Consider the following 57,212-nt stretch of genomic DNA (forward strand, 5'->3'; position numbering starts at 1 on the left):
GCTGCTGCAAGTACGTCCATGTAAGCTCGGTCGCCGCATCCATGCGGCTCACGCCCCTGCGCAACCCACCCCGCCCGGCCACGGATGGTTTCCGTGCTGACCACGGAAGAGAAAAGGAAGAGCAGGAGCAAAGCGGGTCGCGCGCTGTGCGCGCTTCAGTAGAGCCGATTTTGCTCGACTGCGCCGCCGGCTCTATGGAGTGGAGCCCCTTCTGTTGAAGGGGCGCGCCGAAGGCGGGGGTAGAGGAGGAATGCGTGGGCAACTGCTGTAGCGCAGGCGCTACAGCAGTTGCCGGAGCATCGCTTTCAGGCGTCGCCCTTCCAGCTGGAAATAGTCGCGCTGCTCGCGCCAGTCGGGGAAGCGTTGTTCCACTTCGTGCCAGAACGCGGGCGAGTGGTTGGCCTGGATCAGGTGGCAGAGTTCGTGCACCAGCACGTACTCGAAGGCGGCGGGACGGCCCAGTACCAGTGCCAGGTCCAGCGCCATGCTGCCGTCGGGGGCCAGCGAGCCCCATTGCGAGGACATCACCTTCAACCGCAGGCGGCTGGGCGCGCGCGGCAGGCCGGGCAGGTACTTCGGCAACCAGCGGCCGACATCGGCGCGGGTCTGTGCTTCATAGAATTCGCGCAGCAGGCGGCGCAGGGTCGCATCGCCGCCACGGCTCGGCCACTGCACACAGGCACCGTGTTCGTCGATTTCCAGCCGTGCGTAGCGGCCTTCCTGCCAGCGCAGCGGCAACAACTCGCCGCGCAGCGGCAGCACCCCTTCAACGCCGGGCTGCAACGCGGCGGGCAGACCATGCCCCTGGTAGTGGCGCAGCTGCAGCCCCAGCCATTCGCGATGCAGTTCGAGGAAGCGCTCGCCCATCACCAGGCTGGCACGCGGCGGCAACGTCAGTCGTGCGCCGCGCTCATCGACGCTGAGCTTGATCCGGCGCGCGCGTGGATCACGCACGCGCAGTATCTCGATCTCGACATCCTCCAGGCGCAGGCGAACGGTATCGCGCTGCACGGTGGCGGGTGGGACCGGCGAGATCAGGCGGCGCAGCAGACGGCTCATGGTCCCAGCATAGCGCCGTGCGAGGCCGCCGGATGACCGGCGGCCGACGGCCTGCCTGTTCAGTCAGCCTTGCTGAGCTTGAAGGCTTCTTCAAGCAGCAGGAACAGGCGACGGATCTCCGCACTCTGCAGGGCGAAGCGGGCGTCGAACTCGGCACGGCGGCCGTCTTCGTCGGCATGTTCCAGCTGGTCCAGCGCGCCGTCCAGGAACTTCAGCTTGCGCACGATCAGGTCGTCGCCCAGCACGAAGGACAGGTTGTCCTCGAACACCAGGGCCAGCTTGGTGACCTGCTTGCCGGCATCCAGGTGCTTGTCGATCTCGTCGCAGCGCAGTTCCTGATGCTGGCACTTGACCACCGCGCCGCCTTCCACCGGGTCCTTCATCTCGCACTCCTCGCCCAGGCTGAAGCCGGTGGGCAGGGGCTCGCCGGCGATCCAGCCGGTCAGGATCGAACGCGGCGCGACTTCGGCGTTCAGCGGCATCGCCGGGAAGCTGCCAAGCAGGCCGCGGATGTCGGACATGAAGTATTCGCCGGTCTTGCGGCTGGAGGTGTCCACCGCCACATAGCCGTGCAGCTGGTCGATGAAGGCATCGTTGCGCGAGGACTTCACGAAGGCGCGCGGCAGCAGTTCATGCAGCAGGTCGTCCTTCATGCGCTTGCGCTCGCGGCCACCGGGGCGGCGGCCTTCCTTCTCTTCGATCTCCTCCAGCTTGCGCTCGAGCAGGTCGTTGACCACCGCGCCCGGCAGGATCTTGTCCTCGCCACCGACGGTCAGCCACAGGTGTTCGGCAATGCGGTGCGAGAGCACTTCCTTCTCTTCGCGGCCGAATGGCGAGATGAAACCACGCGAGTTCATTTCCAGTGCGCCCACCGGCTTGAGCAGGGCGTGCGGCAGCAGGGTATCGACYTCGGAAAAATCAGTGGCAGTCGGGAAGCGGAAGAACGTCAGGTTGCGAAAGAACATGGAATTCCGGTGTCTGAAGAAGAAGGGCGCCCGACCTTAAACGGCAGGCGTCTCGGGAACTGCGTCGGCCGGCCAGGCATCGGCATGCGCCGCATCGCCACGGCGGCCCAGGGACATGAAATCGAACAGGGCGGCATCGGCCAGCTGCGCAGGTCGCACGTCGGCCATTGCACGTGCAATCTGTTCAATGCGCCCCGGATGGTCCTGGTCCCACTGCTTGAGCATCAGGCCGACCTGCCGACGCTGCAGGTTTTCCTGGCTGCCACACAGGGTGCAGGGAATGATCGGGAAACGGCGCGCCTGCGCGTACTGCGCGATGTCGTGCTCGCGCACGTACGCCAGCGGGCGGATCACCACGTGCTGGCCATCGTCGCTGAGCAGCTTCGGTGGCATGGCGGCCAGCTTGGCGTGGTGGAACAGGTTCAGGAAGAACGTGGCCACCACATCATCGCAATGGTGGCCCAGTGCGATCTTGCTGAAGCCATGCGCCTTGGCGTGGTTGTACAGGGCGCCACGGCGCAGGCGCGAGCACAGCGAACACATCGTGCGGCCTTCCGGGATGACCCGGCTGACCACTGAATACGTGTCCTGCTCGATGATCTGGTACGGCACGCCCAGCCCGGCCAGGTACTCCGGCAGGACGTGCGCGGGGAAACCCGGCTGTTTCTGGTCCAGGTTCACCGCCACCAGTTCGAACGGCACCGGCGCCTTTTTCTGCAGCTGCAGCAGCAGGTCCAGCAGGGTGTAGCTGTCCTTGCCGCCGGACAGGCAGACCATGACCTTGTCGCCCGCTTCGATCATGCCGAAGTCGGCGATGGCCTGGCCGACCTGGCGGCGCAGGCGCTTGCCCAGCTTGTCCGCCCCGAGCCCGTCCACGCGCGGATCGCGCGGAACGCGCTGCGGGGGATCGGGCAGGGAGATCACGGCGGACATGGCGCCATTCTACCGGCTTGTGGCAGCCCGGACCCGGGGTCGGGATTCCCCTCTCCCGGCAGTCATCGTCGCTGTGTATGCTCGGAGACCGTGGACACCTACAACCCCGCCGAAATCGTCGAACACCTCGTCGCCCTGCGCGCCGAGCACCGGTCGCTGGATGAACAGATCGCGCGCATGGCCGCCAACGGCGAAGATGAGCTGGAGTTCAAGCGCCTGAAGCGGCGCAAGCTGCAGCTGAAGGACTGCATCACCAAGCTGGAAAGCCTGCAGATTCCGGACGAACCGGCGTAACCGGTGGCCCATCCACGCATGGCGTGGATCTACTGGCCTACGCCGCCCCGAACGCCGATGGCACAGCGGCAGCCTATGGATCCACGCCATGCGTGGATGGGGCCCTGCATCAACGCGGCAGCGCCAGCTCCGCACTCCAGGCCGCCTCACCGTCCACGGTCAGGTCGCAGCGGCGCACGTTGTCGGCACCGGAACAGCGCAGACCCAGCGGGTGCCCGTACCAGTCACCGGCAAGACCCTGGCGAGCGGCGGATTCATCACCGCTGATGCGCACCTCGCCGGCCAACCACAAGCGGTAGCGCACCGGTTGCCCGGCCTCGATACACAGGCGCACCGGCGCATCGGCCAGGCGCCCGGGCAGGTTGTCGTCCACGCAGGCTTCTGCAGCCTGCGCCGAAGTAGCCGCAAGGCCTCCGGCCGCGATCAACGCGGCCAGGCCCGACAGGCGCCGCAGGTTCAATCCTGCGGTGCCGGTTCGTCCGGGCGCGCCGCTTCCGGGCTGACCCGTTCGATGGTGTGGCGCAGTTCGCGGCCGAGGATGAACTTGGCATCCTTGGCCCAGGCGTCCAGGCGCTCGTCGAACAGCAGCTTGCTGTTCTCGTCCGGCCACACCAGGCGCAGCTCGCGCAGCTTCTGGATGAAGCCGCGGAACAGCGACTTGTCGAAGAACTCCGGCGCGGCCGGTGCATAGAGCAGGCTCAGGCGCTGTGCGGCCTGCTGGCACAGGCTTTCCAGCTCGGCGGCGCCGAGCGTGCCCGGGCCGTTCTTCACCAGCACCGAAATGGCGATGTAGTAGCGCTCGAATGCCTGCTGCAGCGAGTGACCGATCGCGCGCAGGCGGAACACTTCGTCGGTCTGCCCGGTGTTGCGGGCAAGGATGCCGCCGTCGTCTTCGTTGACGTTCTGCAGCAGGCCCTCACGCACGAACACGTCGATGGTCTGGTCGATGCGCTGGGCGAACTCGTCCTCGGTCCACGGCAGGAACAGTTCGGCCTGCAGGAACGGGTACACCGTGCGGCCCAGCTGCACCAGGCCGGTGCGGCTCATGCGGCGGTTGTTCTGGAAGCAGCAGGCCACCCACGACGATGCGGTGAACAGGTGCACCACGTTGTTGCGGAAGTAGCTCAGCAACACCGCGGTATCACCGCTGACGCTGAGCACGTCGCCCAGCGGGTGCTTGATGCGGGTGAGGACGTTGATTTCTTCGGCGTGGGCGATGATCCGCTCCGGCGAGTGCGGGGTCACCGTCACCCGGCCCGAATACGGCATCTCCACCAGCAGGGTCTTGCACAGCTCGATCTGCGCGATCAGGTCGGCCTCGCCCATCGCATGCTTGGGCGTGGACAGCAGCGCCAGCGCCAGCAGGTTGATCGGATTGACGTCGGCCGCGCCGTTGATGCGCACCTGGATGCGCTCGGCCAGGGTATCGACGGTGGTCGACAGCCACGAGGGCTTCTCGTCCTCGGACACCGCCTCGCCACCCCACTCCGGAGCCTTCTCGGCCAGCACATCGTTCAGCGCGATGGGTTCGCCGAAGTTCACCACCACCTGGCCGTAGTTCTGCTTGAGCACCTTGGGGATGCCCCACAGCAGCTGCCAGATCGATTCCTTCTCCTTGGGCCGCCCGGACAGTTCATCCAGGTAGCTGCCGCCTTCCATCAGCTTCTCGTAGCCGATGTAGATGGGCTGGAACAGCACCGGCTTGCGCGGCTGGCGCAGGAACGCACGCAGGGTCATCGAGATCATGCCGCCCTTGGGCTGCAGCAACCGGCCGGTACGCGAGCGCCCGCCCTCGACGAAGTACTCGATGGAATAGCCACCGGCGACCAGCTGCGCCACGTACTCGCTCAGCACCGCCGAATACAGCGCGTTGCCGCGGATCGAGCGACGGATGAAGAACGCACCGCCCTTGCGCAGCAGGGTGCCCACCACCGGCAGGTTCAGGTTGATGCCGGCCACGATGTGCGGCGGCACGATGCCGCGGTCGTACAGCAGGTAGGACAGCAGCAGGTAGTCCATGTGGCTGCGGTGGCTGGGCACGTAGACCACTTCGTGGCCCGGCGCTGCGGCCTTGAACTTGTCCAGGTGGTGCACCAGCACGCCGGCGTAGATGCGGTTCCACACATGGCTGAGCATGAAGCTGGCCGAGCGCACCACCGGGCTGGAATAGTCCGCGGCGATTTCCCAGGCGTAGGCGTGCGCCTTCTTCCAGGCATCGCTGGTTTTGCTGTTGTCGCGCTTGGCCTGCGAGGCGATCGCCTCGCGCACCGTCTCGGCGGCCAGCACCTGGTCCACCAGCAGGCGCCGGGTCGACAGGTCAGGACCGATCACCGACTCGCGGATGCGGCGGAAATGGGTACGCAGCACGCGCTGCAGCTTGCGCACCGTACGCTCGGGCTCCAGGCCCTCGTCGACCGTGCTGCGCAGCGAGATCGGCGGTGCGAAGCGGACGATGGTGTTGCGGCCGTTCAGCAGCAGGCCGAGCAGGCGGCGGAAGCGGCCGACCAGCGCCCAGTTTTCCGAGAACAGCACGGCGAACCAGCCGCTCTGCTTGTCCGGGGCGCGGCCGACGAAGATCGACACCGGCACCAAGTGCACATCCAGGTCGTCGCGCACGCGATGGGCCTGCAGGACCTTGGCCAGCGAATCGGAATGGGTCTTGGCGCCGCGCTGCTCGGGAATCAGCGAGTTGCTCGAACTGCGCCGCGACAGGGCCAGGTAGGCGCGCTTGCGGCCGGTGGGGTCACCGGCCAACGGTACCAGCGGCGAGGGCAGGCCAGCCTGGCGGCAGGCCTTGTCCAGGATCAGCGCGTTGGACAGGCCGTAGTCTTCCAGCACGTACATGACCGGGCGGCCATCGTTGTACTGGCCCGGGTCTTCCGGCTCGATCTTCAGCGACAGCCAGGGTTCCACCAGGCGCCCGAGCAGGCGCGCCCACAGCGGGCGGCGGCCGGCAGGACGCGCGTGCACAGGCGTCGCCGCCGGCGGCGTGCCGGCGTCGGTCGAGGGGGACGCCGGCGCCGTGTCGGCGGGCGTCGGCTGGGATTCTTCGCCGGGGAACGGCAGCGGGTTCTGTTTCGACATCGACGTCATTATGGCTTAGCCGATGGCGTTGCCGCTTCCCCATCGGTTGTCGGGGCGGGCACAGGGTCCGGAGCGGCGGCGGCGCGCGCCGCATCGGCCTGCCGCAACAGGGCATCGGTATCGGCCAGGGTACGGGTCAGGTACCAGTGACCCTCGCGCCGGCTCAGCGGCACCTGCACGGTCATCGCGCGGCCGGCGAGCTCGTACTGCAGGCGCACCAGGGCATTGTCGCCCTCCACCGACAGCAGCTCACCGCGCACGCTGCGCAGCGCCTCGTCCACACCCAGGCCATAGCTGGCCAGCACCGCCTTCAGCGTGTGGATGAACGGCGCCAGCTGCTGCAGGCTGCCTTCCATGCCTGCGGCCTGCAGACCGGCATCGTCCTGGAAACCCACCTGGGCGGCGGCGCCGACGAGGGCGGCGATGCTGCTGCGGGCTCTGGCGCGGTCGCTGATCGGGGCATCCTGCGCCCAGGCGGCCAGGGTCTGCACCAGCTGGATGTAGTGCGCCTGCTGGCCGGGCGTATAGCCCTTCTGGTGCCGCAGGTACTGCACACCGAAGTTGCCCATCGACTGCGCGGCCTGGCGCACGGCACGGGCCTGGCCGGCCAGCTGGCGATCGAAACTGCGCTGCAGCTGCACGCTGGCGCCGGGCTCACGCAGCGCCGCCAGCATCGGCAGCAGCTGGTCGCCCAGCGGCAGTCCGGTCAGCGGCCACTGGCTGTGGCCGTCGGCCCAGGCCTGCTGCAGGCGCTGGTACTGGCTGGGGGGCACCGACAGCTTTGCATAGCCGACCAGGTCGTCCTCGGCCAGCCGTTGCGCCATCGCCTGTACCGCAGCGACAGGTTCAGCCGGCGCGGCGGCCGGATCACTGCCGGATTCACGGCACGCGGCGATGGCCAGCAGCAGCATGGCCGCCAGCCCCCATCCCCGCGCAGACCTTCCTCGCATTACCACGCTCATGCAATCGGACTCCCCGGACCGGTCCGCATCTTGCGGCCTGCGACGTGACAGCGGCAAGCCGGGGCGTCACGGTTTCTGCCATGGCGCGCACTGCGCGGTGGATCCACGCCCCGCGCCGATGGGCCCTTGCCGCACCCGGCGGATAAAAAAAGAGCCCGGACCACAGGGATCGCAGGCTCTTCAAACCGGCGCAAGGCCGGTGGACAGTGTTGTGGCGCATGTCCGGCCCGAAGACCGGATGGCGGCGATCCTACGCTGCCCGCAAAGTTAACGCAACACATGATGAAATGTCATTCAACCCATTGATTTTACTGGATCAATCGCGTTGCCAGACTGCTTCAATGAAATCTACGGCATGTTTTTCGGCGATTCGGGCATAAACGCCGGGGTAGCCGGCCAACGCGCAGCCTTCGCCCCAGCTGACAACACCGAACTGGGTCCAGCCCTCGCGCAGGCGCAGCAGCAGCGGACCACCGGAGTCACCCTGGCAGCTGTCGATCCCTTCGCGGCCGGCGCAGATGACCTTGCCGCGTGCGAGCTCGCCTCCGTAGGCCTGCTGGCATTCGGCGAAGGGCACGAACGGGGTCTGCACCGTCTGCAGCTGGGTGGGATAGAGCCGTTCTTCACTGATGTCGGTGTCGCCCCAGCCGATCACCGTGAACTCCCGGCCTGGCTTGAGATAGCTGGCATCGGGCCGCAACCGCAGCGTGACCGGCTGCGCATCGGCCAACGGTGCGCTGAGCTGGATCAGGGCAACATCATGTTCCAGCGTGTTGCCGCTGTTGAACGCCGGGTGCACGTGGATGGCCTTGACGTTGGATGCATGCGCGGACGGTTCGGTGGACAGCCTGGTGACATTGCCCAGTACCGCGATCGAGGCGGGCGAATTGCCCTGCACGCAGTGCGCGGCGGTCAGCACCCAGGACGGTGAGATGAGCGTGCCGCCGCAGAAGTGCCGGGTGTGGTCGGTGTCGCCGTAGGAGATGCCCTGCAGGCTGACCATGAACGGGTAGTCGCCCGGCTTGGCATCCTCGCCGCCGATGATGCGCGGTGCTTCGCGGGGTTGGGGTGCAGCCGTGGCGGGAAAGACGATGGCCGCCGCCAACAGGCCGCCGAACAACAAAGAGGTGCTGCGATACATATCCGTGTATTCCTCTGTCGATGGTTGGTACCGGCACGGCCGCGGTCCGTGCTGGTGCATCGATTGATAGAGGGCGCTCCACGCTTACAGCGCGATGCGGCGCACAGTTTTCCCGGCTGGGGTCGGGTGCGTCAGGGCAACAGGCACAAATGCGAACGCCATCCCGCATTCGACGGGATGGCGTTCGTGGTGCCGGCGTGACCGCCGTCGGGGCGGGGCTCAGCGCGCGGCCAAAGCCGTCGCGATTTCCTGCTGGATCGCCCGTGCTGCAGCCTGCGGATCGGACGCATGGCGGATCGGACGACCGACCACGATGGCATCGGCACCATCGGCAAACGCCTGCGCCACACCCACCGTGCGCTTCTGGTCATCGCCGACCGGGCCACCGGGGCGGATGCCCGGGCAGACGATCGAGAAACCGGCGCCGGTCGCGGCGCGGATCGGGCCGGCTTCCTGGCCAGAGGCGATCACGCCGTCGATGCCAGCGGCCTGTGCGGCCAGCGCGCGTTCGACCACGACCTCCACCGGCTCGCGGTCGATGCCCATCTGCGCCAGGTCCGGGCGGCCCATCGAGGTCAGCACGGTCACCGCCAGCAGGCGCATGTCGCCGCTGTTGGCGGCCGCGCAGGCCTCCATCATCGCCGGGTGCCAGCCGTGGATGGTCGCGTAGCTGACCGGCCACTGCGCCAGGCGCTTGATCACTGCCGCGGCGGTGGCCAGGATGTCGAAGAACTTCAGGTCGACGAACACGCGCTTGTCGCGGCGTGCCAATTCGTCCAGCACCTGGAAGTACTCACCGGAGGCGAGCAGTTCCATGCCGATCTTGTAGAACGCCACGCTGTCGCCAAGGCGGTCGACCCACGCCAGCGCCTGCACACGGTCAGGCACGTCCAGCGCGAAGATCAGGCGTTCGTCGTCACGCAGCGGCAGCGGGGCGCGGCTCACGGCGCGTAGTCCAGCGCGGCACGCTTGGCGTCATGACGGGCCTGCCGCGACTGCGCGTAATCGTTGTTGAACTGCGCCGGCTCGAAGCCGCCGTAGGTCGGGTTCGGCAGCATCCACCAGCGCTCGCCGAACCAGTCGTGATACTGCTGCAGCAGCGCGTCGCGGCCATCGTTGGTGTTGGCGGTCACTTCCACGAAGTCACCCAGCTGGTCGCCGAACTGCATCAGCACGCGGTACTTCTGCCCGGCCAGGCGGCGGCGGCAGTTCTTCTCGCTGCCGGCCTGCTCGCACCCTTCAACCACGGTGCCCAGACCGAGGAACACGCTGTCATCGGCCACCGGCAGGCCCTGCTCGCGCAGGTTGGCCAGGGTCGCGTCCTTCAGGTGCACGGCGCGGTTGGAGATGTACAGCAGGGTCACGCCCTTGGCATTGGCAGCCTTGGCGAAATCGACCACGCCAGGAATGGCCTTGGCCTTCTTTTCGGCCACCCACTGGTCCCAGCTGAGTTCGTCGTATTCCTTGCCGTCACGCACCAGGCGCGCCTGGTAAGGCGAGTTGTCCAGCACGGTCTCATCCACGTCCAGCACCACGGCCGGCTTCAGGCCCTTGGCCTCGTTGCCGCGCTCTTCCGGTACCAGCGCGTCCCAGTGGGCTTCCTTCAGCGCAACGTCCAGATGGTCGGCGGCGGCGCGGTAGGTCTGCTCGGTGATCGCCCTGTATTCCTGCGCGCGCTGCATCCACAGCACGGCATTGAGGTTGTCGTTGGCGGTCGCGTCGAGCGCGCCGTCGGCCTTGGCGGCGGCGGCCGGGGCTTGCGGGGTGGCGGCTTCGGCAGGCGCTTCCACGCGCTTGCAGGCGGACAGGCCCAGCACCGCGGTGGCGAGCAGGGTCAGGGACAGGGAAACGGGACGACGCATGGATTCACCGGCAATCAGATATACCGGCCCATTTTACCGGCAAAGGCGCCGCCGGGACGGCTATGCTTGGCGGTTGACACGTTGTCTTCCGGAAGCCGCCATGACCGACCCTGCCCAGACCCCCGACGTTCCGCTGCTGGATGCCGTACAGGCGCGCCTGCTGGGCTGCCTGGTGGAGAAGGAAGCCACCACCCCGGACACCTACCCGCTGACCGTCAACGCCGCGCAATCGGCGGCCAACCAGAAGACCGCCCGTGAGCCGGTGATGAACGTGAGCGCCGGCAGCGTGGAGCATGCGCTGCGCCAGCTGGAGACCCTGGGCCTGGCGCGCCAGCACTTCTCCTCGCGCGCCGACCGTTACGAGCACCGCCTGCAGAGCGCGCTGGACCTGACCCGGCAGCAGACCGTGCTGCTGGCCCTGCTGCTGCTGCGCGGGCCGCAGACCCTGGGCGAACTGGTCACCCGCGCCGAGCGCCTGCACCGCTTCGCCGATGCCGACGAAGCCCGCCACGCCATCGAGCGCCTGCAGCAACGTGCCCTGCTGGTGGTGCTGCCGCGCGCCAGCGGCCAGCGCGAAGACCGCTACATGCACCTGCTGTGCGGTGAAGTGGACGGCGCGGCATTGGCAGCGAAGTACGCCAGCAGTGGCGGCGGCGCCGAGCCGGCCGACCCCGGCCTGGCCGAGCGCGTGGCGCAGCTGGAAGCGGCAGTGGCCGAGCTGCAGGCCCAACTGGCCGGGCTGCGCGGCTGAAACAGCCCGCCGGGCATGGCCCGGCGCCATCGCAGCTGCACCCGGTAGTGCCGGTCGCTGGCCGGCATCCAGGCATGGCCTGGTTGCCGGCCAGCGGCCGGCACGCCCGGCAGCTGGATGACCCCGCGCTCGTGCATGCCCAGGCCCAGCAGCACCTTCGCCGAGGCGACGTTGTCCAGATCGGTGATGCCGTAGAGATCCATCAGGCCCAGCGCCGTGCGCGCGTGATTGAACACCGCCCGTGCCGCCTCGCTGGCATAGCCCTGCCCCGCGTATGCGGACAGCACCGCGTAGCCGATATCCGGTGCCGGCAACCCCTCGCGGCGCACCAGCCCGGCATTGCCCAGCCACGCACCATCGGACAGCCGCTCGATCGCATACATGCCGAAGCCATTCAACGCATAACTCTGCAGCACACGCAGGGCGATGTACTCGCGCGCCTGCGCTTCGTCACGCACGTTGCGGTCACCAATGAATCGCACGAAGCCCGGATCGTTGAGCAGGGCCAGCATCGGTGCCGCATCGCGGTCCGGTTCAATGGCCCGCAGGCGCAGGCGTTCGCTTTCAATCGGGTGCACGGACAGGTCTCCAGCCAGAGACCCCGATTGTGCCTCAGCCCCCGCGGTTGCCGTTGCCTTTGGTTTTCTTTTTTTCTTTCCGTGGCTGACGCGCCAGGAAACCGTCCAAGGCCGGGTAGAGGGGCTGCGCAGGGGCGTGAGCCGCATGGATGCGGCGACCGAGCTTACAGGGACGTACTTGCAGCGTCCCCTGCGCAGTCCCTCTACCCGGCCAACCACGAACCCACTGCGTTGAGCGCCAGCCACGAGGGGCTGCGCCGTTCGCCGATCAGTCGAACAACGCCTCGATCGCCGCCAACCCCGCCGTCGCCCGCTCCTTCTTCCGCGCCGCATCCGCAACCGGATCAGCGCCATCGCGCTGGATCTCCTCGGCCGGGATCTCCTCGAAGAAGCGGCTCGGCTTCAGCCGCACATGCTCGCCGAACTTGCGGGTCAGCTTGCTGTAGCTCATCCACAGCTGGATCTTGGCGCGGGTGATGCCCACATACAGCAGGCGCCGCTCTTCCTGCAGATTGCCCTCGTCCAGGCTGACCTGGTGCGGCAGTACGCCATCCTCGCAGCCGACGATGAACACATAGGGGAATTCCAGGCCCTTGGAGGCGTGCATGGTCATCATCCGCACCTGGTTGCCGCCCTCGTCCTTGTCGCTGCGCGACAACAGCGCCAGCTGGCCGGCCAGATCGGCCGCGGTGGCACCACGCGGGCCACCCTCGAACCACTGCGCCAGTTCTTCGATGTTGTTGGCGCGACGCTGGTAGCTGGCTTCTTCCTTGGCCTGCTGCCGCAGCTCGCTGAGCAGGCCCGATTCCTTGGCGACCTTGAGGATCATGTCGCCGGAGCTGATCTGCCGCGTCTGCGCGCGCAGGTCACGCAGGATGTCGGTGAAGCGCGCCAGGCTGTTGGCCGCGCGCGGTGGCAGCTGCTGCAGCGCGCCGATCGCCTCGGCGGCCTGCGCCATCGGCATGTCCTTTTCCGAGGCCAGTTCGGCCAGCTTGGCCAGGGTGCCGGCGCCGACCTCGCGCTTGGGCGACTGCACCGCACGCAGGAACGCGGTGTCGTCGTCCGGGTTCACCAGCAGCCGCAGCCAGGCCAGCGTGTCCTTCACTTCCTGGCGCTCCAGGAACATGGTGCCGCCGGTCAGGTGGTAGGGGATGCGCAGCAGCTGCATGGCCTTTTCCAGCGGCCGCGACTGGAAGTTGCCGCGGAACAGGATGCAGAAATCGCTCCACGGCACGTTGCGCGTCTGCGCTACGAACGCGATCTCGGCGGCGACCTTCTCGGCCTCGTGTTCGCTGTTGCGGCACTCCCACACACGGATGCGCTCGCCGTCGGCCTGGTCGCTCCACAGCTTCTTCAGGTGTTCGTGCGGATTGTTGGCGATCAGCGCGTTGGCCGCGCGCAGCACGCGGTTGGAACACCGGTAGTTCTGCTCCAGCTTGATGATTTCCAGCGCCGGGTAATCGCGCCCCATCTGCTGCAGGTTTTCCGGGTTGGCACCGCGCCAGGCGTAGATCGACTGGTCGTCRTCGCCCACGCAGGTGAAGTTGCCCTTGTCACCGGCCAGCTGCTTGAGCAGGCGGTACTGCGCATCGTTGGTGTCCTGGCATTCGTCGACCAGCAGGTAGCCGATGCGCTCGCGCCAGGCCAGCGCGATCTCCGGGTTCTCTTCCAGGATCTGCACCGGCAACCGGATCAGGTCGTCGAAGTCCACTGCATTGAACGCGCTCAGGCGCAACTGGTAGCGCTCGTAGATGCCGGCCGCCTCCTTCTCGCGGTTRCTGCGCGCAGCGGCCATCGCCTGCTCCGGCGACAGGCCGGCGTTCTTGGCGCGCGACACCAGGTTCTTCATGTCCTCGATGTCGTCCGGCTTGGCGCCGTACATCAGGTCCTTGATCTGCGCGGCCGCGTCATCGGCATCGAAGATCGAGAAACCGCGCTTGAGCCCGACGGCGGCATGCTCGATCTGCAGGAACTTCAGGCCCAGCGCATGGAAGGTGCAGATGGTCACTTCATCGGCATCCTGCTCGCACAGGCGCTTGGCCACGCGCTCGCGCATTTCCTTGGCCGACTTGTTGGTGAAGGTGATCGCGGCGATGCGCTTGGCCGGGTAGCGGCCACAGCCGATCAGGTGGGCGATCTTTTCCACGATCACGCGCGTCTTGCCGCTGCCGGCGCCGGCGAGCACCAGCAGCGGTCCTTCGATGTGGAGGACGGCGGCAGCTTGGGGGGGATTGAGACCGTGCATTGGGGTGCGATTGTAGCGGGCGTTGGTGGCGGCCACAGCCGCCGGCCGGTGGGCTTGCTGAACGGCTTCGGCCGGCGCCGGGTGGCGTCGTACAATCGGCCGATGGCCAAGCTCTATTTCTACTATTCGGCGATGAACGCCGGCAAGACCACCACCCTGCTGCAGAGCGCGCACAACTACCGCGAGCGCGGCATGCGCGTGGCGATCCTGACCCCACGCCTGGACGACCGTGCCGGCGCGGGCGTGGTCGCCTCGCGGATCGGCCTGCGCGCCGACGGCATGGCCTTCGAACGCGACACCGACCTGCAGCAGTGGGTCAGCCAGGATCTGCAGGCCAACGGGCCGCTGGGCTGCGTGCTGGTGGACGAGGCGCAGTTCCTCAGCCGCAGCCAGGTCTGGCAGCTCAGCGAAGTGGTCGACCAGCTGCGCATCCCGGTGCTGTGCTACGGCCTGCGCACCGATTTCCGCGGCGAGCTGTTCGAGGGCAGCCAGTACCTGCTGGCCTGGGCCGACGAGATGCAGGAGATCAAGACGATCTGCCACAGTGGCAAGAAGGCGACCATGACCGTGCGCGTGGACGAACATGGCCATGCCGTGCAGGACGGCCCGCAGGTGGAGATCGGCGGCAACGAGCGCTACGTGTCGGTCAGCCGCGCCGAGTTCAAGAAGATCACCCGTGGCGAGGGGCGGATCGATCCGGCGCAGGCACCGCTGCCGTTGTAGGGCATGGCCCTTCACGGGCCATGACGTCCTGCGGTTTACAAGGCCGCGTGGTCGGGCCTAGGCTGCGGCACTACCTGCTGCCGAACTGGATGTCCGTCATGCGCCCCGCCCTGTTGTTGCTTTCCGTGTTGTTCCTGCCCCTGTTCGCCACTGCGGCCGAGCGCCCGTCCGGTGAAGAGGACGCGGCCGTGATCGGCGCCGGTTTCATGGACAGCCATCCGGACATGATGTACCGGCAGTGGGGCGTCAACGCCCTGCGCCGCAACGACGTCAATGGCGCGATGGACAACTTCCGGCTGGCCGCACGCTATGCCGACAAACCCGCGCAGGGCTACCTGGGCGAGATGTACTGGTACGGCGTTGAACAGCCGCGCAATCCGGTCATGGCCTATGCGTGGATGGAAGTGGCAGCCGAGCGCGGCTACCCGCTGTTCGTGGACCTGCGCAACGAGTACTGGGCGACCCTGCCGCTGGAACAGCACGACGCCGCGCGGGCGCAGGCGAGCGCGCTGCGTGCAGAGTATGGCGATGAGGTCGCGCGCCCACGCATGGCCGAAGTGTTGAGGAAGGGACGACGCGAGATGACCGGCAGCCGCGTAGGCTCGATGTCCAACAACGTGGACATCGTGTACATGGACGGCGGCATATCCCGCACGATCAAGGCCGACCGCCTGTATGACCCCAAGTACTGGGATCCGAAGCAGTACGAGCGCTGGCAGGACGAAACCTGGATGAAGATCCGCCGTGGCACGGTGGAAGTGGGCGTGCCGACCCAGTCGCACGCGACCGACAGCAAGCCCTGAATCAAGGGTGCCGGCGCTTGGCCGGCACCGCTCTGCTTCAGTACAGCGTGCGCTCCGGCGCACCAGCCGGCGGCGGGGTGTACTGGTACAGCCAGGTTTCGGTGAGGGTCTTGCCGCCACTGCGCAGGTACAGGCGGATGTCGATCTGCTCGCTGCTGCCCTCCGGCGGCACCAGGTCGAACATCGCGCGGTAGCCCTTGATCTCGCGCAGCGGCCGCGCCGAGACGATCTCCACCCGGCCACGGCTGGTTTCGACAACGGCTTCGACGTCGGCCTTGTCGATCAGGCTGGCCAGTTCGCCGCCTTCGAAGTCGACCGCAAAGCGCCACGAGAAGTACTCGCGCTTCTTGCCGATCACCCCGCCCAGGCCGGTGCGGCTGGCAACGCAATGGGCCAGCGGCGTATGCGCCGGCGGCTGCGCGCCCCAGTACAGCCGGTAGCCGACCAGCAGTTCCTGGCCCGGCTGCGGCTTTTCCTTCGGGTTCCAGAAGGCCACGATGTTGTCGAAGGTTTCATCGACGGTGGGAATCTCCACCAGCTGCACCGAACCCTCGCCCCATTCGCCCTTCGGCTCCACCCACAGGCACGGACGCTTCTCGTAGAACACGCCGTCGTCCTGGTAATGGTCGAAGTTGCGGTCACGCTGCAGCAGGCCGAAGCCACGCGGGTTGCGGTCGACGAACATGTTGAAGCGCAGGTTGCGCGGGTTGACCAGCGGCCGCCAGATCCATTCACCAGCGCCGGTCCACAGCGACAGGCCGTCGGTATCGTGGATCTCCGGGCGCCAGTCCCAGCCCATGCGGCGGTCGTTCTCGCCTACCTGGTACATGCTGGTGCACGGGGCGATGCCCAGCCGCTCGATGGTTTTGCGCGGGTACAACGCGCTGTCGATGTCCATCAGCAGCACATCGCCGTTGGTGACGGCGAAGCGGTAGGCACCGGCCACGCTGGGCGAATCCAGCAGCGCATAGACGATGATGGTGTCCGAGTCGGCCGCAGGCTGTTCCAGGTAATAGGCGATGAAGTCTGGGAATTCCTCCGGCTTGCCCATGCCGGTGTCGATGGCCAGGCCACGCGCGGACTGGCCGTACTGGCCTTCCTTGCCCACTGCGCGGAAGTAGCTGGCACCCAGGAACGCGGCGAAATCGCGGTCGGTGTCCTTGCGCGTGTTCAGCCGGAACCCGGCAAAGCCGAGGTCGGCCGGCAGCTCACCATTCTTCAACCCGCTCTTGCCGTAGTTGAACGCGGCGCCGTCATAGGCCAGTTCCTGCGCCTTGCCGTCGACCACGTCGTACATGCGCACGGGCGAATGGAAGTACAGACCCAGGTGGAAGAACTTGGCCTGGAACTTACCCGGCTGGTCGGCCCACAGGGCGTGGTCCTGGCGATAGCCGATCGACTGGTACTGATCCCAGTCCAGCGCCTCCAGCTTGCCCGGCAGCACCCGCTTGTGGCTCTGGTAGGGCGCCTGTGCCAGCGCGCGCGCCTGGCCCTTCAGGGTGGCGAAATCGAACGGCTGCGGCTGGCCAAGCCGGCGCAGCCCAAGCTGGCCACTCTTGCTGGCCGCGCAGGCCGGCAGTGACGGCAGGCCGAAGGCGGCCAGGGCCAGGGAGGCATTGCGGATGAAGTCGCGTCGTTGCATGCAGGCGCGGGAGCAAAGGGAAGGTCGGCCATCATAGGCAGACAAACGTTAACGGGCAGCGGTGGACTCGATACCCTGTTCAGCCTGTGCCAATGCCGCAAGGCGGGCATCAAGCTCGTGCAGGGCCGGTGCCTGCGGACCGCGCTGGGCCAGCAGCAGCTGTCGTGCCTCGGCCAGCACGGTGCGGGCCTGCGCGATCTGGCCGGCCTGCTGCAGGACCTGCCCCTGTGCCAGCAGCGCCTGCGGCAGCAGGGCGACGTGATCCGGTTGGCGCCAGATCGCCACCGCGCGGGCATAGTGCGCTGCCGCCGCCGAGGGGTCGCCGCTGGCGCTGGCCCATTTCCCCAGGGCGAACTCGCCGTAGCCGATCTCGCGATGGTCCGGGCCCAGAGCGCCGAGCAGCTGTGCCTGCACCTGCCGCARTTCCTGGCCGGCCAGCGCGTGCTGGCCACGCTGCAGGGCCAACAGCGCGCGTGCGCGGCGAACCACCAGTGCCTCCGGGTGGCGCGGTCCCCATGCCTCCTGTGCCGCCTGCCAGGCCAGCTCCAGCTCGGCCGCTGCCGCCTGCGTGTCGCCCTGCCGGGCCAGCACATCGCCCAGCTGGCGATGCAGGCTGATCACCTGCGGGCTGCTGGCGTCGGCGCGTTGGCCGAGCAGGGCCAGCGCCTGCCGGTACCCCGCCAGCGCGGCCGGCAGGCGTCCGGCGGTGGCGTCCAGGGCGGCCAGATCGGCCAGTGATTCAGCACGCCCGAAGCGCTCGACCATCCCCTGGTGGCGCAGCGCCAGCGCCTGCTGGAACGAACGCCGCGCCGCATCGGCGTCACCCAGCTGGGCCTGGCACCGCCCGAGCTGGCTGTGGAACTCGGCCACCGCCGCCGGCAATGCCGCCGCTTGGCTGGCCGCAAGCGGTTGCAGTGGCTGCAGGTGCGCCAGGCACTCGCGTCCGCGACCGAGCATGCGCAGTGCGCGCCCCCGCTGGGTCACCGCCTCGATCTGCAGCGCCGGCGGCACCTCGCCCACCTCCTGCAGCAGCTGGCGCTGCTGGTCCAGGGTCTGCAGCGCCAGCTGGTAGTCGCCCAGGCCGATGCGCAGGCGGCCGATCACCCCTTGCAGCTCGGCCAGCGCCAGCGGCTGGTCAGCCAGTTCGGCTTCGCCCCGTTGCTGGCCGGTGGCCAGCAGCTGCGGCACGTCGAAATGGCCGTGGCGCTGGCTGGCCGCCTTGTCGAACAGGCCAACGGTGAAATCCTGCATGGCCTGCGCACGCGCCATTTCCGCCCGCGCCTGGCGCAACTGCCACAGGGCGAAGGACGTGGTCCCCAGCAGGGCCAGCGCGGCCAGCCCGGCCAGCGCCACGCCCCAGCGATGGCGGCCCACGTACTTTCGCACCCGGTAACCCATGCCCGGCGGACGCGCCTGGATCGGCTGCCCCTGCAGGTAGCGGCGCAGGTCGCCGGCCAGTGCTTCGGCCGAGCTGTAGCGCTGCTGCGGGTCTTTCTGCAGGGCCTTTTCCAGCAGCACGTCCAGATCGCCACGCAGTCGCTTGGCCTGCCGCAGCAGCGCCCGTCTCGGTGCCCCCGGCTCGGCGGCCAGCCGTTGCAGCAGCGCCGAGGCACGCGGTGCCTGCACATCCAGGATCGAGCGCTCCCATTCCGCATCGCTGTGCCGGCGCAGGCGATAGGGCTTGTGCCCGGTGACCACCTCGAACAGCACCACGCCCAGCGAATAGACATCGGTCAGGGTCGTCACCGCCTCGCCACGCACCTGCTCCGGCGCGGCGTAGTGCAGGGTGAACGCGCGGATTTCGGTAGCCGGATGGGCCGCGTTCGGATCGTCGTGGTCGAGCAGCTTGGCGATGCCGAAGTCGAGCAGTTTCACCGTGCCGTCGGCGCGTACCAGGATGTTGGAGGGCTTCAGGTCGCGGTGCACCACCAGGTTCGCATGCGCATGGCTGACCACCGCGCAGACCTGCAGCATCAGCTGCAGACGCGTTTCCAGCGGCGGTTGCAGGCGCCGGCAGTAGTCGCTGATCGGCTCGCCTTCCACGTAGTCCAGCGCCAGGTAGGGCTGCCCGTGCTGGTCCACCCCGGCGTCCAGCAGCTGTGCCAGGTGCGGGTGCTGCAGGCGGGCCAGGATCTGCCGCTCGCGGCCGAAGCGCTGGCGCAGGCCGGGATCGGCCACGCCACTGCGCAGCAGCTTCAGCGCGACCTGGCGCTGGTACAGGCCATCGCAGCGCTCGGCCAGCCAGACCTCGCCCATGCCGCCTTCGCCGAGCGGATGCAGCAGCCGATACGGCCCGACCTCGCTTCCGGCGCGGCCTGGCGGCGTAGCGGTCCACAAGGGCTGGGCCATGAACTCGTGGCTGTCAGCTTCCTGCTGCAGCAGGCGTTCCAGTTCGCGGCCCAGCGTCGGGTCCTGCGCGCTCACGCGCTGCAGGCGCAGCTGGCGGGCGGCGGGTGCCAGCTCCAGCAGCTGGTCCAGCCAGGACGACAATTGCTGCCAGCGGGCGGTATCCATGGTGTGGGTGGCGGCGACTCAGTCGCTGCGCATCGCGGCCAGCAGGAACAGCCGCGCCTTCTGCCAGTCGCGGCGGATGCTGCGCTCCGAGCGCTGGCTCAGTTCGGCGATCTCCAGTTCGGACAAGCCGGCGAAGTAGCGCAGCTCCACCACCTTGGCCAGGTGCGCATCGACGGCCTGCAGGCGTTCCAATGCAACATCGAGGGCCAGCAGATCCTCGTCCAGGCGCACGCCGCTGCTGCTGTTCTCGGGAATCTCGGCCACCCGCTTGAGGTCGCCACCGCGCTTGCGCGCCAGCCGGTTGCGCGCGTAATCGACGACCACGCTGCGCATCGCCGACGCCGCATAGGCGAAGAAGTGCGCACGGTCCTCGAAGCGCGCCGCACCGCGGCTGCCCAGCAGTTTCAGGTAGGACTCGTGGACCAGCGAGGTCGCATCCAGGGTGCGTCCCTGCTGCCCGGCCAGCTGCCGCCGGGCCATGCTGTGCAGTTCCTGGTACAGGGTGGTCAGCACACGGTCGAGCGCGGCGCGGTCGCCACCGCGCGCAGCATCCAGCCATACGGTGATATCCGGGCCTTCGTCCATCGCCAACGCTCCCCCGCAGCGGATGTCGGCTGGACTATAGCGCTGCACGTGTGCAGCGCATGAAGACGTTCAGCGCTGGCAGCGGCTGCACCACACGCTTGCCCGCTGGCCGATCATGGCGTGCTTGAGCGGGCGGCCGCAGCCGGGGCACGGCAGGCCATCGCGGCCATAGACCAGCAGCTCCTGCTCGAAGTAGCCCGGCGCGCCGTCGGGGCTGATGAAATCGCGCAGGGTGGTGCCACCGCGGGTGATGGCGTAGTCCAGCGTTTCCTTCACTGCCGTGGCCAGCCGCCGATAGCGCTCGCGGGTGACCTTGCCGGCCTCGCGCAACGGGCTGATCCCCGCCTTGTACAGGCTCTCGGCGGCGTAGATGTTGCCCACCCCGACCACCACCGCCTGGTCCATCAGGAAGGTCTTCACCGGCGCGCTGCGGCCGCGGCTGCGGGCGAACAGGTAGTCGCCGTCGAAGGCGTCGTCCAGCGGCTCCGGGCCCAGCCCCTGCAGCAGCGGGTGGATCTCGCCGGCCGGCTGCCAGAGCAGGCTGCCGAAGCGGCGCGGGTCGTTGAAGCGCAGCAGGCGGCCGTTGTCCAGGCTGATGTCCACATGGTCATGGGCGCGCAACGGGGTGTCGCCGGGCAGCACGCGCAGGCTGCCGGACATGCCCAGGTGCAGCACGGCGCTGCCGATGGCGGTATCCAGCAGCAGGTACTTGGCGCGGCGGCGCACCTCTTCGATGCGCTGGCCGGGCAGCAGCTCGGCCACTTCCGGTGGAATCGGCCAACGCAGGTCGGCACGGCGCAGGATCACCCCGTGCACGCGGCGACCCTGCAGGTGTGGCGCCAGGCCACGGCGGGTGGTTTCTACTTCGGGCAGTTCGGGCATGGGACGATTCTATGCCCGCTCAGCGCGGCGGTGCAGCCAGTTCCCGTGCATCCAGGAATCCGTCACCGTTGGCGTCCTGCTTGTGGAAGCGCTGCACGATCACCTGCCGCTGCTGTTCGCGGGTGATGGCCCTGCCCTTGCCGCCGGGCAGTTCGTCGGCGGTCAGCACGCCATCGCCGTTGCGGTCCATGCGATCGAAGGCATACAGCATCCACTGCAGGTACTCGGCTTCACTGACCTTGCCGTCGCCATCGCTGTCCATGCGCTGCAGGTAACTGGCAGTGTCGCTGACCTGGGCCTGCACGGCAGGTGCGCACACGGCGGCCAGCAGCAATGCCGTCAGCGCAGCCCTCATCCGCCCACCAGGGTGTAGCCCTTCAGTCGCGCGGCATAGGCCTGCAGCGCGGCGATGCCGCTTTCCTCGGCCTCGCGGCACCAGGCCTGCAGTTGACGCAGGCGCTCGGCGGCATCATGGCCGCGTGCTTCCAGCAGCGTCGCCAGGCGTGCGCGGTATTCCACCAGGGTGCGGATGCGCGGGCGCTGGGCGACCCATTCGCTGAGCTGGGCGCGGCTGTCCGGCTTCAACCAGCGGCCGTCGTTGACCAGGCCACGGCGCAGCCGGCGCGGCAGCAATCGGCGCAGCTTTGCACCCGCGTATCGCGCCTCTTCGCGCAATGCCGGCATGAACACGTTGCGCTGGTAGTCGGTCATCGCCTGGAAGCGATGCGACAGCAGTGCCTTCAGGGTATCGGCGTCGGGCACGGCGATGTTCGGGCGCACGTCCATGGCCGGCGCGACACGCAGGACCTTGGCCAGGCGCAATGCCTGCAGCAGGCGGATCGCACTCCAGCCGATGTCGAATTCCCAGCGCCGCATCGCAAAGCGCGCCGAGCTGGGGAACGCATGGTGGTTGTTGTGCAGTTCCTCGCCACCAATCCAGAACGCCCACGGCGTCAGGTTGGTGGAGGTGTCGGCCGACTCGTAGTTGCGATAGCCCCACCAGTGGCCCAGGCCATTGACCACGCCGGCGGCCCAGAACGGGATCCACGCCATCTGGATCGCCCACAGGGCGACGCCCGGCAGGCCGAACAGCACCGTGTTGATGGCAAACAGCAGCACCGGGCCGAGGGTTGCATACGGGGTGTACAGGCGGCGCTCGATCGCGTCGTCCGGAGTGCCGCGACCGTACTGTTCGATGTCCTCGCGCATGCCGCGTGCTTCGCGGTACAGCTCCACGCCGCGCCAGAACACCTGGCCGATGCCACGGGTAACCGGGCTGTGCGGGTCGTCCTCGGTTTCCACCTTGGCGTGGTGCTTGCGATGGATCGCCACCCACTCCTTGGTGATCATCGAGGTGGTCAGCCAGGTCCAGAAGCGGAAGAAGTGCGCGACCACCGGATGGAAGTCCACGCCCCGGTGCGCCTGGCTGCGGTGCAGGTAGAGGGTGACCGAGAAGATCGTGAGCTGGGTGAAGACCAGCAGCACCAGGGCCAGCTGCCACCAGCCCAGGCCCAGTACGCCACCGGTCAGCAGGGACATCAGGGCATCAGGCATGGCGGCTCTCCAGAGCGACACAGGTATGGAAGACATCATGGGCGCTTGCGTTGCAAACTGCACCTTGCACCGCTGGATTGGCAGCGCCATTCCGTGGCTTCGTTCACAGTTGGGGACCCGTGTTGTCGACCCTTGATCCGCGCATCCGCGCCGTAGACCCCGCCCCATCCGCCGGGGACCCGCCGCCCTTGATCGAACTGGACCGCGCCAGCGTGATGCGCGGACAGGTGAAGGTCCTGCACGGGCTGAGCCTGCGCATCGCGCAGGGCCAGCACACCGCCCTGCTCGGCCCCAATGGCTGTGGCAAGTCCACCTTCATCAAGCTGATCACCCGCGAGCTGTACCCGCTGGCGCAGGCCGACGGCACGGTGGCGGTGAAGGTGCTGGGGCAGAACCGCTGGCAGGTCGACCGGCTGCGTTCCCAACTTGGCATCGTCACCGGTGACCTCAGCAGCAACCTGGCCGACATGCCGGGGCTGACGGTGGAGCAGGCGGTGCTGTCGGGGTTCTTCGCCAGCTACATGGTGCCGGCCTTCCGCGAGGTCACCGACGATATGCGCATGCGGGTGGGCGAGACCCTGGCGATGACCGGTGCGTCGGGCCTGCGTGAGCGTGCCTACGCCGAACTGTCGGCCGGCGAGACCCGCCGGGTGCTGATCGCCCGCGCGCTGGTCAACCGGCCGCAGGCGCTGCTGCTGGATGAACCCTCCACCGGGCTGGACCTGGTCGCCCGCCAGCAGTTGATCGCCACCATGCGCGTGCTTGCGCAGCAGGGCATCACCCTGGTGCTGGTCACCCACCACATCGAGGAAGTGATTCCCGAGATCGAGCGCGTGGTGCTGCTGCGCGACGGCCGCGTGGTGGCCGATGGAGCGCGCGCCGAGCTGCTGCGCGACGAACCGCTGTCAGCCGTGTTCGGCGGTGCGATCACGGTGGTGGAACAGGAAGGACGGCTGACCGCGTACGCGGGGTGACACCGCGTCTGTGGCGGGCCGGACGTCCGGCCCGCCACGCCCTGCTTCAGAACCGCAACGCCAGCGCGCGCGACTCGATCGGTGCCATCCGGCTCTGGTCCTGCAGCTGCAGGTCGCGCAGTTCATAGGGCGCACCGAAGCCGGCAGGCAACGCGGCCTGGTCGAAGGGCAGTACCAGCGCGCCGCGGCCCGGGCCATCGAACCACGCTGCGGCATGCGCCTGCGCCACCGGCTGCAACTGGCCGTTGGCTGCGGTGGCATACAGGGTGCCGCGCGCCTCGTAGCGGCCGGCGGCGGCCACCTGCAACGGCAGACTGACCTGGCGGCTGGCCGGGTCGGGGGCGGCCTGGCCGGTGAAGCGTGCGGTTGGCCGCGCCACGGCGAAGGCGACCTTGCCATCGCGCAGCACGCCGTCGGCCTGGGCGAACACCTGCAGTTCCCACAGGCCCTGTGCGTTGCTGGCCTCGGCCGGAATCCTTACCTGTGCACGCAGGCTGCCATCGGTGGTGCGCAGCAACCGCTGCGGCCAGCTGCGGCCATCGGGTGCGACCAGCAGCGCTTCGCCGCCGAGGCTGTCACGCCGTGTGCGCAACGCCGACGCGCTGGCACCGTCTTCCAGCAGACGCGCCTGCAGCTGCACGTTGCCTCCGGCCAGCACCTGCGTCTGGCTGGCCTGCACTTCCAACCGCAGCGGGCTGTTGGGCTCCAGCACCTGCACCACATAGCGGCCCTGCGCCTGCGCACTCTGCAGGCGGTAAGCGCCGGCCGCGCTGGTGGTGCCGGTGCGCAGCATGCTGCTGCCATCACCGACCGGCATGCCCGCATCCTGCAGCTGGCGTGCGTCGACACTGCGCGCGACGCTGCTGCGCCCCGCCGGATCACGTACCTGCAGCGAGCTTGCCGGCAGCGCGCGGGCGCCCGGCGCCGGGCTGAGCTGGATCACCGCATCCGGTGCGCTCAGTGGCAGTTCCAGGCCGCGCTGCAGTTCGGCAGCGTCGACCTGCTGCCAGTAGCTGCGGCTGATGGCGGCCTGGGGACCGGGGGCCTGCAGTGGCTGTGCCGGGTCCAGCGCCCAGGCGAAGGCCAGCGGCGAGTGCTCGCTTTCATCGGCAGGCAGCGGCGCGGCAACCAGGCCGGCGGGAATCTGGTCGCCAGCGGCAACACGCAGCGGCTGCGCGGCCTGCGCCGATGCAGTGGAAAGGACCGCCAGCACGGCGGCAGCCAGCAGGGTGGAATGGATCGTCATGGTCATCTCCCTCACTGGGTCAGGTCGTTGCGCAGGATGCCGCCGAGGCCGAAGCACTCACGGCGGCTCTGGTTGTGGCTGAGCGGCTCGGCGCCCTGGGTGCGCGCCTTGTCGGTGAACCACAGGGTGCCGGCCGCCTTCTGGCTGCTGCACTCCAGGAAACCGTCCGAGCACGACGACAGCCAGTTCTGGGTGAACTCCAGGCCGACATTGGCGGAGTAGCCGCCGCAGTAGCTGTTGCTGTCCCACACTGCCGATTCCACATCGCTGCCGACCACTGCGCGGAACGGCTTGGGCAGGGCCGGACGGCCGGCGGTGCCGTACAGGTTCTGCGCGTTGTAGGTGGCCATGTGCCCCACCTGCTGCATGCGCACGGCATCGTTCTTGTAGCCCAGCAGCCAGCCCAGCGAGGTCTCGAAGGTGTTGCCGTTGAGCACGGCGTCGGCCAGCGGCGTACCTGCCGAGGAGGGCGCCAGCGCAGTGACCTTGCGCAGCCGGTTGATGATCTTCGGGTAGCGGCTGTCGTAGGTGGGATTGGACAGGATCCAGCGCATCACGTTGCCGCCGTTGGAATGGGTGATCACCACCAGCTGGGTGATGCCCCGGCTGTCGATGAAGCCGGTAAGCTGGTTGGCCAGGCAGCCGGCCGCTTCCGGCTTCCACATGTACTGGGTGAAGTCGCAGTTGATGACCACGTAGTTGCTGCTGTTCGGCAGGCCCTGGCGGACGGTGTCGATGATCGCCGGCTGCCAGTAGTCCTGCGTGGCATTGGTCTGCGCGCCGGTGCCGTGTACGAAGGCGACGCCGTACACATCGGCGGCCTGCGCCGGTACGGTCGACACCCCAAGGAGCAGGGCCAGAACGGTACTTCCTGTTGCGGTGCTGCGCATCGCGTCTCTCCCTTTCAGCGGATCCCCCCGGCCCGGCTGTGACCTGATGCTCGTGGCGGCAGCGCGTGAAAGTCCGTGCGCTGCGCCCGGATTCAGCAGATTGCCGACAATTGATTACCGTTTTCATCCAGTGCAGCGGGACCATGCCGGGTCTGGCCGTATGACCGATGGACGCTGCGGCCGGCAATCGAGGCTGCGATCATGGCCGGCGAGTTCCCTGCCCGAGTCTGCCCATGTCGTCGATCCTCCCCCCTGCCCGGCCGCTGCTGGGCCTGGCCATCGCGTTGTCGCTGGCCGGCTGTGCCGCCACCACCACCAGCAAACCGACCGCCGTCGAAGCCAACGTCACCACCAAGGCCGTGGGCTACCTGGACAAGACCGCAGTGCCGGCCAGCATCGATCTGGTGCCGGCACCACCGGCCGCCGGCTCGGCGGCCTTTGCGCTGGACGAGCAGGTCAGCCGTGAAGCACGTGCGCTGCGCGGCAGCCCGCGTTTCGCCCAGGCCGGCGTCGATGCCGAACTCGGCTTTCCGGAAGGTGCCAACCATTTTTCCTGTGCCGCCGACATCGACGTCGATGCAGTGAAGACCCCGGCCCTGTACCGCCTGCTGGAGCGCAGCCGCATCGACGCCAGTGCTGCCACCAAGGCTGCCAAGAACATGTACCAGCGCCCGCGTCCGTTCATGGTCAACGGTGAGCCGACCTGCTCGCCGAAGGATGAGGAGGGGCTGCGCAGCAACGGCTCCTATCCGTCCGGCCACACCTCGATCGGCTGGGCATGGGCATTGATCCTGTCGGAGATCGCACCCGACCGCGCCGATGCCATCCAGGCGCGCGGCCGCAACTACGGCGAGAGCCGCCTGGTGTGCAACGTGCACTGGCAGAGCGACATCCTCGAAGGCCGCTTCATGGGCGCCGCCGCCGTGGCCCGCCTGCATGACAACGCGGCGTTCAACAGCGACCTGCTTGCCGCGCGCAGGGAGATCGCTGCTGCGCGCAAGGCCGGCCTGCATTCCAGCCGCGACTGCGCCACCGAGAACGCCGTGCTGAAGGTGCGCCCGCAGAGCGCCTTGTAATCCACCGCCGCTGCGCTCGCCGGGCATGGCCCGGCGCTACCGGGCGCGACGCATGGGTAGCGCCGGGCCATGCCCGGCGGACGCGAAAAACAGAAGGGCCGGCATTGCGCCGGCCCTTCGTCATTTCATTACTGCTGCAGCCGCATCAGAACTTCGCGGTGAACTCCACGCCCCAGGTACGCGGCTCGTTGAGGAAGCCGGTCAGGTTGTTGAAGTCGATCGCGCCGACCACGCGGGTCTGGTTGGTCAGGTTGCGGCCGAACACGGCCACGTCGTACTGGCCGTAATCCCAGTTGTAACCCAGGCGCAGGCCACCTTCCAGCGAACTGCGGCCGCGGAATTCCGGCGACTCGTAGATGAAGAAGTTCACCGCGCTGCGGTAGGCCCAGTCGGTGTAGGCATACAGCTCGCTGCCATCGCTGAGCGGGAAGCCCACGCGCAGGGTCGCGTTGTGGATCCACTTCGGTGCCTGCGGCAGCGGATTGCCGTTGACCAGCGCATAGGTGCCGCCATTGATGACCGTGGTCGGGTCGGTGATGGTGCAACCGCCGCCACAGACCGCCACCGCCAGGTTCTTGTCCTTGATCTCGGTGTCGTTGTAGCTGCTGCCGAAGGTCAGCAGCACGTTGTCGGCCAGGTAGGCTTCCAGGTCCAGCTCCACGCCCTGGCCGATGGTCTTGTCGGCGTTGAGCAGGGTGGCGGTGTTGTTGGTGCCACCGACGGCGATCAGCTGCTGGCCGTCCACGTCATAGCGGAACACGCTGAAGCCCAGGCGCGCACGACGTTCGAACAGGTCGGCCTTGATGCCGGCTTCGTACGAAATCACCTTCTCCGAATCGGCCTGCGACAGGCCCGGTGCGAACGCCAGGCGACCCTGGATCGACGGTGCGCGGAAGCCCTTGGCCACGCGTGCATAGGCATTGACGTTGTCGGTCAGCTTGTACACGCCGCTGACATCCCAGCTGACGTCGTTGACGTCGGTGTTGGCCAGGTACGGACCGCTGACCGGGGTGCCGAACGGCACGGCCTGCAGCACGCTGGCACTGAAGTCCTTCTTGTCCTGCGTATAGCGCACGCCGGCACGCAACTTGAAGCGGTCGGTGACATCGAAGTCGCCCGAAGCGAACACCGCCCATGCCTTGTTGCGCTGCTGCTGCACGACGTGGCCGGTCTGCGGGTTGCCCGGGGTCAGCGAGTCGTAGTTGAAGTTGTTGATGGTGACGTCTTCATCGAAGTAGAAGACGCCGGCCTGCCAGTCGAAGCGGCCCCATTCGTTGGATTCCACGCGGAATTCCTGGGTCCACTGGCGGTGGTGCGGCAGGCCGTCGGCCGACTCGGACGAGAACGGAATCAGGCCCGGGCCGGAGTTGCCCGCGCCGAGGAACGCGGCGCCGTAGCCACCGTCGATGTCGCCGCGGTTGAGCGATTCGGCGGTCTCATAGCCGGTGATCGAATGCAGGGTCACCGAACCGAGGTTCCACTGCAGGCGCGCGCTGCCGCCCCAGGTTTCCAGGTCGGAGAAATTGACGCCGTCGTTGGCGACCTTGTCGCGGTCGAAGTTCTCGACCAGCGCGTTGCCGCCCTTCTCGATGATGTTGGCGCGGAACAGGCGCGCGGTGCCGTTGAGCTTGCGCTTGTGCAGGTTGAACAGCGCTTCGAAGTCATCGCCTTCGTACAGGAACTGCACGCGGCCGGCTGCTTCGTCATAGCCTTCAAAACCACTGTTGGGCGCACCGGCACGGGTGTTGTCGACCCAGTCGTCACGACGCTGGTAGATGGCCGACACGCGTGCGGACCAGCGGTCGGTCAGCGGGCCGCCGTAGGCGCCCTGCACGTTCCAGCTGTTGTAGCTGCCATAGCCCACGCGCACGTAGCCATCGGCATCCTGCGACGGCCGCGCCGAATCGAACTTGACCACGCCAGCCGGGGTGTTGCGCCCGAACAGGGTGCCCTGCGGGCCGCGCAGCACTTCCACGCCGGCCAGGTCGAACAGCGGGAAGCCCTTCAGCAGCGGGCTTTCCTGCACCACATCGTCGTACACCAGCGAGACCGGCTGCGATGCATTGAGGTCGAAATCGGTATTGCCCAGGCCGCGGATGTAGAAGCGCGGGAAGGCACGGCCGTAGGACGACTCGATGTTGAGGCTCGGCACGCGCGCAGCAAGGAAGCGGATGTCATCGCCCGCCGAACCGAGCACGTCGAGCTTTTCGCCCTGGATCGCGCTGATCGCAACCGGCACGTCCTTGGCGTTCTCGACACGACGCTGTGCAGTCACCTGCAGCGCATCGAGGGCGACCGGATCCTTGGCGGCGGGGGTTTCCTGGGCGGCTGCTACCAGCGGCAGCAGGGCGGAAAGAGCGACAACGAGCGGGCGCGCGACCGGAGAGCGGCCACGGGAAGTACGGGTCGGAGACATGGCGGTAGGCTGTGTTTGGAGGGGTGGTAAAACGGCGCTACCAGATAATTGTTGCAATACAGCACCTCCCTCGCAAATGCCGATCGTTCATGGCCGCCTCGCGCGCCGCCGGACGCTGCCGCTAGACTCGGGGTTTTTCCCGCAACGGACCTRCTGCGATGACCCAGTGGTACTTCCATGCTCCCGGCCAGGCCGACCGTGTCGGTCCGTTCGACGAGGAGGCTGCGCGCCGCTTCGCCCAGGCCAATCCGCGCGCGCTGGCCTGGTGCCAGGGCATGACAGGGTGGACACCGGTGTCCGAAATCGCCGCCCTGCAGCAGGCCGGCACCGGCACCGGCACCGCGGCTCCGCCGCCGATGCCTGCAGTCACCCCTGCAGTCGCAACCGCGTCAACCGGCGGCCGCGCCGACCGCATCGACTTCCGCATCGTCGGCCATGAAATGCAGTTCGTGGAAATCGAGCTGGATCCCGGCGAAGGCGCGGTGGCCGAGGCCGGCGCGCTGATGTTCAAGGATTCCTCGGTGCAGATGGACACCGTCTTCGGCGGCGGCGCGCGCAGCGGCCAGAGTGGCGGTTTCATGGACAAGGTGATGGCGGCCGGCAAGCGCGTGCTGACCGGTGAAAGCCTGTTTGCCACCGTCTACACGCAGACCGGCCAGGGCCGCGGCAAGGTCGCTTTCGCCGCGCCCTATCCCGGCACCGTGCTGGCGATGAAGCTGGACCAGCACGGCGGGCGCCTGATCTGCCAGAAGGACAGCTTCCTGGCCGGCGCGCGCGGCGTGCAGATCGGCGTGCAGTTCCAGCGCAAGATCATGACCGGCCTGTTCGGCGGCGAGGGCTTCATCATGCAGAAGCTTGAAGGCGATGGCTGGGTGTTCATCCATGCCGGCGGCTGCGTGGTCGAGCGTGAGCTGGCCGCCGGCGAACGCCTGGACGTCGATACCGGCTGCATCGTCGCCTACCACCCGACCGTGGACATGGACGTGCGCCGGGTCAAAGGCATCCGAAGCGTGCTGTTCGGTGGCGAGGGCGTGTTCCTGGCCACCCTGACCGGGCCAGGCAAGGTCTGGCTGCAGTCGCTGCCGTTCTCGCGCCTGGCCGGCCGCATGTGGATGGCCGCGCCGCAGGGCGGCGGCAAGAGCCGCGGCGAGAGTTCGCTGCTGGGCTGATCGGGAAGGCTGGACGGCTGGTAGTGCCGGCCGCTGGCCGGCAACCCCGGCTGTCCGTCGCCCTGCTCGGCCTGCTGGCCGGTTGCGGTGGTGAAGAGGTCCGCCCCACCCCGCCCGCGCAGCCCACCGTGGTTCCGCAGGCCAAGCCGGTGAAGATCGGCATCGCGCTCGGCGGCGGCGCGGCCAAGGGCTTTGCGCACATCGGCGTGATCAAGATGCTCGAGGCCAACGGCTTCGAACCGGTGGTGGTGTCCGGCACCAGTGCCGGCAGCGTGGTCGGCGCCCTGTATGCCAGCGGCATGGACGCCTTCCAGATGCAGAGCAAGGCGGTGGCGCTGGACGAAGCCAGCATCCGCGACGTGCGCCTGTTCTCCGGTGGCTTGGTGCAGGGCCAGAAGCTGCAGGACTACGTCAACGAACAGGTGGCCAACCGCCCGGCCGAGCGCCTGAAGAAGCCGTTCGCCGCCGTCGCCACCCAGCTGGAAACCGGCGAGCGTTCGATCTTCGTGCGCGGCAACGTCGGCCAGGCGGTACGCGCTTCCAGCAGCATCCCCGGCGTGTTCGAGCCGGTGAAGATCGGTGGCCGCAACTACATCGACGGCGGCGTGGTCAGCCCGGTGCCGGTGGATGCCGCACGACAGCTCGGTGCCGAGTTCGTGATCGCCGTGGACATCTCCAGCAAGGCCAGCGGCAAGGCACCGACCGGCATGCTCGGCATCGTCAACCAGTCGATCTCGATCATGGGCCAGCGYCTGGGCGAGCAGGAACTGGCGCGCGCCGACATCGTGATCCGGCCGAAGGTGCTGGACATCGGTGCTGCCGATTTCAGCCAGCGTGGCACGGCCATCCTGGAAGGCGAGAAGGCCGCGATGGCGGCGATGCCGCAGATCCGCGCCAAGATCCAGCAGCTGCAGAAGGCCCGCGCCGCCGCATTGGCACCGGCACCGGTGGCGGCGCCCAAGTGCGACGAGCCTTCGCGCCTGGGCAAGCTGATGGGCCGCAAGGAAAAGTGCTGACGCGCGGCGCTTGAACGGCCGCCGCGGTCAGCGCCGCGGTGGTGGGTAACCACTGGCCAGGCGTCGCTGCCGGCGCCGCTCATCCACCGCCCGGTCATGCCGCTGTGCGCTCAGCTGCAACTGCTCCATCGCGTCCCCCGGCAGCCACAGCTGTTGCTGGGCACGGGTGATCGCCACATAGGCGGCGCGCACCGGGCTGTGCAGCGCGCGCGCATCATGGCCGCTGTCGAAGCAGCACGGCGCCATGGACACCGTGGCGAACTGCAGGTTCTTGGCGTGCTGGGCCAGGCACAGCACGACGCTGGCCTCGTCCGCATCGACCAGTTGCCCGAGCAGGCGCTGCAACGCCGCAGCATCGAAGCCACCGGCAAACAGCGCGGGGATGTCCGCCTGTCCACGCTTGGCACAGACCTGCACGAAGCTTTCCCAGCGTTGTCCGGGGCCGCCAGCGGCGGCGCTGCGCCAGGCGTCGATCGGACCGTCCACCTCTTTCAACAGCGCCTGCCGCGACGCAGGATGCAGATGCACGCGCGCGCCGCGCGCAACCAGCTCGTTGGCTTCCAGCAGCATCCGCCACAGGCTGCCGTACAAACGGGCGCCGGTGCTGGGCACCGCCGACCAGTCGTCATAGCGGCGCAGGCCGGTGGCGCGGTCGCTGGCCCCCACGAAAGGCGCCGGTTCGCCGAGATCGTCCAACGCCAGTGACTGGTTGACCAGCGCATCGACCTGCCGCCCCTGCCGCACCGACTGGTGCATCTCCAGCGTCTTCGCCGATGACCAGCGCTGTACGCGTCCGCTCAGCCGTTGATGCGGATCGCCCAGGCTGACCACGCCGGGCGCGTGGGTGGCCAGCAGCTGTTTCCATGCAGGGCTGAGATCGTGCGCCTCATCGACCAGCACCATGCCCAGCGACACCGGCAGCGGCACAGCACGCAGGGCCAGCCATTTGCCGATGTGTCCGGCATCCAGGCGCAGGCAGCCGCCCTTCTGCACCACCGGATCGAACATGCAACGCCAGACGAACTCCGCGGCCGCGATGAACGGCGTGGCTTCCAGCTGCGCTGCGCCCAGCGAGCGCTGGAAGTGCCAGGCCTGCAGGTTCGGCGCTGACGACGCGCACCACCGGTTGATGGCGTCCAGGGCGATCATCAGGACCTGGTCCGGCCGGCGTGCACCGATGGCCGGCAGGCCGAGGCGGGCGGCCGCCTCACGCAGGGTCAGCGTGCTCTGCCGGTAGGTCGGTACGAAGCCGCCAGTCAGGCCGTTGGCGGCGGCATGGCGGGCGATCGCATTGGCGAACTCGATCTGGGTCAGCAGGCGCGTGCCGGCGTCGGCCGGCAGCCGCGCGCGGAATGCCTCGACCTGGCCTCGCGTGGGCGCCACGTAGGTGTAACGGCCCGGGCGAGCCTGCAGCAGCGCCAGCACCAGATGGCCCTTGCCTGTGCCGGCATAGGCCTGCAGGTCGATCAATTCATCGGGATTGGCCGCGATCGCACGCAGCACGCGTGCCTGTTCGGAAGTGAACAGGCCGTTGTGCTGGGTTGCATGCGTGGTCTGTTCGTCATCGCCGGTGTCTTCGTCATCGCCTTCGGCCAGCGATGTCGCCGGAAAGTGGATCGTGTGCTCTTCCAGGGTGATCCTGCACGCCGTCTGGAAGTCCGCGCCGGGATACGCATGCGGCGACGCGGCCAGCACCGCCTCCATCACCTCGTCCGGTGCCAGCAGCACGTCCTGCGCGGCCAGCACGCCCAGCCACGCCTCCAGCGCCCGCGCGTCCTGTCCAGCGCTGGCCGCCAGCTGCGCCTGCGCAGCAGGGCCGTCATCGGCGGCGAACAGCGCACAGGCGTCGTGCAGCAACCGCTGCAGCTGGGTGGCCGGTGGCCTCTGCCGGCGGCACAGCATGGCCACCAGCAGGCCGGCCTGCTCCAGCGGTGTGTCCGGCGACGTGCCTTCGCTCAGGTGCCGCAGCAGGCTCTGCTCGCGCAGCGGAAGGAACAACGGGGAAGACGTCGGGGATGGGGTATCAGACATGCCGGAGCCAGAGGGAATCACTGCGCGGCCTGCGTGTGCACGGCCGCCGCGGGCCACGATGCTCGGCCAGCCCGCGCGCGCCGTCAAACATCACCGCGGCCGCCGGTTCATTCCAGCTGCGACAACGGCAACGCCTGGAAACCCTTCACCGTGCGCAGCACGAAGCTGGAATTGGCATCGGCCACGCCACCTGCGTTGAGCAGCCTGTCCAGCAGGAAACGCGAGAAGTGCTCCAGATCGCGCACATACACATGCAGCAGATAGTCCATGTCGCCGGTCAGGGCGTGGCAAGCCACCACTTCATCCCATGCCTGCACGCTGTCGACGAAGTGCCCGATCGCGGCCTGGTCATGCTTTTCCAGCTGGACGCGCACGAACGCCTGCAGCCCCAGACCGAGCCGGCGGGGCTCCAGGCGCGCGCCATAGCCGACGATCACCCCTTCGCTTTCCAGCCGCTGCAGGCGGCGCAGGCAGGCCGACGGCGACAGGTTCACCCGCGTCGCCAGCTCCGCGTTGGTGGCGCGACCATCACGCTGGATTTCGGCCAGCAGACGTATATCCGTGCGATCGAACTGGACTTCTCCGGCCATTGTTGCCCCGCAACATGGTGAGTACGCAAGGATATTGCGCCAACAAGGTCAATCCGCGCAACTTTTGCAACCCTGTTGCGCGCCCCCTGCCCTAGCATCGTGGGTATCCCGTCAAGGAGTCTTCCATGGATCTCGCCCAGCCCCGCCGCGTCGAACACCAGCAGACCGACAAGGGCTACGTGCCGGTGTACACCACCGCGCTCGTCGAGCAGCCGTGGGACACCTATACCGCCGACGACCACGCCACCTGGAGCACGCTGTACCAGCGCCAGCGCGAACTGCTGGTCGGCCGCGCCTGCCAGGAGTTCCTGGATGCGCAGGACGAGATGGGCATGAGCGCGCACATGATCCCGCGCTTCGACCAGCTCAATGAAGTGCTGGGCGCGGCCACCGGCTGGACCCTGGTCGGCGTGGAAGGCCTGCTGCCGGAACTGGATTTCTTCGACCACCTGGCCAACCGCCGCTTCCCGGTGACGTGGTGGATCCGCCGCCCCGACCAGATCGACTACATCGCCGAACCGGACCTGTTCCACGACCTGTTCGGCCACGTGCCGCTGCTGATGAACCCGGTGTTCGCCAACTACATGGAGGCCTACGGCCGCGGCGGCGTCAAAGCACATGCGATCGGCCCGGAGGCGCTGCAGAACCTGACCCGCCTGTACTGGTACACGGTGGAGTTCGGCCTGATCGACACGCCCGAAGGCATGCGCATCTACGGTGCCGGCATCGTCTCCTCGAAGGGTGAATCGCTGTACTCGCTGGAGTCGGCCGCACCGAACCGCATCGGTTTCGACCTGCAGCGGATCATGCGCACGCGCTACCGCATCGACACCTTCCAGAAGACCTACTTCGTCATCGACAGCTTCGAGCAGCTGATGCAGGCGACGTCGCCGGACTTCACCCCGATCTATGCCGCGCTGGCCGACCAGGCGCACCTGCCGGCGGGCGACGTGCAGGCCGACGACCGCGTGTTCCAGGCGGGTACGGGCGAAGGCTGGGCTGATGGTGGGGATGTGTGAGGCGACAGCCGAGGTCCGGCTAGACTTCAAAAGCGTCTGCAGCTTTTGAAGATTAGGGGGTCAATCCTGGGTCTCCGCTATCCTGCACGGCATGACTGATGCATTTGCTTCGCTGCGCGTAACCGACGTCGCCTTCAACGACGACTTCATCCTGATGACCCTGGCCGACGGCCGCCGCACCCGGCAGCCGTTGCGCTGGGCGCCTGCGCTGTTCGAGGCCACGGCTGAACAGCGTGCGCAGTGGGTGCTCACGACCGATGGGCTGGGCGTGAACTGGCCCGCGCTGCTGCCGGCGCAGGAACGCGGCGTGGTCGATGTTCCGAACCAGGTGTGGGATGACCGCTATGAAGCCGCGCTGGCGCGCCTGAATGCGGCCGCGTGGTCGCTTGATGCGCTGTCCGATGACGACCAGCAGCTGGTGGCGCTGTGGCGGATGGAAGCGGACATCAACAACGGCGGCTTCATGCAGTTCCTGTGCAACTGGGGCGACCCGACCTGCCAGCTGGCGCTGCGCGCGTTGCAGGCGATGGGCGCAACGCAGACGCACGCGATCCTGGCCGGCATGCGTGGTCTGCTGGACCGGCTGGAAGACGACCCGGCGATCAAGGAACTGACCGACCTGTATGGCGCGATGACCGAGCAGGAGCAGGAGGCACTGCATGCCTTCGATGAAGCGTATTTCGCGCGGCCGGAAGACTTGGCCCGGTTGGGTTTGAAGCATTTCGGCCCGGAGCCGTTGTAGAGCCGAGCGCACGCTCGGCTGCGTTTCAGTTACCGCGGATACGCCAGCAGTACCACCAGATCCTCATCACCTACCTGCTGCAGCGCATGGCTGCTGCCCTTGCGCGTAAGCAACGCATGCCCCGCACGCACGTCGTGCTGTTTTCCGTCCAGCACATAGCTGCCCTGCCCGCTCACGATGTAGTAGATCTCATCCTTGTGCTGCGGATGCAGGCCGATGCCCGCGCCCTTGTGCAGCACGCGCTTGCGCAGCACGAACGGCAGGCCCTGCGCATCGGCGAAGAACGGGTACGCCGTGGTCGGCCCGGCGCCGCCATGTGGGCCCGGTTGTGCGCGCGCCAGCGTGTCTTCGTGCACCACCTGCGAGGCACGCGCAGGATCGCCGCCCTGCCCCACCCCCATTACATCGCAGTCGATATCGCGCACCAGTGCAGGCTGCAGCGCCGGCAGAACCTGCACCGCCTCGCGCAGCACCAGGCACGCCACCGCGTTGGCGCCGGCCACGCTGAAGTGGGTGCCGTCGGCCTTGTGCTGTTCCGGCACGAACAGGAAGTACGGGCGTGCACCCTGCTCGCCCAGCGCGCGGATCCAGCGCATGCTGCGGTCGTTGAGGTCGATCAGTGCAACGTGCTCGCGTGTGGCCAGTTGCTGCATCGCCAACGTGTAACGCGCGTGCGTATCCAGCAGCGAACCGAAGTCGTACAGCAGCCGTGCCACCGGCGTGACCAGCACCGGCGTGGCACCCTGGTCACGCGCCACCTGCACGTAGCGCATCAGCATCCGCGGGTAGTCACTGTCCGGATCGGTATAACGCGTCCGGTCTTCGAACTTGGCATCGTTGTGGCCGAACTGGATCAGCAGCACGTCGCCGCGACGCAGTTCGCGGCCAATCGCATCCAGCCGCCCTTCGTCGATGAAGCTGCGCGTGCTGCGCCCACCCTTGGCGTGGTTCCGCACTTCGAAGCGCGCCGGATCCAGGTAGCTCTGCAGCGCCTGGCCCCACCCCGCCTGCGGCGCACGCTCGGGCCCATATTCGGCCGCAGTGGAGTCACCGGCAATGAACAACCGCACCGGCGCCGCATGCGCGGCGGCGCTCGACAGCAGCAACAGCAACAACAGCTTCCGCATGGCCGGGCCCTGGTAGTGCCGGCCGCTGGCCGGCAACTTCATGGATGCGTTGAGCGTCGGTGGAAATGCCGGCCAGTGGCCGGCACTACCGAAAACCAAGCATTACCGCGCCAGCCAGCCACCATCGACCGGCAGCACCGCACCGTTGATGTAATCCGACGCCGACGAGGCCAGGAACACCGCCGCGCCGGCCAGATCTTCCGGCGTACCCCAACGGCCGGCCGGAATGCGCTCGAGGATCGCCTTGTTGCGGTCCTGGTCGGCGCGCAGCGCGGCGGTGTTGTCGGTGGCCATGTAGCCCGGTGCGATCGCGTTGATGTTCACGCCCTTGCCCGCCCACTCGTTGGCCAGCAGGCGGGTGATGCCGGCGATGCCGCTCTTGCTGGCGGTGTACGACGGTACGCGGATGCCGCCCTGGAACGACAGCATCGAGGCGATGTTGATGATCTTGCCGCTGCCCTGGGCGATGAAGTGGCGGCCGGCAGCCTGCGAGATGAAGAAGGCCGACTTGATGTTGACGTTCATCACGTCGTCCCAGTCCTGCTCGCTGAAATCCACCGCGTCGGCGCGGCGGATCAGGCCGGCGTTGTTGACCAGGATGTCCAGCCCGCCCAGGCCTTCGAGCGTTTCGCGCACCACGCGCTCGACCGGCTCGATGCTGATCAGGTTGGCTTCCACCGCCAGGCAGCGGCGGCCCAGCGCGGTGATCTTCTCGATGGTTTCGGTGGGCGGGGCGATGCCGGCCACGGCGACATCGGCGCCTGCGGCAGCCAGCGCCACTGCGATGCCCTGGCCCAGGCCGGTATTGCCACCGGTTACCAGAGCGACTTTTCCTTCCAGGCTGAAGGGATTGGTCATTGCGTATGCGTTCCTTGGTAGAGGCGTGCGTGATGCGGGGCAGGTGGCCACCGGCACGGCGTGCGCGGTGGCCGCCCGGCGCTTACTTGAGCTGGCAGATGTCCAGCACGTGCATGTCGGTGTAATCCAGGTTCTCGCCACCCATCGCCCAGATGAAGGCGTAGTTGCTGGTGCCGGCGCCCATGTGGATCGACCACGGCGGCGACACCACCGCTTCGTTGTTCTGGATGACGATGTGGCGCTGTGCGTCCGGCTCGCCCATGAAGTGGTAGACGCGGTCGCTGTCGCCCAGGTCGAAGTAGAAATAGACCTCGCTGCGGCGGTCGTGCAGGTGCGGCGGCATGGTGTTCCAGACGCTGCCCGGCTTGAGCACGGTCAGGCCCAGCAGCAGCTGCGAGGACTGGCAGGTGGCCGGCACGATGTACTGGTAGATGGTGCGCTCGTTGCTCGTTTCCAGCGCGCCGCGATCCAGTGCCACCGCGTCCTTGATCGACAGCTGCTTGGTTTCAAAGCGCGCATGCGCCGGGGTCGAGGCCAGGTAGAACTGCGCCGGGTTGGCGGCGTCCTGCGAAGCGAAGACGACGTCCTTGCTGCCCATCGCCACGTACAGGCCATCCTTCGGCCCCAGCGTGTACACGGTGCCATCGACGGTGACCGTACCGGTGCCGCTGCCGACGTTGATGATGCCCAGCTCGCGACGCTCCAGGAACGGATGGCCAGCGGCCGACGCCGGTTCGGTCTGCGCCGGCAGCGACAGCGGGCCGTTGACCGGCGCCGCACCGCCCAGCACGAAGCGCTCGTAGTGGGTGTACTTCAGGGTCACCGCATCGGCGTTGAACAGGCCATCGAGCAGGTACAGCTCGCGCAGCTGATCGTTGCTGGCGCCCTTGATGGCGTCGGGATGGGTGGCGTAATGGGTCTTGCAGTACATGGCTTCTCCAGAGCAGGGGGCGGGCCGATGGTTCGGCCCCGGCACGGTTCACGGTCGATTCTAGCCAGACAGGAAACCGGTGTCATTTTGCGCTGCACGATGGTGGTTGGACGGCATCGGCAGGTGCGATCGATGGGGGGAGGGCGGGTGGAGTGTCACGACCAACGGTCGTGACCTACCGGACTGATCCGTGAAAGGTGTCACGACCAACGGTCGTGACCTACAGGATTGATCCCTGCGGGATCAATCCTCGGGCGGTTGGCAGGAATCGCGCACGATCAGGTGCGGGCGCACGCTGGCGATCTGCAGCGCAGGCTGGCCTTCGGGCTGGATCAGCATGGCCGCAGCGGTGCGGCCGGTGTCGCGGGTATGCCGGCGCACCGAGGTCAGCGACGGCCACAGGCGCGAGGCCAGCGGGCTGTCGTCGTAACCGACGATCGACAGCTGGCGCGGAATGTTGATGCCCGCACGCAGCGCGACCTTGTAGATACCGGCGGCCATTTCATCGTTGCCGGTGAAGATCGCCGTCGGACGGCGCTTGCCCAGCAGCAGTTTCTCGGCGGCGGCCACACCCGATTCGAAGGTGTAGCCGGCCTCGATGATGCGATCCTTCGGCAGCTCGATGCCACGCTGCGACAGCGCCTCGATGAAGCCGGCGGTGCGTTCGTGCGCCGAGCGGTATGCACTCGGGCCGGTCACCAGGGCGATGTCACGGTGGCCCAGCGAAAGCAGGTAATCGGCCGCTTCGGCGGCACCGTCGCGGTCGTGGGTGACCACCATCTGCGAGGTTTCATCCAGCGGCAGCGCAGCCACGCGGGTGAAGCGGCAGCCGATCTCGTCCAGCATGTCCGCCAGCGCCTGGTCTTCGGACGCACGTGGCACCAGGATCACCCCATGCAGCTTCTGCTGCTGGGCGAAGCGGCGCACGCCGTCGATGTAGCCCGGGCTGCGGCTGTCGCAGGGGTGCACCACCAGTTCGAAGCTGGAGCCACGCAGCGCATCCAGCGCGCCGTACTGCATGTCCACGATGTACTGCGCGGTGGGGTTGTCGTAGACCATGCCGATCAGGAACGAGCGGCGGAAGGCCAGGCCACGGGCCAGCGGGTCGGGGGTGTAGCCGACTTCGCGCATCAACGCTTCCACCTTGTCGCGCGTGTCCTTGCGCACCAGCGGCGAGTTGTTGATGATCCTTGAAACCGTTTTCTTGGATACACCCGACAGTCGCGCGATGTCGTTGATCGTGGCTGCCTTGCCCTTTGCCAATGCCGGCGTAGCGGCATCGTTCTTGTTGCGCACTGACATGTAGTGAACCCGATAAGCCTGGGGATTCCAGCGCGCGCTCAGTCCAGCGCGCGATAGCGGAAGCTGCGGAAGGTTACCGCACCGTTGCCGGCCGCATACAGGGCCGGTTTCAGTGCCAGGAACTTGCCAGCCACATTGTGATGGTAACCGGACACTTCCATCTGAACCGGATACTTCTGCCAGGTCTGGCCATCGGCGCTGGAATGGATGGTGACGATGTGGCGGTTGTTGGTCACCCGCAGCCAGAGCCGGCCGCCCTTGGCGCTGGCCGCCAGCCGGGTGGGGCGCTCCTCGCCGTAGCGGTGCATGACGAACTGCTCGCCGTTGCTGCCCACGCCCACATACAGGCGGTCGCTGTAGAACAGCAGGGCACCGCCCACCGCGCCGGGGGCGATCTCCATCTGCACCTCGAACTGGTAGGCCGGATCCCCGGCAATGGTCGTCAGCGGCGAGGCATCGCGCGGCGTGCTGCCCTTGCCCTGCAGCACCAGGCCGTCGCCGCTGAAGCGCAGGCGCCGTTCTTCATCCAGCGCCGGGTTGAAGAACGCCCACTGCGGGCCCAGCGCACGGCCGGTGAAAGCATCGGACAGGGCCATGCCGTGCGGTGCCAGCGCGCTGCCCGATGGCTTGCGCAGCGGCTGCCCGAGATCGCCGCCCTTGGCCACGAACCAGCCATCGGCGGTCCATTCGATGGGTTCCAGCAGCGCCTGCCGGCCCAGCGTCCAGAAGCCGTTCTCGTAGCCGTGGTACATCATCCACCAGCGGCCGTCGGTGCCTTCGATCACCGTGGCGTGGCCACGCGACCACCACGGTTCAGCGGCCGACCGGGTGCGCATGATCGGGTTGTTCGGCGCGTTCACCCACGGGCCGTGGATCGAGCGCGAGCGCGCGGTGATCACCATGTGCCCGGTCGGCGGGCCGGCGGTGCCGCCCACTGCAGTGGTCATGTAGTACCAGCCATCGCGGAAGTGGATCTTCGGGCCTTCCTGCGCGTAGGCCTCCACGTCCCAGCTTTCCGGGTAGCGCCAGCCGTCGTACACATGCTTGGGCGTACCCACCACGCTCAGGCCGTCATCGGCCAGCTGCACGTAGTCGCCGCCGCTGAGGAACAGGTAGCGCTTGCCGTCCTCGCCAACCGCGTGGCCGGGGTCGATGTAGCCGCCCAGGCCGATGTCGATCGGCGCACTCCACGGGCCCTTGATGTCATCGGCCCAGACCACGAAGTTGCTGCGGCGCTCACCGGTGCGCGCCGGGAAGTAGATGAAGTAGCGGCCCTGGTGCTTGACGATGTCCGGCGCCCAGATCGCGCCTACGTTCTGCGTGATCGCATGGCCGAGCGGCTGCCAGTTGACCAGGTCGCGCGAGTGCCAGATCGGCAGGCCGGGGTAGGCGTCGAACGAAGACAGGGTGAGGTAGTAATCCTCGCCGTCCTTCAGCACCGACGGATCGGGCCTGTCACCGGCCAGCACCGGGTTGAGGAAGGTACCGTTGCCAAGGTCGCCCTGGCGCTGGTGCTCGATGCCGCGCTTCCACTGCGCGGGCGCGGGATCTGCAGCCAGGGCAGGCAGCGCGGCCAGCAGCAGGCCAAGCAGGGCGGTTGCAGCAGCGCGCTGCAGCGTCGGTGTCATGTGATTGCCTCCGCTCATCAGGCGCGCAGCGCGGCGGGCAGCCACAGCGACAGCGACGGGAAGAAGGTGACGATCAGCAGCACGCCCAGCGCGGCGAACCAGAACGGCCAGATCGTGCGCATGCTCTGGCCGACGCTGATCTTGCCGATGGCGGTACCGATGAACAGCACCGAGCCCACCGGCGGCGTGACCAGGCCGAGGCCACCGGTCAGCACCAGCACCAGGCCGAAGTGGATCGGATCGATGCCATAGGCCTTGGCCACCGGCAGGAAGATCGGCGTGCAGATCAGGATCATCGGTGCCAGGTCCATGAAGGTGCCCAGCAGCAGCAGCATCACCACGATCATCAGCAGCACCATGAACTGGCTGTGCGCGAACGACTGCAGGAAGTCCACCGCCGCCGCAGGCACCTGCAGGTAGGCCAGCAACCAGCCGAACACCGCCGCGGTGGCGATCACGAACAGGATCACGCCGGTGCTGCGCGCGGCATGGATGACGGTGTCGAAGAACTCACGCCAGCGCAGCTGCCGGTACAGCACGGTGGTGACCAGCAGGGCGTAGACCACGGCGATGGCCGCGCTTTCCACCGCAGTGAAGATGCCGGCGCGGATACCCACGAAGATCAGCGCCACCAGACCCAGGCCGGGCAGGGCGGAGACGATGCGCAACAGCACCGCGCGCCAGCCCGGGAACACTTCCACGCCATAACCACGGCGACGCGCGACCACGTAGCCGGTGATCATCAACGCCAGGGTCATCAGCAGCGCCGGCACGATGCCGGCGGCGAACAGGTCAGCGATCGACAGGCCACCACCGGCGGCGGCCGAGAACAGGATCAGGTTGTGCGACGGCGGCACCAGCAGCGCCACCAGCGCAGCGGTGATGCTGACGTTGACYGCGAAATCGCGGTCGTAGCCACGCTTGACCATCTGCGGAATCATCGTGCCGCCCACCGCCGACACATCGGCGATGGCCGAGCCGGATACACCGCCGAAGAACAGCGAGGACAGGATCGAGACCTGGCCCAGGCCGCCGCGCATGCGCCCGACCAGCGATGATGCCAGGGCGATCAGGCGTTCGGAGATGCCGCCGCGCATCATGATCTCGCCAGCGAAGATGAACAGTGGAATGGCAATCAGCGAGGCCGAACCGGTACCTGCGGAGATCTGCTGGACCAGCACGATGCTGGGAATGTCCAGGTAGAGCAGGGTGGCCAGCGCAGCGGCGGCCAGCGCGTAGGCCACCGGCACGCCCAACAGCAGCAGCGCGGCAAAAACAGAGAACAGGATGGTGATGCCCATGGATCAACGATCTCCTTCAGCGTCGTCGGCGTCGGCTGCCGCGGCATGCAGCGCTTTCCACGCACGGTTCAGCGCGAACAACAGCATCAGCGCACCGCCCACGGCCAGCGGCAGGTAGTTGATGCTCTGCGGCAGGTTGGCGCCGGCGGTCTTGATGTCCATTCCATCGAGCAGCAGGTCGGCCGACCAGAACGCGATGAAGCCGCCCAGCACGGCCACCACCAGCTGGGTGAACACATCCACCACCCGGCGCAGGCCGGCGCCCATGTAGCCGTGCAGCAGGAAGAAGCCGAAGTGGCGATTGGTATGCACGCCGCAGGCCGCGCCCAGGCTCATGGCGGTGGCCAGCAGCAGCAGGGTCACCGGCTCGGTCCAGCTGGGCGAATCGTTGATCACGTAGCGGGCGAACACCTGCCAGCCCTGCACCACCACCAGCCCCAGCAGCGCGGCCACGGCAACATGGATGGCGATGTCGGCGATGCGGTCCAGCAAGCGTTGGCCGGGTCCGGTGGAAATCGTCGTCTCGGTCATGGCAGTGTCCTCAGGCGGCGGCACGGATGCGGGCGACCAGCGCAGCCAGCTCGGGTTGCTGCAGGTACTGCTGCAGCAGCGGCTGGGCGGCGGCACGGAAGGCGGGCAGGTCCACCTCGTTGGCTTTCACGCCCGAGGCCAGCACCGCGCGGCGCGCGGCATCTTCGGACGCATCCCATTGCTCGCGCATCACCTTCACCGAGGCGCGCGCGGTCTCCAACAGCAGCTGGCGGTCGGCCGGCTGCAGGCGCTCGAAACTGGCGCGCGACATCAACAGCACGTCCGGCGCATACGAGTGATCGCTCTGCGACCAGTAGTGCGCGGCCTCGAAGTGGCGGCTGGAGTGGAAACTGCGCATGTTGTTCTCGGCGCCGTCGATCATGTGCGTCTCCATGCCGGAGAACGTATCGCCCAGCGACATCGGCGTCGGGTTGGCGCCGAGCAGGCGCATCAGCTGGATGAAGATGTCCGAGGACGCCACACGCAGTTTCAGCCCGTGCAGATCACCGGGCTGCACGATCGGATGCTTGGTGTTGTAGAAGCAGCGTGCGCCGGAATCATAGATGGCCAGGCCGACCAGGTCGCGGCTCTCGAAACCACGCAGCACCGCATCGGCAATGCCGCCATCCAGTGCGGCGCGCTGGTGCGCCACCGACTCGAACACGTACGGCAGACACAGCGCCTGGGTGAGCGGGAAAGCGTTGTTCAACGCACCGGCATACACGCGGGTGATGTCGATGGCGCCGAAACGGGCCATGTCGATCGCTTCCGATTCGCGACCGAGTTGGCCCGAATGGTATTGCCGCAGGCGCAGGCGACCGTTGCTTTCGCGCTGCAGGGTTTCGCCGATCCACTTCACCGCGGTCACGGTGGGATAGTCGGCCACGTGCACGTCGGTGGCCGTCAGCAGCTGGCCGCCGTCGATGGCATCGGCGGGCCCGCGGCCACAGGCCGCGAGCATCGGGGTGGCCAGCGCAGCAGCGCCGCCGGCCAGGAAATGTCGTCGTGTGATCATCTGCGCCCTCCCGCGCGTGTTCACCGGATCGTGCGGCGGTTACCCGGCCGGCACGGCCCTGCAGGCAATTTCGCCGAAGCCGGCAAACCGCACCAGCGCCGTCTGCCCCACGGTGATGTCATGGATGCCGGTGGCATTGCCGGTGGCGATCAGGTCGCCCCGTCGCAACGGCCGGCCGCGCAGCGCCGAACGGGACAACGCGAACGCATATGCCGCGCGCAGGCCGCCGGGCAGCCGGGTGGCACCACCCGTGCCGACCACCTCGCCCTCGATCAGGGTTTCGGCGCGCAGGTCGGTTTCGTCGCGGGCAGTCCAATCGGCAATCTCCGGCCCCAGCACTAGGCCGTTGTTGTTGCCGAAGTCGGACACCACCACGCGCGGGCCGAGTTCGTTGATCGTCGCCAGCGGGCTGCTGGCCACTTCCACGCCGATGTACAGGCGCGCCGGCAGCGCTTCAGCCTGCTCGGGCGTCCAGTGCAGCTGTGCGGCGGGAGCGTCCTCCAACAGCTCCAGCACGTACTCCGCCTCGACCGCGCCGAAGCCGCCGACGAACACTGGAATGTCCACTGTTCCACCGGTAGCATTTTTCAGCTGACGCGAGAAAACCGGGCCCAGCAGGCGGTCGTCCCCGGACGCATCGCGGCGCTCGGCGGCGATGTAGCCGACCTTCCAGCCCACCACCTGGTCATCCCAGCTGGCAATGGCCAGATCCTGCACCTGGTAGGCAGCCACCAGGTCAGGCGGGACAAGGCCCGGGAAGCCGGGCAGGGCCTGGCCGCCGCGGCGCGCGGTGGTGAAAGCGTGGGCGATCGCGGCCGCATCGTCCGGCGCCGGCGTCTGCCCATGTATGCCGTGTTCGTTGCTCAAGAACGGTCTCCCTCTGGCGTTGTTGCACTGCCCATCGACAGCGTCTGCAGGAGGTGTATATGGTAAACCGGTGTCATCGTGCAAGCCGCAGCGCATCACGAGCGCTTTCCGGTGACCTCGGCCACTCTGTTGTCTCCCCGTTGGAGCCCTTTCCACCATGCGTTTTTCCCGTGTGCTGTTGTTGCTGTCAGGCCTGCTGCTGACCGTCCCCGCATCCGCGGCCGATGTGCCGTTGCGCGCAGGCGAACACCTGGGCCGGGAGCTTGCCGGCGAGCAGCTGCCGCTATGGCCTGCGGGGCAGGTCCCCGGTGAAACGGGCACTGCGCGGCCGGCGCGCGTGGTCGAGCGCAGTGATGACCCGGCCCACCCCGATCGCTTCATCGACCAGGTCGATGCGCCCTACCTGCTGGTGCACACGCCGGCCCGTGCCAACGGCCGCGCGCTGCTGGTGATTCCCGGTGGCGGCTACCAGCGCGTGGTGATCGACAAGGAGGACAGCGCGCTGGTGCCGGAGTGGGTGGACCGTGCCGGCTACACCCTGTTCGTGCTGCGCTACCGCCTGCCGCAGGCCGGCCGCGACCGCCAGGCGGCACTGGCCGACGCGCAGCGCGCACTGCGCGTGGTGCGCGACCAGGCCGCACGGCGCAGGCTGGATGCCGACAGCGTGTCGGTGATGGGCTTCTCCGCCGGCGGCCATGTCGCCGCACGGCTGGCCACCGGTTTCGATGCGCCGGTCTACCCGCCACGCGATGCCATCGATCGCCTCAGCGCGCGTCCCGCACGCGCGGTGCTGGTGTATCCGGTGATCGACATGGGCGCGCATGCACACAGCGGCTCACGCGGACGCCTGCTGGGCGAGCAGCCCGATGCGGCGTTGGCCGCGCAGTATTCGATGCAGCAGCACGTACGCGCGGACATGCCGCCAACGCTGCTGATCCATGCCAACGATGATCGGGTGGTCAACGTGCACAACAGCGAGGTGATGGCGCAGGCACTGGCCAAGGCGGGTGTCGAACACGAGCTGCACCTGTTCGCCCATGGCGGCCATGGCTTCGGCATGCGCATGCCGCCTGATTCAACGCTGGCCGTGTGGCCGCTGCTGGCACAACGTTGGCTGCAGGCGACGGAGGCGGCACATTGAACCAGGGGGATGCCAACCTGCAGCGCCGCCGTTTCCTGCGCGACAGTGCACGCTGGGCGCTGGCCACGGCCACCCTCGCAGCGCTTCCTGCCGCCGCGGTGCCTGGGCCACGTGATGACACACAGGTGGTGGCACGCCTGCGTGGCGGCCGCGTGCGTGGCCAGCGCGAGCACGGCGTGCACGTGTTCCGTGGTCTGCGTTATGGCGCTGACACCTCCGCCTACCGTTTCCAGCCGCCACGGCGCGAGACGGGCTGGCGTGGTATCGCCGACGCCCTGGAATACGCCGCGTCTGCGCCACAGAGCGGAGCGGACGGGCCGGGCAGCGAAGATTGCCTGTTCCTCAACGTCTGGACGCCGGCATTGGGCGACGGCGGCAAGCGGCCGGTCCTGGTCTACATCCATGGCGGTGGCTTCAACAACGGCTCTGGCAGCGATCCGCTGTACGACGGCAGCGCATTGTGCAGACGCGGCGACGTGGTGGTGATCACCGTCAATCATCGCCTGAACACCTTCGGCTACCTGTACCTGGGCGCGCTCGGCGATCCGCGCTATGCGGCCTCCGGCAACGTCGGCCAGCTCGACCTGGTGCAGGCGCTGCAGTGGGTGCGCGAGCATGCAGCGGTGTTCGGCGGCGACGCCGGCAACATCACCGTGTTCGGGCAATCCGGTGGCGGCGCCAAGATCGCCACGCTGATGGCGATGCCCGCGGCGAAAGGCCTGTTCCAGCGCGCGTGGACGATGAGCGGGCAGCAGGTGACCGCCGCCGGTCCACGTGCGGCGGCGCAACGGGCTTCGATTGCGATGGAAACCGTGGCCGCGCGCGACCTGCAGGCGTTGCTGCGACTGCCGGCGGCCGAGCTGCTGGCCGCCACCCGCGCCCGCGATCCCTCGCGGGTGGAAAGCAGCGCGCTGTACTTCGGCCCGGTACTGGATGAGGTGGTGCTGCCGGTGCACCCGTTCTGGCCACAGGCACCGGCGCAGTCCGCGTCGATTCCGATGGTGATCGGCAACACCCGTGATGAGACGCGCGCGTTCCTTGGCAACGACCCGGCCAACTTCACGCTCACCTGGGAGGATCTGCCGGCGCAGCTGGAGAAGCAGCAGTTCGTCGATCTGCTGCCCTCGGTGGTGATCGCAGAATATCGACGCCTGTATCCGCACTACACGCCCTCAGAGGTGTTCTTCGCGGCCACCACCGCCGGCCGCTCGTGGCGTGGTGCGGTGGAGGAACTGGAAGCACGCGCTCGGCAGACAACCGGGGCCGCACCCACCTGGGCCTACCAGCTCGATTGGCCATCACCGGTGGAAGACGGACGCCTGCGTGCCTTCCATACGCTGGATATTCCGCTGGTGTTCGACAACGCCGGCCTGCCGGGCGCGCGTACCGGCGGTGGTGAAGACGCCCGAGCACTGGCAGCGACGATGAGCGATGCGCTGATCGCCTTTGCGCGTACCGGCGATCCCAATCACGCGGGAATGTCGCAATGGGCTCCCTATGGCGTGCCACAACGGCAGACGATGGTGTTCGATCGGCACAGCCGCGTGGTTGACGATCCACGTGCCGGCGAGCGTGCGCTCTATGCAAAAGTGCCGTTCGTGCAGCGCGGCACGCAGTGATGACACCGCGGTGCAAACATTCTGTTAACCCGCCTCGGCTAGAGTCGGTTCATGGAAGCGATGTTCACGCCACCGCCGTTCACCGGCCGCGAGCGCTTGATTGCAGGGATTGATGCCGCCGTCTGCCTGGTCGATCCGCAGGCGATCACCGGTGCGCTGCAGCGGGTGCTGCGTGAAGCCATCGTCGATCCGCTGATCGAGCTGCCGCCCTGCGTACGTCGCCCCGTGGACGGCCATTACGCGCGCCGTGAACTGTACCGAAGCGCCACGCTGGGCTACAGCGTGATCGCGATGTGCTGGGGCCCGGGGCAGGGCACGCCACTGCACGACCACGATGCGATGTGGTGCGTGGAGGGCGTGTGGCAGGGCGAGCTGATCGTGACCCCGTACGCGCTGCTGGAACAGCGTGGCGAGCGTCACCGCTTCGCTGCGCAGGAGACGCTGTACGGGCACCGTGGCAGCGCCGGCAGCCTGATTCCGCCGCACGAGTACCACACACTGCGCAACGCCAGCGACGAGGACGTGGCAGTGTCCGTGCACGTCTACCAGGGCGTGATGGAGCGCAGCGCGGTGTTCGATCCGCTGGATGACGGCTGGTACCAGCGCCGGGTGAAGGCGATGGAGACCGAGGCGTCCTGATTGCGTTCCGCCGGGCATGGCCCGGCGCTATCAGGGCTTGTGGCCCACCGATTCATCGGTAGCGCCGGGCCATGCCCGGCGGAACGCGGAATTCATCGCGGCACATCCACCACATTGTTGAGCCGCGTGACTTCCTCTCCGCCATCGGCCAGCGCAACACGCACGCGCAGGCCGCCGCGATCCCCTGCTGGCAACGGCAACGACACCACCGCCGTCTTCGGCAGCAGGTCGGTCGGTGCTGCGATCGCTGGCACTTCGGTGCGTGCGATCTCGCGGCCCCGCGCATCTTCCAGTATCGCCACGCCCACACCGCTGGCCACATGCCCAAGGCCGTGCACGGTCACGTGTACCTGGCGCCCGTCCACCCGCACATCGCCACGGCCCACGCCCAGGTCCGGACGCATTTCCACCGGCGTACCCGCAGACACACGCTCGAATTCGAAGACTTCGGTGCGACCGGGCTGGAACTGCATCGGTACCGACGCACTCGTCTCCAGCTGCACCGTACGCTCGCGCGGCCTACCGTCAATGCGGCCATCGCCATCGGCATCCACGCCACTGCGCACGCGCCAGGAACCGCTGCCCACGTTCCAGCCGGTCATGTCGGCGGCGATCACGCGCGCGCCGAGGTTGTGGCTGGTGATCGTGAAGCGCTCACGCGAGGGCGCATGCACCAGCAGTGCCACCTGTTCCGCGGCGCCCTCACGATCGAAGCGCCAGCTGACGGTGTGCCCGGGCCAGCTCTGGTTGCGCTTCAGGGCGATGCCGCCCAGCCGCGCACGCTGCAGGAACTCGCTCGGTGCTTCCACCCGGTCGGACCACCAATGGCCCTCGGTGTTCATGTACGCGCGTTGTGCCTTGGCCTGCAGGCCCTCGGCATGCAGCGCATCGATGTACTTCCGCTCGCCGCTGGCCTGCCATGCCATCAGGCTGGCGAAACCGGTCTTTCCGGCGTCGGCCTCGGCGGTCAGCAGCGGGTACCAGTCCTGCTGCCGGCCAAGTGCCTCTACATAGTTCTCGCCAAGGTTGGCCAGCGCGCCGGGGCCGCCGCGCTGCACGCGATAATCCAGTGCCTGCAGGTACTTCGCATCACCGGTCCAGCGCCATGCCGCCCAGAAGGTGTGCATCGTGTCACCGCTGCCGGAACCGTTGTTGAGTTCGCCGCCGCGGGTCGCACCCGTGGCCCAGTTGATCTCGTTGGGCAGGGTGAAGCGGCCCTTGTCGTCGGTGCCGGCGTGGGCCAGATAGCCATCGGCCAGGCCGATCACCAGCCGGCGCCCGGTCGGGTCGGCGTTGTACTGGCCCAGCAGGAATGCCGGGTGCAGCACCGGGAACGAGTACGGCTTCTGCCACTGCCAGTTGGGTTCGCGGTAGACCTTGTTGCCACCGAACCAGTTGCTGGAGAACAGCACATGGCCCTGCGGGTTGCGCAGGATGATGCGCTCGTCGAACGCCTTCACCGTTTCCATCAGCCGTTCCAGGGTCAGCGGATCGCCCCAGTTGAGGTACAGCATCGCGCTGTTGGTGTTGATGCCTTCCTCGTAGGCATGCAGCTCGTCGGTCTCGATGGTGCTCAGGCCATTGCTGAACATGCCGTTGCGGTACACCGCGTCGGACAATGCGCTCAGCGAGGCATTCAGACGGTCCGGCTGCACGCCCATCAGGGCAAGGCCGGGCCACTGCTGGGTCAGGTCGGAATCATCGGAGATGCCACCACCGAAATCGCCGTAGGTCACCTGCCGCTGATCGATCCACCAGTCGACGAACTGCCGCACCTGCGCCAGGTCCTGCACCTGGTGGAAGGCCCACGCCGGTACGCCCTTGGGCACCTCCGGCGCGGTGTACGGCGGTCGCCCCTGGCTGTTGTAGCTGATGTAGTTCCAGTACAACCGGCCCAGTTCGTGGTCCGGGTCGACGCGCAGCAGATCGCTCAGGTCCGCGTAGACGCGCGCGTACAGGCGCTGGCGCTTGGAGGTGGTGTGTTCCTCCACGAGGAAACCCCAGTTGTCGCGCACCTGGTTGAAGCGGTCGGCCACATGCTCCTTGAGCGCATCGGCGCGTGGCTTGAACACCAGCCGCACCTGCGCACCGTCCAGTGCCTTGGCGTCGAAGCCGGGGGCAGCCGAGGCGATGCTCAACCACAGGCTGTCGGCGGTGAGGATGCGGTCGCGCAGGTCCAGCCACAGCGTGCGCTTCTGCCCCGGCTGCACCGAGACCGATACATCGATCATGTCGCGCGCCGGCCAGATCGGATCCTTGATGCGGAGGTTCAGCGGGATCAGGCCATCGTGCGTGGCCGGCAGGTCGAGCGCGGGAATATCGATGGCCACGCCATCCAGGCCGTCATGCATGTTCTCCCAGCTGTAGGCCCAGCTGCGGATCAACGGCTGGTTGGCCGGCGCATCGCCCACGCCGGAGGGAATCAGCACGTGCACGATGGGCTTGGGCTGCGTTGGCAACGAATCGGCCGGGCGCCGGCGCGAGCCCGCCCCCTTGGGCAGCGCCATCACCGTGCTGCGTTCGGCCGCCGGGTAGCGGCCTTCGATGTAGCGGCGCAGTGTGTCCAGGTTGGTGTAGTCCGGCAGTGCCTGGCTGTCGATGACATAGGTCTGCTTGACCGTGCCGTCGGGCTCGGCACCTTCGCTCACGCCATACGCCCAGATCTCCTGGATCGACGTTTCCTGTTCAACGTTGCTGAAGCGCAGCACGCCACCGGTCTGTGCCGGGATGTCGTCCACGCTGCGCACCACACCCTGCGGACGCGTGGCCAGCACCTGGGTGGCGTGCGCGGCATCGCGGCCATGGGCCAGCGTGCCGAAGGCCGCGCCGCGGATCTCCACCCGGTTGACGGTCTCGCCGGCCGGCACGGTCAGGTCCAGATGCTGGCCGCTTTCCACATACGTGTTCCAGTCCGGCAACTGGAAGTAGTCGTTGCGGCCGGGGAGGCGCGAGCGGTTGTAGACACCGGGCCAGGTGGTCTCGGCGATGCCGTCGGTGGCCTTCCACATCCACGCCTTGAGGTCGCGGGCATCGTCGAATTCGATCTTGCGGATGCGCGTGCTGGCTGCGGTCAATGGCGGTGGCGGCGCGCCTTCCCAGCCGAAGCGATGGCGCCACGCACGGTCATCGGCAGTGCTGGCAACGGCGCTTTCGGCGGCCTTGCCGCGCGCGAGCGCACTGACGGCCGCAGCATCGAGCATGCGGTCATACACGCGGATGTGCTGGAAGTCGCTGCCACGCAGGAAGTTGTAGCGGCTCTGCACCTGGTAGGGCGCCATCACCCGCCCGGCCAGGCCGAGCTGGTCCAGCGCGGCATCGTAATCGCCGCTGGCCAGCACACGCGCCACCTCGCGGCCATCGACGAACAGGCGTACACCCTGATCTTCGTCCCAGGCGAAGGCCAGGTGCAGCCACTGGTCCGCACGTGGCGGCGTGTCCATGCGGAACGACACGCGCGTGCGGGCGAGGTTGGCATCGGTGACGAACGCATCGAAACCATGCCCGTTCCAGTCGATGCGCAGCCAGGCCATGTCCCAGCTGCTGTGGTCGGCATAGCCGACGCGGAAGATCACGAACGGTGCTTCGCCCACCGCGTAGCGCGCGCGCCAGTCGAAGGCGAGGGTGCCACGCTGGGCGAGGATGTTGCCGGGTGCATCCCAGGCCAGCACGCCGTCGTCCTGCCACTGGATGGCCTTGCCGCGCGCTCCGTCGTCGACGATGTCGACCTTGTCGCGGAAGTTCGGCACCGCCTCACCCTGCGCCGCCACGGCCTCAAGGCCTTTGCCGGCATCGACATGGAACAGCAGCGTGGGCGCATCGGCGGCGGCCATCGCGGGGCCGGCAGCCAGGGCCACCGCCAGCAACAGGCAGCGGGACAGGATCGAGCGGTGCGGCATCAGGCGTTTCCTTTCAACGGGCGACGGCCGGCGAGGGCCGCCGGACCGTAGCAAGGCCACGCCGCGACGGCACCTTGCGGCGCAGCAGCGGTCGTGGCGAACGACGGCGTGCCGGGTGGCACGCCGTCGGCGTTGCTCAGAACTTGTAGCGCAGCCCCAGCAGGTACTGGCGGCCGGTCTCGGTGTACTGCAGCGGCAGGCGACCGGTCAGCGGCGAGTACACCCACTCGTCGGACGCTTCGTTGGTCAGGTTGATGCCTTCCAGGCTCAGTTCCAGCTGGTCGCTGATCTTGTAGCGGATGGATGCATCGAACACCGTGGTACCGGYCATTCCGTGGTAGCCATCGAGGTTGAAGCCGGTTTCCTGGCCCGGTGCCTGGGTCAGGTAGTCATCGCGGTTGGTGGCCGAGATGCGCCCGGCGAACTTCTCGCCCTCATAGAACAGCGTGGCGTTCCACGACGACTTCGACAGGCCGGTCAGGTCGGTCTTCATCACCGGCTGCCCGGCCGCGTTGATGTACTGGATCTTCGATTCCACCCAGGTGTAGTTCAACTGCATGCCCAGGTTGGCCCACTTGCCCGGCAGGAAGGTGAAGGGCTGGGTGTAGTTGGCCTCCACGCCGTGCAGTTCGCCGCCCGGGGTGTTGACCGGCTTGCTGTAGGTGAAGTCATCGGTGGCCGAGGCGCCGGTGCCGACCAGCAGCGAAGCCGGCAGGCCGCTGTCACTGTACGGACGCACTTCGCGGGTGGTCTGTACGAAGCTCTCGATGTCCTTGTAGAACAGGCCGATGCCGGCCATTGCGCCCTCGGCGAAGTACCACTCGAAACCAAGGTCGACATTGGTTGCGCGGATCGGATCCAGCATCGGGTTGCCGCTGGAGATGGTGCGTGCACCACCGGCCACGGCCACCGTCGCGCCCGGGGTCAGGCTGCCCAGCCCCGGACGGCTCATCACCTTGGCCGCACCCAGCCGGATCAGGAAGTCCGGGGTGACTTCCGCCACCAGGTTGAACGAGGGCAGGGTGTCATCGTAGGTACGGCTGACCGTGGTTTCGACGGTGCCGTTGGCCAGCGTCGACTGCCCGGTGGCCGACTGCTTGGTGCGCACGTAGCGCACGCCGAAATTGCCCGACAACGGCAGCGAGCCCAGTTCGGTGGAGAACTCGCCCATCAGGTAGGCGCCACGGTCCTTCTCTTCGACGCTGCGCACATTGTTGGCGCGCGGGGCGACGGCGAAGGTGCCGCTGTTGCTGTAGATGTCGAGCTGTTCGGCGATCGCATCCAGGTCCGGCACGACCCAGTTCGACGGACTGCCGCTGATGCCCTTCAGTCCGGCCTGCTCGGTCAGGTTCACCGGCACGATCTTGTTGCCGCCGGCGAAGTTGGGCACGGCCAGTTCGCTGGCGCGGCGCAGTTCGACGGTCTTGAACGTGTAGTCCTTGGCCAGCACGCCGCCCTTCAGGCGGAAGCCCGGGCTGATGTTCCAGTTGAAGTCGATCTGGCCGGTGTCGAAGTCGTTGTCCACGTACTGCGGACGCAGGCGGATCTCGGCCAGTTCCCAGCCGTTGGGATTGGTCGGGTCGATGCCGTAGTTGAGGATCGGCGCACGGCTGTTGCCGCGGTAGTCGTAGCTGTAGCCCTTGACGTCGTACTTGTCCATGATGACGGTGGTCTGCACCGGGTTCTCGTGCTTGGAGCGCGAGATGCCGATCTTGCCGGACAGGGTGAAGTCATCACCGAAGCGGTGCTGGCCGTTCAGCGCGATCTGCTTGAACTCGGTGCTCCACTCGTCGTGGCGGTTCTCGGTGCGGATGTCGACGTTGTCGAATTCGCCGTAGAGCAGTGCGTTGTCGCGGATCTCGCCGTTCTTGACGATGGTGGTCGGCTTGCCCGACAGGCGTGCGCTCGCATTGGCGCCACGGCTGAAGGAAATCGCCTCGATGTAGTGCTCGTCGCGCGTTGCGTCGATCTTCGAGTACAGCGCATCCAGCGAGATCTCGGTGGCGTCGTTCGGCTTCCACTGCAGCGAACCGGTCACGCCCAGACGCTTCTGCTCATGCTCCATCTGCACGTAGCGCGGGAAGCGCGGATGGAACACATCGGCGCCACGCGCGGCGGCGAACGGCGAGGACGCGGCGAAGTTGCCGTTGCTCGGGCCGTTGGCCCAGCGACCGGTGTTGGAGCCTTCCTCCAGCGCCTGGCGCTCGGAATAGGCCACCGACAGCAGCGCGCCGAAGGTGCCATCGGCGAAGGTGTTGGAGATCAGCGCGGCAATGCGCGGATCGGCCTTCTCGGCCATCGCGTTGTAGCTGGCCTGGCCACTGGCGGCGAAGGTGAACCCGTCGTAGTCGAACGGACGCGCGGTGCGCAGATCGACGGTGGCGCCCAGCGAGCCTTCCTCGACATCGGCCGAGGCGGTCTTGCGCACCAGCAGCTGCGAGAACAGGTCCGAGGCGAACACGTTGAAGTCGAAGCCACGGCCGCGGTTGGTGCCGCCGCTCTGGTCACCGGCGCCGACCGTGGTCAGCGCTTCCATGCCATTGATGCGCACGCGGGTGAATTCCGGGCCGAGGCCACGCACCGAGATGTTGCGGCCTTCGCCGGCCTCGCGGGTGATGACCACGCCCGGGATGCGCTGCAGCGACTCGGCCAGGTTCAGGTCGGGGAACTTGCCGATGTCCTCGGCAACGATGGCATCGACCACGCCGGCTTCGCCGCGCTTGATGTCCAGCGCCTTCTCCACGCTGGCGCGGTAGCCGGTGACGGTGACCGTATCCAGGTCGGTGGCGTTCGGGTTGGCGCTCTGCTGCTGCGCGCCGGCGTTGCCTGCCAGGGCCAGTGCGACGGCCAACGCGAGCAAGGTAACCGGTGTCTTTTTTTCATGGTTCCGAGAATGCATGCCTTTCCCCTCTCCCAAAGGTCTGGTATCGCGGCTGTTTCAGCGGGATGACACCGCTGGTCAGGCCGGACGTTAACAGCACGTTCCCGATCCGGCATCTTGCACCGCAACAGATCTGAAATGTCTCCAAGACGCTTGCAGGACAGTGCTTCCAACAGTTTGGTAGGCTAAGGGCAAGGATGGGCGGGATTGAAATGACACCGCTAGCCAATTCCACGCCCCACGCGTGGTCCACTACCACGCCGCCCAGTGTCACATGCGGGCGGCACGCGTGAAGGAGCAGAAATGGGTCGTATCGTGTGTTTCGGGGAACTGCTGCTGCGCCTGGGTGCGCCCGGTCGCGAACTGCTGCTGCAGTCGCCGCAGCTGCAGGTGCATGTCGGCGGTGCCGAGGCGAACGTGGCTGTCTCGCTGTCCCGCTTTGGACATGACGTGGCCATGGTCAGCACCGTCGCCGGCAACGCCCTCGGCGCGCATGCGCTGGCCGAACTGCGCCGGCATGGGGTCGATACGCGCGGCGTGCGCGAAGATGCCGAAGGCCGCATGGGTCTGTATTTCCTGACCACCGGCGCGGTGCAACGGGCCAGCGAAGTGGTCTACGACCGTGCCGATTCGGCATTCGCCAACAGCACCGCCGCCGACTACGACTGGCCCGCACTGCTGCAGGGCGCGCAGTGGCTGCACCTGTCCGGGGTCAGCCCGGCGCTGGGCGCGGACGTGGCGCAGGCCACCCTGGCCGCAGCGCGCGCTGCGCGTGCACTGGGCGTGCGCGTGTCCTTCGATGGCAACTTCCGGCCGAAGCTGTGGCAACGCTGGGGTGGCGATGCGCGGGCGATCCTGCACGAACTGTTCGCGCAGGCCGACATCGTCTTCGCCGACTACCGCGATATCGAAGTCATCCTCGGCCAGCGTTTCGAACAGGCCGACGTGGTCGCGCGTGTGGAAGCGGCGGCAGCGGCCGCGTTCGAAGCGTTCCCGCAGCTGCAGTGGATGGCCTGCACCCAGCGCCAGACGCTGAGCGTGGACCACCATGCGCTGGGCGCGCTGCTGCTCGGCCGCGATGGCACCCGCGCGCAGGCCCCGGTACGCCAGCTGCAGGGCATCGTCGACCGCATCGGCGGCGGTGATGCCTTCGCGGCAGGCATCCTGCATGGCATCCTGTCGGCCTTCGATGCCGACGCCACCGTGCGCTTCGGCCTGGCCGCCGGGGGCCTGAAGCATTCCATTCCCGGCGATTTCAATCCCGTCAGCGAAGCTGATGTGTTGGCCCTGRTGGGCGAGGAGCGATTCGATGTCCGGCGCTGATCCACGCGTTCGTGCGGTACTGAAACTGGCACCGGTGATTCCGGTGTTCACCCCCGATGACATCGACGATGCGGTACAGGTCGCGCAGGCGCTGTTCCGTGGCGGCCTGCCGGTGATCGAGGTGACCCTGCGCACGCCGCGCGCGCTGGAAGCCATCAAGGCGATGGTCGAGGCCGTGCCGGATGCGGTGATTGGTGCCGGCACCGTGCTCGATGCCGCGCAGATGCAGGCGGTGAAACAGGCCGGCGGCCGCTTTGCGGTGTCGCCCGGGGCGACCCCACGGCTGTATGCCGCCGCGCGCGATGCCGATCTGCCCTACCTGCCTGGCGTGGCCACCGGTTCGGAGCTGATCGTCGGCCTGGAACACGGCCTGGACACCTTCAAGTTCTTCCCGGCGGTGCAGGCCG

General features: G+C 67.7%; 47 protein-coding genes and 1 pseudogene (1 of these 48 running past the window's edge). 15 read left to right on the forward strand and 33 right to left on the reverse strand.

The window, feature by feature from the left end; genetic code table 11:
* Positions 1-279 precede the first annotated feature (279 nt).
* The 3 genes from AC1DJN_RS04985 to ttcA are packed head-to-tail and all read right to left on the reverse strand — an operon-like array spanning position 280 to position 2,957.
* Complete coding sequence (locus AC1DJN_RS04985; protein WP_025875417.1) at positions 280-1,059, reverse strand: M48 family metallopeptidase; 780 nt, start codon at positions 1,057-1,059, stop codon at positions 280-282.
* Between the two features lie 59 nt (positions 1,060-1,118).
* The gene (locus AC1DJN_RS04990) at positions 1,119-2,024 is read right to left on the reverse strand and encodes a recombination-associated protein RdgC (protein ID WP_025875418.1); all 906 of its coding nucleotides are present in this window, start codon (positions 2,022-2,024) and stop codon (positions 1,119-1,121) included.
* 36 nt (positions 2,025-2,060) lie between these two features.
* A complete protein-coding gene (gene ttcA / locus AC1DJN_RS04995; protein ID WP_032978410.1) occupies positions 2,061-2,957 on the reverse strand; it encodes a tRNA 2-thiocytidine(32) synthetase TtcA in 897 nt (298 codons plus the stop codon).
* A 90-nt stretch (positions 2,958-3,047) separates the two neighbouring features.
* On the opposite strand from ttcA, the gene AC1DJN_RS05000 reads away from it, so the two are divergent.
* Positions 3,048-3,251, forward strand: coding sequence for a YdcH family protein (locus tag AC1DJN_RS05000; protein WP_032978412.1), 204 nt, complete (start codon positions 3,048-3,050; stop codon positions 3,249-3,251).
* 109 nt (positions 3,252-3,360) lie between these two features.
* Here the strand turns inward: AC1DJN_RS05000 and AC1DJN_RS05005 are convergent, their stop codons facing one another.
* From AC1DJN_RS05005 to AC1DJN_RS05030, 6 genes are all read right to left on the reverse strand, one after another.
* Positions 3,361-3,711 (reverse strand): hypothetical protein, encoded by a 351-nt coding sequence (locus tag AC1DJN_RS05005; protein ID WP_032978415.1) that lies wholly within the window; start codon positions 3,709-3,711, stop codon positions 3,361-3,363.
* Complete coding sequence (gene plsB, locus AC1DJN_RS05010; RefSeq protein WP_025875424.1) at positions 3,708-6,344, reverse strand: glycerol-3-phosphate 1-O-acyltransferase PlsB; 2,637 nt, start codon at positions 6,342-6,344, stop codon at positions 3,708-3,710. Before plsB ends, AC1DJN_RS05005 begins: the two co-directional genes overlap by 4 nt.
* On the reverse strand, positions 6,344-7,297 hold the full coding sequence (locus AC1DJN_RS05015; protein WP_025875426.1) for a hypothetical protein: 954 nt from the start codon (positions 7,295-7,297) through the stop codon (positions 6,344-6,346). Before AC1DJN_RS05015 ends, plsB begins: the two co-directional genes overlap by 1 nt.
* A gap of 316 nt (positions 7,298-7,613) precedes the next feature.
* Positions 7,614-8,438, reverse strand: coding sequence for a S1 family peptidase (locus AC1DJN_RS05020; protein ID WP_032978418.1), 825 nt, complete (start codon positions 8,436-8,438; stop codon positions 7,614-7,616).
* 219 nt (positions 8,439-8,657) lie between these two features.
* A complete protein-coding gene (pyrF, locus tag AC1DJN_RS05025) occupies positions 8,658-9,383 on the reverse strand; it encodes an orotidine-5'-phosphate decarboxylase (RefSeq protein WP_478038940.1) in 726 nt (241 codons plus the stop codon).
* A complete protein-coding gene (locus AC1DJN_RS05030; protein ID WP_025875432.1) occupies positions 9,380-10,300 on the reverse strand; it encodes a 5'-nucleotidase, lipoprotein e(P4) family in 921 nt (306 codons plus the stop codon). Before AC1DJN_RS05030 ends, pyrF begins: the two co-directional genes overlap by 4 nt.
* A gap of 100 nt (positions 10,301-10,400) precedes the next feature.
* On the opposite strand from AC1DJN_RS05030, the gene AC1DJN_RS05035 reads away from it, so the two are divergent.
* Positions 10,401-11,051, forward strand: a complete 651-nt coding sequence (locus AC1DJN_RS05035) for a YceH family protein (protein ID WP_025875434.1) — start codon at positions 10,401-10,403, stop codon at positions 11,049-11,051.
* Between the two features lie 86 nt (positions 11,052-11,137).
* On the opposite strand, the pseudogene AC1DJN_RS05040 reads toward AC1DJN_RS05035, so the two are convergent.
* Positions 11,138-11,629 (reverse strand): annotated as a pseudogene (locus AC1DJN_RS05040) (GNAT family N-acetyltransferase); the annotation flags it as partial.
* 268 nt (positions 11,630-11,897) lie between these two features.
* Positions 11,898-13,874 (reverse strand): UvrD-helicase domain-containing protein, encoded by a 1,977-nt coding sequence (locus AC1DJN_RS05045; protein ID WP_478038941.1) that lies wholly within the window; start codon positions 13,872-13,874, stop codon positions 11,898-11,900.
* Between the two features lie 102 nt (positions 13,875-13,976).
* Between AC1DJN_RS05045 and AC1DJN_RS05050 the strand changes: the two genes are divergently transcribed.
* Entirely contained in the window at positions 13,977-14,597 is a 621-nt protein-coding gene (locus AC1DJN_RS05050; RefSeq protein WP_025875442.1) for a thymidine kinase, read from the forward strand.
* Between the two features lie 98 nt (positions 14,598-14,695).
* A complete protein-coding gene (locus tag AC1DJN_RS05055; protein ID WP_032978425.1) occupies positions 14,696-15,400 on the forward strand; it encodes an SEL1-like repeat protein in 705 nt (234 codons plus the stop codon).
* 37 nt (positions 15,401-15,437) lie between these two features.
* On the opposite strand, the gene AC1DJN_RS05060 is transcribed toward AC1DJN_RS05055, so the two are convergent.
* The 6 genes from AC1DJN_RS05060 to AC1DJN_RS05085 all read right to left on the reverse strand — a co-directional run bounded on the left by AC1DJN_RS05060 (position 15,438) and on the right by AC1DJN_RS05085 (position 22,577).
* Positions 15,438-17,042, reverse strand: a complete 1,605-nt coding sequence (locus AC1DJN_RS05060) for an OpgD/OpgG family glucan biosynthesis protein (protein ID WP_032978429.1) — start codon at positions 17,040-17,042, stop codon at positions 15,438-15,440.
* 48 nt (positions 17,043-17,090) lie between these two features.
* Positions 17,091-19,556 (reverse strand): serine/threonine-protein kinase, encoded by a 2,466-nt coding sequence (locus AC1DJN_RS05065; protein ID WP_051585162.1) that lies wholly within the window; start codon positions 19,554-19,556, stop codon positions 17,091-17,093.
* Between the two features lie 18 nt (positions 19,557-19,574).
* Entirely contained in the window at positions 19,575-20,141 is a 567-nt protein-coding gene (locus tag AC1DJN_RS05070) for an ECF-type sigma factor (RefSeq protein WP_025875449.1), read from the reverse strand.
* Positions 20,142-20,210: 69 nt separating this feature from the next.
* Positions 20,211-21,023, reverse strand: coding sequence for a bifunctional DNA-formamidopyrimidine glycosylase/DNA-(apurinic or apyrimidinic site) lyase (gene mutM, locus AC1DJN_RS05075; RefSeq protein WP_025875451.1), 813 nt, complete (start codon positions 21,021-21,023; stop codon positions 20,211-20,213).
* A 19-nt stretch (positions 21,024-21,042) separates the two neighbouring features.
* Positions 21,043-21,378: an EF-hand domain-containing protein gene (locus AC1DJN_RS05080; RefSeq protein WP_025875455.1), complete on the reverse strand. Its 336-nt coding sequence runs from the start codon at positions 21,376-21,378 to the stop codon at positions 21,043-21,045.
* On the reverse strand, positions 21,375-22,577 hold the full coding sequence (locus tag AC1DJN_RS05085) for a DesA family fatty acid desaturase (RefSeq protein ID WP_025875457.1): 1,203 nt from the start codon (positions 22,575-22,577) through the stop codon (positions 21,375-21,377). The genes AC1DJN_RS05080 and AC1DJN_RS05085 overlap by 4 nt, the downstream gene beginning before the upstream one ends.
* Before the next feature lie 188 nt (positions 22,578-22,765).
* Between AC1DJN_RS05085 and AC1DJN_RS05090 the strand changes: the two genes are divergently transcribed.
* On the forward strand, positions 22,766-23,551 hold the full coding sequence (locus tag AC1DJN_RS05090; RefSeq protein ID WP_032978432.1) for an ABC transporter ATP-binding protein: 786 nt from the start codon (positions 22,766-22,768) through the stop codon (positions 23,549-23,551).
* A 46-nt stretch (positions 23,552-23,597) separates the two neighbouring features.
* On the opposite strand, the gene AC1DJN_RS05095 is transcribed toward AC1DJN_RS05090, so the two are convergent.
* Together AC1DJN_RS05095 and AC1DJN_RS05100 are read right to left on the reverse strand one after the other, a co-directional pair.
* A complete protein-coding gene (locus AC1DJN_RS05095; protein WP_032978565.1) occupies positions 23,598-24,797 on the reverse strand; it encodes a DUF4785 domain-containing protein in 1,200 nt (399 codons plus the stop codon).
* Positions 24,798-24,808: 11 nt separating this feature from the next.
* Positions 24,809-25,687 (reverse strand): hypothetical protein, encoded by an 879-nt coding sequence (locus AC1DJN_RS05100; RefSeq protein ID WP_025875463.1) that lies wholly within the window; start codon positions 25,685-25,687, stop codon positions 24,809-24,811.
* A 233-nt stretch (positions 25,688-25,920) separates the two neighbouring features.
* Here AC1DJN_RS05100 and AC1DJN_RS05105 point away from each other — a divergent pair, with 233 nt between their 5' ends.
* Entirely contained in the window at positions 25,921-26,763 is an 843-nt protein-coding gene (locus AC1DJN_RS05105; protein ID WP_032978435.1) for an acid phosphatase, read from the forward strand.
* Positions 26,764-26,908: 145 nt separating this feature from the next.
* On the opposite strand, the gene AC1DJN_RS05110 is transcribed toward AC1DJN_RS05105, so the two are convergent.
* The gene (locus tag AC1DJN_RS05110) at positions 26,909-29,179 is read right to left on the reverse strand and encodes a TonB-dependent receptor (RefSeq protein ID WP_032978438.1); all 2,271 of its coding nucleotides are present in this window, start codon (positions 29,177-29,179) and stop codon (positions 26,909-26,911) included.
* Between the two features lie 158 nt (positions 29,180-29,337).
* On the opposite strand from AC1DJN_RS05110, the gene AC1DJN_RS05115 reads away from it, so the two are divergent.
* Together AC1DJN_RS05115 and AC1DJN_RS05120 are read left to right on the forward strand one after the other, a co-directional pair.
* On the forward strand, positions 29,338-30,348 hold the full coding sequence (locus AC1DJN_RS05115) for a TIGR00266 family protein (protein ID WP_282280366.1): 1,011 nt from the start codon (positions 29,338-29,340) through the stop codon (positions 30,346-30,348).
* Between the two features lie 23 nt (positions 30,349-30,371).
* Positions 30,372-31,364 (forward strand): patatin-like phospholipase family protein, encoded by a 993-nt coding sequence (locus tag AC1DJN_RS05120; RefSeq protein WP_478038942.1) that lies wholly within the window; start codon positions 30,372-30,374, stop codon positions 31,362-31,364.
* A gap of 27 nt (positions 31,365-31,391) precedes the next feature.
* Here the strand turns inward: AC1DJN_RS05120 and AC1DJN_RS05125 are convergent, their stop codons facing one another.
* Together AC1DJN_RS05125 and AC1DJN_RS05130 are read right to left on the reverse strand one after the other, a co-directional pair.
* Complete coding sequence (locus AC1DJN_RS05125) at positions 31,392-33,395, reverse strand: hypothetical protein (RefSeq protein ID WP_442251643.1); 2,004 nt, start codon at positions 33,393-33,395, stop codon at positions 31,392-31,394.
* 107 nt (positions 33,396-33,502) lie between these two features.
* The gene (locus tag AC1DJN_RS05130) at positions 33,503-33,985 is read right to left on the reverse strand and encodes an Lrp/AsnC family transcriptional regulator (RefSeq protein WP_025875473.1); all 483 of its coding nucleotides are present in this window, start codon (positions 33,983-33,985) and stop codon (positions 33,503-33,505) included.
* Between the two features lie 125 nt (positions 33,986-34,110).
* On the opposite strand from AC1DJN_RS05130, the gene phhA reads away from it, so the two are divergent.
* Together phhA and AC1DJN_RS05140 are read left to right on the forward strand one after the other, a co-directional pair.
* Positions 34,111-35,004 (forward strand): phenylalanine 4-monooxygenase, encoded by an 894-nt coding sequence (phhA, locus tag AC1DJN_RS05135; protein ID WP_025875475.1) that lies wholly within the window; start codon positions 34,111-34,113, stop codon positions 35,002-35,004.
* Between the two features lie 91 nt (positions 35,005-35,095).
* Positions 35,096-35,746, forward strand: a complete 651-nt coding sequence (locus tag AC1DJN_RS05140) for a DMP19 family protein (RefSeq protein ID WP_442251644.1) — start codon at positions 35,096-35,098, stop codon at positions 35,744-35,746.
* 29 nt (positions 35,747-35,775) lie between these two features.
* Here the strand turns inward: AC1DJN_RS05140 and AC1DJN_RS05145 are convergent, their stop codons facing one another.
* From AC1DJN_RS05145 to AC1DJN_RS05185, 9 genes are all read right to left on the reverse strand, one after another.
* Complete coding sequence (locus AC1DJN_RS05145) at positions 35,776-36,873, reverse strand: GDSL-type esterase/lipase family protein (protein ID WP_346603270.1); 1,098 nt, start codon at positions 36,871-36,873, stop codon at positions 35,776-35,778.
* Between the two features lie 102 nt (positions 36,874-36,975).
* Positions 36,976-37,731 (reverse strand): 2-dehydro-3-deoxy-D-gluconate 5-dehydrogenase KduD, encoded by a 756-nt coding sequence (gene kduD, locus AC1DJN_RS05150; protein ID WP_033832661.1) that lies wholly within the window; start codon positions 37,729-37,731, stop codon positions 36,976-36,978.
* Positions 37,732-37,813: 82 nt separating this feature from the next.
* On the reverse strand, positions 37,814-38,662 hold the full coding sequence (gene kduI, locus AC1DJN_RS05155) for a 5-dehydro-4-deoxy-D-glucuronate isomerase (RefSeq protein WP_032978442.1): 849 nt from the start codon (positions 38,660-38,662) through the stop codon (positions 37,814-37,816).
* A 243-nt stretch (positions 38,663-38,905) separates the two neighbouring features.
* On the reverse strand, positions 38,906-39,964 hold the full coding sequence (locus tag AC1DJN_RS05160; protein ID WP_025875485.1) for a LacI family DNA-binding transcriptional regulator: 1,059 nt from the start codon (positions 39,962-39,964) through the stop codon (positions 38,906-38,908).
* Between the two features lie 38 nt (positions 39,965-40,002).
* Positions 40,003-41,592 (reverse strand): family 43 glycosylhydrolase, encoded by a 1,590-nt coding sequence (locus tag AC1DJN_RS05165; protein WP_478038943.1) that lies wholly within the window; start codon positions 41,590-41,592, stop codon positions 40,003-40,005.
* Positions 41,593-41,609: 17 nt separating this feature from the next.
* Positions 41,610-42,893, reverse strand: a complete 1,284-nt coding sequence (locus AC1DJN_RS05170) for a TRAP transporter large permease (protein ID WP_025875489.1) — start codon at positions 42,891-42,893, stop codon at positions 41,610-41,612.
* Positions 42,894-42,896: 3 nt separating this feature from the next.
* Positions 42,897-43,424: a TRAP transporter small permease gene (locus AC1DJN_RS05175; protein ID WP_442251646.1), complete on the reverse strand. Its 528-nt coding sequence runs from the start codon at positions 43,422-43,424 to the stop codon at positions 42,897-42,899.
* Positions 43,425-43,434: 10 nt separating this feature from the next.
* A complete protein-coding gene (locus AC1DJN_RS05180) occupies positions 43,435-44,439 on the reverse strand; it encodes a TRAP transporter substrate-binding protein (RefSeq protein WP_025875493.1) in 1,005 nt (334 codons plus the stop codon).
* Positions 44,440-44,478: 39 nt separating this feature from the next.
* Complete coding sequence (locus AC1DJN_RS05185; protein ID WP_117309136.1) at positions 44,479-45,306, reverse strand: 2-keto-4-pentenoate hydratase; 828 nt, start codon at positions 45,304-45,306, stop codon at positions 44,479-44,481.
* Positions 45,307-45,463: 157 nt separating this feature from the next.
* Between AC1DJN_RS05185 and AC1DJN_RS05190 the strand changes: the two genes are divergently transcribed.
* The 3 genes from AC1DJN_RS05190 to AC1DJN_RS05200 are packed head-to-tail and all read left to right on the forward strand — an operon-like array spanning position 45,464 to position 48,705.
* Positions 45,464-46,447, forward strand: coding sequence for an alpha/beta hydrolase (locus AC1DJN_RS05190; protein ID WP_282280378.1), 984 nt, complete (start codon positions 45,464-45,466; stop codon positions 46,445-46,447).
* The gene (locus AC1DJN_RS05195) at positions 46,444-48,066 is read left to right on the forward strand and encodes a carboxylesterase/lipase family protein (RefSeq protein WP_282280379.1); all 1,623 of its coding nucleotides are present in this window, start codon (positions 46,444-46,446) and stop codon (positions 48,064-48,066) included. Before AC1DJN_RS05190 ends, AC1DJN_RS05195 begins: the two co-directional genes overlap by 4 nt.
* Positions 48,067-48,117: 51 nt before the next feature.
* Entirely contained in the window at positions 48,118-48,705 is a 588-nt protein-coding gene (locus AC1DJN_RS05200; protein ID WP_282280381.1) for a cysteine dioxygenase family protein, read from the forward strand.
* Between the two features lie 92 nt (positions 48,706-48,797).
* Here the strand turns inward: AC1DJN_RS05200 and AC1DJN_RS05205 are convergent, their stop codons facing one another.
* Both AC1DJN_RS05205 and AC1DJN_RS05210 read right to left on the reverse strand, forming a co-directional pair.
* A complete protein-coding gene (locus AC1DJN_RS05205) occupies positions 48,798-52,601 on the reverse strand; it encodes a LamG-like jellyroll fold domain-containing protein (protein WP_442251647.1) in 3,804 nt (1,267 codons plus the stop codon).
* Between the two features lie 136 nt (positions 52,602-52,737).
* Positions 52,738-55,500 carry a TonB-dependent receptor gene (locus tag AC1DJN_RS05210; RefSeq protein ID WP_478038944.1) on the reverse strand — a complete coding sequence of 921 codons (2,763 nt, stop codon included), beginning with the start codon at positions 55,498-55,500 and terminating at the stop codon, positions 52,738-52,740.
* A gap of 285 nt (positions 55,501-55,785) precedes the next feature.
* Here AC1DJN_RS05210 and AC1DJN_RS05215 point away from each other — a divergent pair, with 285 nt between their 5' ends.
* Together AC1DJN_RS05215 and eda are read left to right on the forward strand one after the other, a co-directional pair.
* Positions 55,786-56,805, forward strand: coding sequence for a sugar kinase (locus tag AC1DJN_RS05215; RefSeq protein WP_478038945.1), 1,020 nt, complete (start codon positions 55,786-55,788; stop codon positions 56,803-56,805).
* A protein-coding gene (eda, locus tag AC1DJN_RS05220) for a bifunctional 4-hydroxy-2-oxoglutarate aldolase/2-dehydro-3-deoxy-phosphogluconate aldolase (RefSeq protein ID WP_099844519.1) crosses the window boundary here: on the forward strand, positions 56,792-57,212 show its 5' portion. It continues 218 nt past the right edge of the window; only the first 421 of its 639 coding nucleotides appear in the window; the start codon lies at positions 56,792-56,794; its stop codon lies beyond the right edge, outside the window. Before AC1DJN_RS05215 ends, eda begins: the two co-directional genes overlap by 14 nt.

The sequence above is a fragment of the Stenotrophomonas sp. 05L414_2 genome (assembly GCF_056397905.1).

Excerpts from the sequence above, each read along its gene's own strand:
- AC1DJN_RS04985 (WP_025875417.1), bottom strand. The coding sequence starts at position 1,059 with ATGAGCCGTCTGCTGCGCCGCCTGATCTCGCCGGTCCCACCCGCCACC.
- ttcA (WP_032978410.1), bottom strand. The coding sequence starts at position 2,957 with ATGTCCGCCGTGATCTCCCTGCCCGATCCCCCGCAGCGCGTTCCGCGC.
- plsB (WP_025875424.1), bottom strand. The coding sequence starts at position 6,344 with ATGACGTCGATGTCGAAACAGAACCCGCTGCCGTTCCCCGGCGAAGAA.
- AC1DJN_RS05015 (WP_025875426.1), bottom strand. The coding sequence starts at position 7,297 with ATGAGCGTGGTAATGCGAGGAAGGTCTGCGCGGGGATGGGGGCTGGCG.
- AC1DJN_RS05020 (WP_032978418.1), bottom strand. The coding sequence starts at position 8,438 with ATGTATCGCAGCACCTCTTTGTTGTTCGGCGGCCTGTTGGCGGCGGCC.
- AC1DJN_RS05030 (WP_025875432.1), bottom strand. The coding sequence starts at position 10,300 with ATGCGTCGTCCCGTTTCCCTGTCCCTGACCCTGCTCGCCACCGCGGTG.
- AC1DJN_RS05035 (WP_025875434.1), top strand. The coding sequence starts at position 10,401 with ATGACCGACCCTGCCCAGACCCCCGACGTTCCGCTGCTGGATGCCGTA.
- AC1DJN_RS05050 (WP_025875442.1), top strand. The coding sequence starts at position 13,977 with ATGGCCAAGCTCTATTTCTACTATTCGGCGATGAACGCCGGCAAGACC.
- AC1DJN_RS05055 (WP_032978425.1), top strand. The coding sequence starts at position 14,696 with ATGCGCCCCGCCCTGTTGTTGCTTTCCGTGTTGTTCCTGCCCCTGTTC.
- AC1DJN_RS05060 (WP_032978429.1), bottom strand. The coding sequence starts at position 17,042 with ATGCAACGACGCGACTTCATCCGCAATGCCTCCCTGGCCCTGGCCGCC.
- AC1DJN_RS05070 (WP_025875449.1), bottom strand. The coding sequence starts at position 20,141 with ATGGACGAAGGCCCGGATATCACCGTATGGCTGGATGCTGCGCGCGGT.
- mutM (WP_025875451.1), bottom strand. The coding sequence starts at position 21,023 with ATGCCCGAACTGCCCGAAGTAGAAACCACCCGCCGTGGCCTGGCGCCA.
- AC1DJN_RS05080 (WP_025875455.1), bottom strand. The coding sequence starts at position 21,378 with ATGAGGGCTGCGCTGACGGCATTGCTGCTGGCCGCCGTGTGCGCACCT.
- AC1DJN_RS05085 (WP_025875457.1), bottom strand. The coding sequence starts at position 22,577 with ATGCCTGATGCCCTGATGTCCCTGCTGACCGGTGGCGTACTGGGCCTG.
- AC1DJN_RS05095 (WP_032978565.1), bottom strand. The coding sequence starts at position 24,797 with ATGACGATCCATTCCACCCTGCTGGCTGCCGCCGTGCTGGCGGTCCTT.
- AC1DJN_RS05100 (WP_025875463.1), bottom strand. The coding sequence starts at position 25,687 with ATGCGCAGCACCGCAACAGGAAGTACCGTTCTGGCCCTGCTCCTTGGG.
- AC1DJN_RS05105 (WP_032978435.1), top strand. The coding sequence starts at position 25,921 with ATGTCGTCGATCCTCCCCCCTGCCCGGCCGCTGCTGGGCCTGGCCATC.
- AC1DJN_RS05110 (WP_032978438.1), bottom strand. The coding sequence starts at position 29,179 with ATGTCTCCGACCCGTACTTCCCGTGGCCGCTCTCCGGTCGCGCGCCCG.
- AC1DJN_RS05115 (WP_282280366.1), top strand. The coding sequence starts at position 29,338 with ATGACCCAGTGGTACTTCCATGCTCCCGGCCAGGCCGACCGTGTCGGT.
- AC1DJN_RS05125 (WP_442251643.1), bottom strand. The coding sequence starts at position 33,395 with ATGTCTGATACCCCATCCCCGACGTCTTCCCCGTTGTTCCTTCCGCTG.
- AC1DJN_RS05130 (WP_025875473.1), bottom strand. The coding sequence starts at position 33,985 with ATGGCCGGAGAAGTCCAGTTCGATCGCACGGATATACGTCTGCTGGCC.
- phhA (WP_025875475.1), top strand. The coding sequence starts at position 34,111 with ATGGATCTCGCCCAGCCCCGCCGCGTCGAACACCAGCAGACCGACAAG.
- AC1DJN_RS05140 (WP_442251644.1), top strand. The coding sequence starts at position 35,096 with ATGACTGATGCATTTGCTTCGCTGCGCGTAACCGACGTCGCCTTCAAC.
- AC1DJN_RS05145 (WP_346603270.1), bottom strand. The coding sequence starts at position 36,873 with ATGCGGAAGCTGTTGTTGCTGTTGCTGCTGTCGAGCGCCGCCGCGCAT.
- kduD (WP_033832661.1), bottom strand. The coding sequence starts at position 37,731 with ATGACCAATCCCTTCAGCCTGGAAGGAAAAGTCGCTCTGGTAACCGGT.
- kduI (WP_032978442.1), bottom strand. The coding sequence starts at position 38,662 with ATGTACTGCAAGACCCATTACGCCACCCATCCCGACGCCATCAAGGGC.
- AC1DJN_RS05160 (WP_025875485.1), bottom strand. The coding sequence starts at position 39,964 with ATGTCAGTGCGCAACAAGAACGATGCCGCTACGCCGGCATTGGCAAAG.
- AC1DJN_RS05165 (WP_478038943.1), bottom strand. The coding sequence starts at position 41,592 with ATGACACCGACGCTGCAGCGCGCTGCTGCAACCGCCCTGCTTGGCCTG.
- AC1DJN_RS05175 (WP_442251646.1), bottom strand. The coding sequence starts at position 43,424 with ATGACCGAGACGACGATTTCCACCGGACCCGGCCAACGCTTGCTGGAC.
- AC1DJN_RS05180 (WP_025875493.1), bottom strand. The coding sequence starts at position 44,439 with ATGATCACACGACGACATTTCCTGGCCGGCGGCGCTGCTGCGCTGGCC.
- AC1DJN_RS05190 (WP_282280378.1), top strand. The coding sequence starts at position 45,464 with ATGCGTTTTTCCCGTGTGCTGTTGTTGCTGTCAGGCCTGCTGCTGACC.
- AC1DJN_RS05200 (WP_282280381.1), top strand. The coding sequence starts at position 48,118 with ATGGAAGCGATGTTCACGCCACCGCCGTTCACCGGCCGCGAGCGCTTG.
- AC1DJN_RS05205 (WP_442251647.1), bottom strand. The coding sequence starts at position 52,601 with ATGCCGCACCGCTCGATCCTGTCCCGCTGCCTGTTGCTGGCGGTGGCC.